The 55,108-nt window shown below is 60.5% G+C and carries 59 protein-coding genes, 1 tRNA gene and 2 riboswitches (1 of these 62 only partly in view); of the genes, 19 read left to right on the top strand and 41 right to left on the bottom strand.

Annotated elements, in window-relative coordinates; genetic code table 11:
* The 5 genes in view from Q1A85_RS01125 to Q1A85_RS01145 are tightly spaced (at most 23 nt apart) and all read right to left on the bottom strand, a layout consistent with a single transcriptional unit that may run on beyond the window.
* A protein-coding gene (locus tag Q1A85_RS01125; RefSeq protein WP_299684180.1) for a hypothetical protein crosses the window boundary here: on the bottom strand, window positions 1–386 show its 5' portion. The gene continues 1 nt to the left of window position 1, outside the view; the window shows 386 of its 387 coding nt (coding positions 1–386); it begins with the start codon at window positions 384–386; its stop codon straddles the left edge of the window (only 2 of its three bases are visible, at window positions 1–2).
* A 23-nt stretch (window positions 387–409) separates the two neighbouring features.
* Window positions 410–988, bottom strand: a complete 579-nt coding sequence (locus Q1A85_RS01130; protein ID WP_299684182.1) for a hypothetical protein — start codon at window positions 986–988, stop codon at window positions 410–412.
* 15 nt (window positions 989–1,003) lie between these two features.
* Window positions 1,004–2,056, bottom strand: a complete 1,053-nt coding sequence (locus Q1A85_RS01135; RefSeq protein ID WP_299684184.1) for a hypothetical protein — start codon at window positions 2,054–2,056, stop codon at window positions 1,004–1,006.
* Window positions 2,053–3,525 carry a VWA domain-containing protein gene (locus tag Q1A85_RS01140; RefSeq protein WP_299684186.1) on the bottom strand — a complete coding sequence of 491 codons (1,473 nt, stop codon included), beginning with the start codon at window positions 3,523–3,525 and terminating at the stop codon, window positions 2,053–2,055. Before Q1A85_RS01140 ends, Q1A85_RS01135 begins: the two co-directional genes overlap by 4 nt.
* A gap of 7 nt (window positions 3,526–3,532) precedes the next feature.
* Window positions 3,533–3,997: a hypothetical protein gene (locus Q1A85_RS01145; RefSeq protein ID WP_299684188.1), complete on the bottom strand. Its 465-nt coding sequence runs from the start codon at window positions 3,995–3,997 to the stop codon at window positions 3,533–3,535.
* A 116-nt stretch (window positions 3,998–4,113) separates the two neighbouring features.
* Here Q1A85_RS01145 and Q1A85_RS01150 point away from each other — a divergent pair, with 116 nt between their 5' ends.
* Window positions 4,114–5,739, top strand: a complete 1,626-nt coding sequence (locus tag Q1A85_RS01150; RefSeq protein WP_299684190.1) for an alpha/beta fold hydrolase — start codon at window positions 4,114–4,116, stop codon at window positions 5,737–5,739.
* Window positions 5,740–5,822: 83 nt separating this feature from the next.
* On the opposite strand, the gene xylA is transcribed toward Q1A85_RS01150, so the two are convergent.
* From xylA to Q1A85_RS01215, 13 genes are all read right to left on the bottom strand, one after another.
* Window positions 5,823–7,124, bottom strand: coding sequence for a xylose isomerase (gene xylA / locus Q1A85_RS01155; RefSeq protein ID WP_299684192.1), 1,302 nt, complete (start codon window positions 7,122–7,124; stop codon window positions 5,823–5,825).
* A gap of 31 nt (window positions 7,125–7,155) precedes the next feature.
* Window positions 7,156–8,367, bottom strand: coding sequence for an FAD-dependent oxidoreductase (locus Q1A85_RS01160; RefSeq protein WP_299684194.1), 1,212 nt, complete (start codon window positions 8,365–8,367; stop codon window positions 7,156–7,158).
* Entirely contained in the window at window positions 8,364–9,539 is a 1,176-nt protein-coding gene (locus tag Q1A85_RS01165; protein ID WP_299684196.1) for an aldose 1-epimerase family protein, read from the bottom strand. Before Q1A85_RS01165 ends, Q1A85_RS01160 begins: the two co-directional genes overlap by 4 nt.
* A complete protein-coding gene (locus Q1A85_RS01170; RefSeq protein ID WP_299684198.1) occupies window positions 9,536–10,339 on the bottom strand; it encodes a 3-methyl-2-oxobutanoate hydroxymethyltransferase in 804 nt (267 codons plus the stop codon). Before Q1A85_RS01170 ends, Q1A85_RS01165 begins: the two co-directional genes overlap by 4 nt.
* 5 nt (window positions 10,340–10,344) lie before the next feature.
* The gene (locus Q1A85_RS01175; RefSeq protein WP_299684200.1) at window positions 10,345–10,662 is read right to left on the bottom strand and encodes a MocE family 2Fe-2S type ferredoxin; all 318 of its coding nucleotides are present in this window, start codon (window positions 10,660–10,662) and stop codon (window positions 10,345–10,347) included.
* 9 nt (window positions 10,663–10,671) lie between these two features.
* Entirely contained in the window at window positions 10,672–11,751 is a 1,080-nt protein-coding gene (locus Q1A85_RS01180) for a fatty acid desaturase family protein (RefSeq protein WP_299684202.1), read from the bottom strand.
* A 63-nt stretch (window positions 11,752–11,814) separates the two neighbouring features.
* Window positions 11,815–12,729, bottom strand: a complete 915-nt coding sequence (locus tag Q1A85_RS01185; RefSeq protein ID WP_299684204.1) for a sugar phosphate isomerase/epimerase — start codon at window positions 12,727–12,729, stop codon at window positions 11,815–11,817.
* The gene (locus Q1A85_RS01190) at window positions 12,726–13,832 is read right to left on the bottom strand and encodes a Gfo/Idh/MocA family oxidoreductase (protein ID WP_299684206.1); all 1,107 of its coding nucleotides are present in this window, start codon (window positions 13,830–13,832) and stop codon (window positions 12,726–12,728) included. The genes Q1A85_RS01185 and Q1A85_RS01190 overlap by 4 nt, the downstream gene beginning before the upstream one ends.
* Window positions 13,833–13,848: 16 nt before the next feature.
* Window positions 13,849–14,874: an ABC transporter ATP-binding protein gene (locus tag Q1A85_RS01195; protein WP_299684208.1), complete on the bottom strand. Its 1,026-nt coding sequence runs from the start codon at window positions 14,872–14,874 to the stop codon at window positions 13,849–13,851.
* Window positions 14,874–15,968 (bottom strand): ABC transporter ATP-binding protein, encoded by a 1,095-nt coding sequence (locus Q1A85_RS01200; RefSeq protein WP_299684210.1) that lies wholly within the window; start codon window positions 15,966–15,968, stop codon window positions 14,874–14,876. The genes Q1A85_RS01195 and Q1A85_RS01200 overlap by 1 nt, the downstream gene beginning before the upstream one ends.
* Complete coding sequence (locus Q1A85_RS01205; RefSeq protein WP_299684212.1) at window positions 15,965–16,885, bottom strand: sugar ABC transporter permease; 921 nt, start codon at window positions 16,883–16,885, stop codon at window positions 15,965–15,967. The genes Q1A85_RS01200 and Q1A85_RS01205 overlap by 4 nt, the downstream gene beginning before the upstream one ends.
* A gap of 14 nt (window positions 16,886–16,899) precedes the next feature.
* A complete protein-coding gene (locus tag Q1A85_RS01210) occupies window positions 16,900–17,760 on the bottom strand; it encodes a carbohydrate ABC transporter permease (RefSeq protein ID WP_299684214.1) in 861 nt (286 codons plus the stop codon).
* A 73-nt stretch (window positions 17,761–17,833) separates the two neighbouring features.
* Entirely contained in the window at window positions 17,834–19,435 is a 1,602-nt protein-coding gene (locus Q1A85_RS01215) for an extracellular solute-binding protein (protein ID WP_299684216.1), read from the bottom strand.
* A gap of 200 nt (window positions 19,436–19,635) precedes the next feature.
* Here Q1A85_RS01215 and Q1A85_RS01220 point away from each other — a divergent pair, with 200 nt between their 5' ends.
* The gene (locus Q1A85_RS01220) at window positions 19,636–20,637 is read left to right on the top strand and encodes a LacI family DNA-binding transcriptional regulator (RefSeq protein ID WP_299684218.1); all 1,002 of its coding nucleotides are present in this window, start codon (window positions 19,636–19,638) and stop codon (window positions 20,635–20,637) included.
* 111 nt (window positions 20,638–20,748) lie between these two features.
* Here Q1A85_RS01220 and Q1A85_RS01225 read toward each other — a convergent pair whose 3' ends face one another.
* Window positions 20,749–21,654 (bottom strand): DMT family transporter, encoded by a 906-nt coding sequence (locus Q1A85_RS01225; protein WP_299684220.1) that lies wholly within the window; start codon window positions 21,652–21,654, stop codon window positions 20,749–20,751.
* Between the two features lie 102 nt (window positions 21,655–21,756).
* Between Q1A85_RS01225 and Q1A85_RS01230 the strand changes: the two genes are divergently transcribed.
* Window positions 21,757–22,137: a helix-turn-helix domain-containing protein gene (locus Q1A85_RS01230; protein WP_299684222.1), complete on the top strand. Its 381-nt coding sequence runs from the start codon at window positions 21,757–21,759 to the stop codon at window positions 22,135–22,137.
* Between the two features lie 39 nt (window positions 22,138–22,176).
* On the opposite strand, the gene Q1A85_RS01235 is transcribed toward Q1A85_RS01230, so the two are convergent.
* The 3 genes from Q1A85_RS01235 to Q1A85_RS01245 are packed head-to-tail and all read right to left on the bottom strand — an operon-like array spanning window position 22,177 to window position 24,989.
* The gene (locus Q1A85_RS01235) at window positions 22,177–23,043 is read right to left on the bottom strand and encodes a mechanosensitive ion channel family protein (protein ID WP_299684224.1); all 867 of its coding nucleotides are present in this window, start codon (window positions 23,041–23,043) and stop codon (window positions 22,177–22,179) included.
* A 42-nt stretch (window positions 23,044–23,085) separates the two neighbouring features.
* Window positions 23,086–23,910 carry a mechanosensitive ion channel domain-containing protein gene (locus Q1A85_RS01240; protein WP_299684226.1) on the bottom strand — a complete coding sequence of 275 codons (825 nt, stop codon included), beginning with the start codon at window positions 23,908–23,910 and terminating at the stop codon, window positions 23,086–23,088.
* A gap of 8 nt (window positions 23,911–23,918) precedes the next feature.
* On the bottom strand, window positions 23,919–24,989 hold the full coding sequence (locus tag Q1A85_RS01245; RefSeq protein WP_299684228.1) for a hypothetical protein: 1,071 nt from the start codon (window positions 24,987–24,989) through the stop codon (window positions 23,919–23,921).
* A gap of 211 nt (window positions 24,990–25,200) precedes the next feature.
* Here Q1A85_RS01245 and Q1A85_RS01250 point away from each other — a divergent pair, with 211 nt between their 5' ends.
* Complete coding sequence (locus tag Q1A85_RS01250; protein WP_299684230.1) at window positions 25,201–25,587, top strand: DUF202 domain-containing protein; 387 nt, start codon at window positions 25,201–25,203, stop codon at window positions 25,585–25,587.
* Window positions 25,588–25,633: 46 nt separating this feature from the next.
* On the opposite strand, the gene Q1A85_RS01255 is transcribed toward Q1A85_RS01250, so the two are convergent.
* Window positions 25,634–26,533, bottom strand: a complete 900-nt coding sequence (locus tag Q1A85_RS01255; protein WP_299684232.1) for a LysR family transcriptional regulator — start codon at window positions 26,531–26,533, stop codon at window positions 25,634–25,636.
* Between the two features lie 94 nt (window positions 26,534–26,627).
* On the opposite strand from Q1A85_RS01255, the gene Q1A85_RS01260 reads away from it, so the two are divergent.
* Window positions 26,628–27,422 (top strand): aldo/keto reductase, encoded by a 795-nt coding sequence (locus tag Q1A85_RS01260; protein WP_299684234.1) that lies wholly within the window; start codon window positions 26,628–26,630, stop codon window positions 27,420–27,422.
* A gap of 207 nt (window positions 27,423–27,629) precedes the next feature.
* Here the strand turns inward: Q1A85_RS01260 and Q1A85_RS01265 are convergent.
* Window positions 27,630–27,705: transfer RNA gene (locus tag Q1A85_RS01265), tRNA-Lys, on the bottom strand.
* A gap of 97 nt (window positions 27,706–27,802) precedes the next feature.
* Here Q1A85_RS01265 and dapF point away from each other — a divergent pair.
* Together dapF and mtaB are read left to right on the top strand one after the other, a co-directional pair.
* A complete protein-coding gene (dapF, locus tag Q1A85_RS01270; protein ID WP_299684236.1) occupies window positions 27,803–28,642 on the top strand; it encodes a diaminopimelate epimerase in 840 nt (279 codons plus the stop codon).
* Window positions 28,639–29,895 carry a tRNA (N(6)-L-threonylcarbamoyladenosine(37)-C(2))-methylthiotransferase MtaB gene (mtaB, locus tag Q1A85_RS01275; protein ID WP_299684238.1) on the top strand — a complete coding sequence of 419 codons (1,257 nt, stop codon included), beginning with the start codon at window positions 28,639–28,641 and terminating at the stop codon, window positions 29,893–29,895. The genes dapF and mtaB overlap by 4 nt, the downstream gene beginning before the upstream one ends.
* A gap of 105 nt (window positions 29,896–30,000) precedes the next feature.
* On the opposite strand, the gene Q1A85_RS01280 is transcribed toward mtaB, so the two are convergent.
* From Q1A85_RS01280 to Q1A85_RS01300, 5 genes are all read right to left on the bottom strand, one after another.
* Entirely contained in the window at window positions 30,001–30,789 is a 789-nt protein-coding gene (locus Q1A85_RS01280; protein WP_299684240.1) for a cytochrome c1, read from the bottom strand.
* A gap of 13 nt (window positions 30,790–30,802) precedes the next feature.
* Entirely contained in the window at window positions 30,803–32,149 is a 1,347-nt protein-coding gene (locus Q1A85_RS01285; protein WP_299684242.1) for a cytochrome b N-terminal domain-containing protein, read from the bottom strand.
* Between the two features lie 12 nt (window positions 32,150–32,161).
* Window positions 32,162–32,722 (bottom strand): ubiquinol-cytochrome c reductase iron-sulfur subunit, encoded by a 561-nt coding sequence (gene petA, locus Q1A85_RS01290; RefSeq protein ID WP_299684244.1) that lies wholly within the window; start codon window positions 32,720–32,722, stop codon window positions 32,162–32,164.
* Between the two features lie 310 nt (window positions 32,723–33,032).
* On the bottom strand, window positions 33,033–33,638 hold the full coding sequence (locus tag Q1A85_RS01295; RefSeq protein ID WP_299684246.1) for a glutathione S-transferase: 606 nt from the start codon (window positions 33,636–33,638) through the stop codon (window positions 33,033–33,035).
* 30 nt (window positions 33,639–33,668) lie between these two features.
* Window positions 33,669–34,283, bottom strand: a complete 615-nt coding sequence (locus Q1A85_RS01300; protein ID WP_299684248.1) for an FMN-binding negative transcriptional regulator — start codon at window positions 34,281–34,283, stop codon at window positions 33,669–33,671.
* 61 nt (window positions 34,284–34,344) lie between these two features.
* A riboswitch (FMN riboswitch) is annotated at window positions 34,345–34,505 on the top strand.
* A gap of 84 nt (window positions 34,506–34,589) precedes the next feature.
* On the opposite strand from Q1A85_RS01300, the gene Q1A85_RS01305 reads away from it, so the two are divergent.
* Window positions 34,590–35,030, top strand: a complete 441-nt coding sequence (locus Q1A85_RS01305; protein WP_299684250.1) for a 6,7-dimethyl-8-ribityllumazine synthase — start codon at window positions 34,590–34,592, stop codon at window positions 35,028–35,030.
* On the opposite strand, the gene Q1A85_RS01310 is transcribed toward Q1A85_RS01305, so the two are convergent.
* The 3 genes from Q1A85_RS01310 to Q1A85_RS01320 are packed head-to-tail and all read right to left on the bottom strand — an operon-like array spanning window position 35,019 to window position 38,213.
* A complete protein-coding gene (locus tag Q1A85_RS01310; protein WP_299684252.1) occupies window positions 35,019–35,714 on the bottom strand; it encodes an ATP-binding cassette domain-containing protein in 696 nt (231 codons plus the stop codon). The genes Q1A85_RS01305 and Q1A85_RS01310 overlap by 12 nt on opposite strands.
* Window positions 35,701–37,257, bottom strand: a complete 1,557-nt coding sequence (locus tag Q1A85_RS01315; RefSeq protein ID WP_299684254.1) for a thiamine/thiamine pyrophosphate ABC transporter permease ThiP — start codon at window positions 37,255–37,257, stop codon at window positions 35,701–35,703. Before Q1A85_RS01315 ends, Q1A85_RS01310 begins: the two co-directional genes overlap by 14 nt.
* On the bottom strand, window positions 37,233–38,213 hold the full coding sequence (locus Q1A85_RS01320) for a thiamine ABC transporter substrate binding subunit (RefSeq protein ID WP_299684255.1): 981 nt from the start codon (window positions 38,211–38,213) through the stop codon (window positions 37,233–37,235). Before Q1A85_RS01320 ends, Q1A85_RS01315 begins: the two co-directional genes overlap by 25 nt.
* A 39-nt stretch (window positions 38,214–38,252) precedes the next feature.
* Window positions 38,253–38,355: riboswitch (TPP riboswitch) on the bottom strand.
* A gap of 144 nt (window positions 38,356–38,499) precedes the next feature.
* On the opposite strand from Q1A85_RS01320, the gene aroC reads away from it, so the two are divergent.
* Window positions 38,500–39,603: a chorismate synthase gene (aroC, locus tag Q1A85_RS01325; protein WP_299684257.1), complete on the top strand. Its 1,104-nt coding sequence runs from the start codon at window positions 38,500–38,502 to the stop codon at window positions 39,601–39,603.
* 6 nt (window positions 39,604–39,609) lie between these two features.
* On the opposite strand, the gene Q1A85_RS01330 is transcribed toward aroC, so the two are convergent.
* Window positions 39,610–40,191: a TetR/AcrR family transcriptional regulator gene (locus tag Q1A85_RS01330; RefSeq protein WP_299684259.1), complete on the bottom strand. Its 582-nt coding sequence runs from the start codon at window positions 40,189–40,191 to the stop codon at window positions 39,610–39,612.
* Between the two features lie 142 nt (window positions 40,192–40,333).
* Here Q1A85_RS01330 and Q1A85_RS01335 point away from each other — a divergent pair, with 142 nt between their 5' ends.
* Together Q1A85_RS01335 and Q1A85_RS01340 are read left to right on the top strand one after the other, a co-directional pair.
* Entirely contained in the window at window positions 40,334–40,729 is a 396-nt protein-coding gene (locus tag Q1A85_RS01335; RefSeq protein WP_299684261.1) for a DM13 domain-containing protein, read from the top strand.
* Window positions 40,730–40,769: 40 nt separating this feature from the next.
* A complete protein-coding gene (locus tag Q1A85_RS01340; RefSeq protein WP_299684263.1) occupies window positions 40,770–41,711 on the top strand; it encodes a DMT family transporter in 942 nt (313 codons plus the stop codon).
* A gap of 525 nt (window positions 41,712–42,236) precedes the next feature.
* On the opposite strand, the gene Q1A85_RS01345 is transcribed toward Q1A85_RS01340, so the two are convergent.
* Window positions 42,237–43,103, bottom strand: a complete 867-nt coding sequence (locus tag Q1A85_RS01345) for a branched-chain amino acid aminotransferase (protein WP_299684265.1) — start codon at window positions 43,101–43,103, stop codon at window positions 42,237–42,239.
* Between the two features lie 150 nt (window positions 43,104–43,253).
* Here Q1A85_RS01345 and Q1A85_RS01350 point away from each other — a divergent pair, with 150 nt between their 5' ends.
* Genes Q1A85_RS01350 through Q1A85_RS01380 form a run of 7 tightly spaced genes read left to right on the top strand, consistent with a single transcriptional unit; the run spans window position 43,254 to window position 49,183 of the window.
* Window positions 43,254–43,757, top strand: coding sequence for a MarR family transcriptional regulator (locus tag Q1A85_RS01350; RefSeq protein ID WP_299684267.1), 504 nt, complete (start codon window positions 43,254–43,256; stop codon window positions 43,755–43,757).
* Entirely contained in the window at window positions 43,754–44,455 is a 702-nt protein-coding gene (locus tag Q1A85_RS01355; protein ID WP_299686324.1) for a response regulator, read from the top strand. Before Q1A85_RS01350 ends, Q1A85_RS01355 begins: the two co-directional genes overlap by 4 nt.
* Window positions 44,456–44,499: 44 nt before the next feature.
* Window positions 44,500–45,438, top strand: coding sequence for a histone deacetylase family protein (locus Q1A85_RS01360; RefSeq protein ID WP_299684269.1), 939 nt, complete (start codon window positions 44,500–44,502; stop codon window positions 45,436–45,438).
* The gene (locus Q1A85_RS01365; RefSeq protein WP_299684271.1) at window positions 45,435–45,677 is read left to right on the top strand and encodes an exodeoxyribonuclease VII small subunit; all 243 of its coding nucleotides are present in this window, start codon (window positions 45,435–45,437) and stop codon (window positions 45,675–45,677) included. Before Q1A85_RS01360 ends, Q1A85_RS01365 begins: the two co-directional genes overlap by 4 nt.
* Window positions 45,678–45,680: 3 nt before the next feature.
* Complete coding sequence (locus Q1A85_RS01370; RefSeq protein WP_299684273.1) at window positions 45,681–46,547, top strand: polyprenyl synthetase family protein; 867 nt, start codon at window positions 45,681–45,683, stop codon at window positions 46,545–46,547.
* Between the two features lie 8 nt (window positions 46,548–46,555).
* Complete coding sequence (gene dxs / locus Q1A85_RS01375; RefSeq protein ID WP_299684275.1) at window positions 46,556–48,484, top strand: 1-deoxy-D-xylulose-5-phosphate synthase; 1,929 nt, start codon at window positions 46,556–46,558, stop codon at window positions 48,482–48,484.
* A gap of 39 nt (window positions 48,485–48,523) precedes the next feature.
* Complete coding sequence (locus Q1A85_RS01380) at window positions 48,524–49,183, top strand: hypothetical protein (protein ID WP_299684277.1); 660 nt, start codon at window positions 48,524–48,526, stop codon at window positions 49,181–49,183.
* Here Q1A85_RS01380 and Q1A85_RS01385 read toward each other — a convergent pair.
* On the bottom strand, window positions 49,168–49,752 hold the full coding sequence (locus tag Q1A85_RS01385; RefSeq protein ID WP_299684279.1) for an exopolysaccharide biosynthesis protein: 585 nt from the start codon (window positions 49,750–49,752) through the stop codon (window positions 49,168–49,170). The genes Q1A85_RS01380 and Q1A85_RS01385 overlap by 16 nt on opposite strands.
* Window positions 49,749–50,597 (bottom strand): SDR family oxidoreductase, encoded by an 849-nt coding sequence (locus tag Q1A85_RS01390; RefSeq protein ID WP_299684281.1) that lies wholly within the window; start codon window positions 50,595–50,597, stop codon window positions 49,749–49,751. Before Q1A85_RS01390 ends, Q1A85_RS01385 begins: the two co-directional genes overlap by 4 nt.
* A 63-nt stretch (window positions 50,598–50,660) precedes the next feature.
* Between Q1A85_RS01390 and Q1A85_RS01395 the strand changes: the two genes are divergently transcribed.
* Window positions 50,661–51,290 (top strand): methyltransferase domain-containing protein, encoded by a 630-nt coding sequence (locus Q1A85_RS01395; RefSeq protein WP_299684283.1) that lies wholly within the window; start codon window positions 50,661–50,663, stop codon window positions 51,288–51,290.
* An 80-nt stretch (window positions 51,291–51,370) separates the two neighbouring features.
* Here the strand turns inward: Q1A85_RS01395 and Q1A85_RS01400 are convergent, their stop codons facing one another.
* From Q1A85_RS01400 to Q1A85_RS01420, 5 genes are all read right to left on the bottom strand, one after another.
* On the bottom strand, window positions 51,371–52,204 hold the full coding sequence (locus Q1A85_RS01400) for an EamA family transporter (protein WP_299684285.1): 834 nt from the start codon (window positions 52,202–52,204) through the stop codon (window positions 51,371–51,373).
* Window positions 52,205–52,390: 186 nt separating this feature from the next.
* Window positions 52,391–53,380: a sterol desaturase family protein gene (locus Q1A85_RS01405; RefSeq protein WP_299684287.1), complete on the bottom strand. Its 990-nt coding sequence runs from the start codon at window positions 53,378–53,380 to the stop codon at window positions 52,391–52,393.
* Complete coding sequence (locus tag Q1A85_RS01410; RefSeq protein WP_299684289.1) at window positions 53,370–54,125, bottom strand: class II aldolase and adducin N-terminal domain-containing protein; 756 nt, start codon at window positions 54,123–54,125, stop codon at window positions 53,370–53,372. Before Q1A85_RS01410 ends, Q1A85_RS01405 begins: the two co-directional genes overlap by 11 nt.
* A gap of 92 nt (window positions 54,126–54,217) precedes the next feature.
* Window positions 54,218–54,382 (bottom strand): hypothetical protein, encoded by a 165-nt coding sequence (locus Q1A85_RS01415; RefSeq protein WP_299684291.1) that lies wholly within the window; start codon window positions 54,380–54,382, stop codon window positions 54,218–54,220.
* A 221-nt stretch (window positions 54,383–54,603) separates the two neighbouring features.
* The gene (locus Q1A85_RS01420) at window positions 54,604–55,026 is read right to left on the bottom strand and encodes a VOC family protein (RefSeq protein WP_299684293.1); all 423 of its coding nucleotides are present in this window, start codon (window positions 55,024–55,026) and stop codon (window positions 54,604–54,606) included.
* Window positions 55,027–55,108 lie beyond the last annotated feature (82 nt).

Raw genomic sequence — 55,108 nt, forward strand, 5'->3', positions numbered from 1 at the left:
TATCGCGTGGGCCGCCTGCGCAATACGGCGATTGTGTCCATGTTGAATTCGATGAACTCGACCTTGTCTCCGCCGCCGATGACCTTGACGTCAAAGCGTGCATCGTCGTGCAAGTATTCCTCCAGCGGCAGGACCGAACCCGCAATCGCGTGGGTGTAGGTCCCTCCATCCGCCAACTGCGCCGTGACAGCGGCGCAGCCCTTGCCGCATTGCCGGATTTCGGTGATCTGTGCTTTGAACCGCTCGGGTTTGACCTCGGCTCCTGATGCCTCGACCACATCCGCAAAGAATGTAGCAAGCGCCTGACACGGCGAAGCCTGTGACATTTGGCTGCTGGCAAGCAGTACCCCGGTGGCAAACAGGAATGTGCGTGTGTTGATCTTCATCGCGGACCTGCTTTGTGTGTGTTTCAGTTGATCGGAGTGACGGCACCGTCCGTCAGTTCAAAGGGCATGACCGCGCCAGATGCGAAATCGCCGGTGACGGGGATATTTTGGTTTGGCAACTCAAGCTCCAGCTTGCGCAGGTCGCGCGACACCAGCGCCCGGACGTAGCCGTCTTGTGACACGCGCAATCCTGTGCTGCCCATCGACACATCCGATTCAAACCGGAGTGAGACCGGCCCGTCGCGTGCATCTTCATCAAGTTTGATTTCCACCAGCGCGGCGTCCAGTTGGGCCAGAACCTCACCGCCTTGCCCTTCGCCCAGCGTGGCCTCTGCCGTGAACGGAGCGCCGCCCAGAATGTCGAACTCCGCCGTATAGATGCCGGGAACAGCAACCGATACGGTGTCGACATCCGGACCCAGCCACGCATCGTCGCGCTCAAGAAACCACTCCACCTTGTTGGTGACGTCCACGCCGCCCTCCACCAGCATCGCGCGCAGGCGAAGCGCGGGCGGTTCTTCCTGCGGAAGCGCCCAAATCGCCGCGATGCCCGCCGCGCCCAGAACCCCAACGGCCAGAACGGTCAGTACAATTTTCCTCATCGTCATCGTCCCTTTCTAGCGCTTAAGCGCGGCCTTGATCTCGGCGCAGTGTTTCGGGTTGGCGGGGTCAATCGAGGTGATCCCGAGCGACACCATGGTCGCCAGAACCGCGCGTTTCTGTTCACTTTGTGGGCCGCGCAGGATGGGTCGAAGTTTGTCCGCCAGCGTCTCACAGGTGGTTGCCGGTGCCTCAGCCGGGCCACCAAGACCCATCGCAGGCAAGCCACCCATTTCAAGCGCGGTCAAAAGGTCGAGGCATTGCGCCTCGGTCCTCGCATCCCAGTCGGTTATGCCTGCCGCTGTCACAGCCGCGTAAAAGGCGTCGATCTGTGCCTGCTGTCCGTACTGACCGACCAAGTGCGCGATATCGTGGCTTCTGTCGCAGGCGGTCTCTGCGTCCGGCTGAGGCGCGGCGTCAACGCGGGGCACATCGGGCCCGCTGCCCAGCCGGGCCAGTGTCAGGCGCATATCCATCGTGAGCATCTGATGTTCGGCAATCAATTCGAGCGTGGCGACGTCCGCGCTGAGCCGGTCGAGATAGACCGTGACAGGTACAGGCACACCAACCCAATCGGGCATAACCGCCTCCCACCCGGAAGACCCGGTGCTGGTCAGGCGGATGTTTTTGGGCAGCGGGTCAGGCAGGCTCAGGACCACATGATCGGCGGCAGGTGTAATGCGGATGGTATCGTTCCCGGACACCTCAAACCGCTGACTTTGCCCCATAAAGCGCAGGCTGCCACCAACCGCGTCGACGCGGTATTCAAACGTGACAGGGGGTGGCCCGATCGTACCGCTCGCAAGGCCTGATACCCCAATGTAACCGCTCAACCCATCAAGAAAGGCAAGGCAGCGCCCATTGGCGCAGAAATCCGTCACTTCGATCCCGCACTGATTGGCGCTGATGCCGCCAATCACCGCCGACGACATCGCATCGGCGTAGACGTTCAGCACCCCACGACCGGGCAGATCGTTGGTGCAGGCGGCTTGGGCAATGCCCGGCAACGCCAGCGCGGCAAGCGCGCTGAGCAGGCGCGGCACCCGGTTGATCCGGCGTTTCGCCCTCATGGCGTCACCTCTTGCAAGGCGGCGGCTGGGTCGGCGGGCATGACAACCCGCAGCACGTTCTGCTCGCCGGGTTTGACCGTGTGTGGGCGGGTGATCTTGCGTTTGCCCCCCTTGGCTATTCCCCAGTCTTCGATGACCAGGACATAGTCGCCCGGCAGTGCCAGCAACGCATCCCGTGTGCCGTTTGCGTTGAACACCATGCGGTCCGGCGTTCCGTCATCCATTGCCGACCACAGGCTGAACCGCAGAAAACTGTCGGGCAGCGTGTTGCCCGCTGCATCAATGGCAGTGATGCGCACAGCGCCATGCGGCAGCAGGATCTCACCCTCGCGGACATCACCTGCTGCAATCGTGACCTTTACCGGGGCGGGCGCCGTCTGTTGTTTGCGCCCCAACACGGCTCTGACCTCGTAGCGGCCCGCTGCAAAAACCGACCGCAGCTTTGGCTCAAAACGCCCCATTTTGCGACCGGACTCGAGATGTGTGACCTCCCAAGAGATCACCCGCGGGTCGATCAGGTCGGGCGCTAGGGGGATGGCCTGAAAGTCCACCACGCCAGCGTCGAGCACCATGGTGGCGTGGGCGGTATCGAACCGCTCGACCGTGACCGGCACATCGACGCTGCCGCCTTCGTAACCCGCACGCACGATATAGTCGCCTTCCTCCAGCTTCAGAGCCACAAAGGGTTCATAAGAGATGCGGCGCGACACCCCGTCGCTTTGGCGGATCAGGTCCAGCGACAGTTTGTCGATCTGACCATCCTCTAGCGGAGAACTGTCGGCGGAAAGCTGAACATTGATTTGCAGGTTATGCTTGGGCTCCACCTGCGGCGGACGGTCAATCACGGCATCCTGCGGGACGTTTTGCGTGACCACCATGGACAATGCCGACGCCAGCTCTCCCTTGTTGCCCGCGTCAAAGTAGCGGCCACCGGTTTCCTCGGCGATGCAGGACACGGCTGCGCCCTGCGCCCTGGACAGACCAAACCCCACAACATGCGCGGTGAAATCCACACCTGTCCGCTCAAGTTCACGCGCAAGGGCGCAGGGGTCGGCCCCGCAGGTTTCAAGACCGTCGGTCACCAGCACAACGGTTGCGCGGGTTTCACTGTACCGCAGGGCGATTGCAGCCTGCCGCACGGCTTCGGTGAGCGGCGTTTTGCCCTTTGGGTCGATGGTGTCTACCGCCGCCGCAACCGCCACGGCGCTGTCTGGGGCCGGTGGGACAAGCAATTCGATGTCGCTACATGCGCCTTTGCGATTGTGCCCGTAGGCCATCAGCCCAAGGGACCGTCCCGGCAGTGGCGTAGCGAGGCTTTGGCGCACAACCTCGCGGGCCAAGACAATCTTGTTGACCCCATCGATTTGTCCCCACATCGACCCTGACGCATCAAGAACAATCATCGTGGTGTCTTGGGCGTGTGCAATCGTTGCGGCACTGAGGGCGGAGGCAAGCAGGAAGGAACGCATGTGACGGTTACTGGGTCTTTGGGAACAGCGCGAGCATGGCGCCGCACTCTTCGTTGGTTGGATTTTCGGACATGACCTCTGCACGCGCCTGACCGGCGGTGATCACCTGACCGGACCGCTCGGCAAGCTCGATATACAGCTGGATAAGCTCCTCGCAGGCCGGTGGCGGAGATTGCGCGCCGGATGGTGTTGCCACCATCAGCACAGCACAAAGCGAGCAGATCACTGGAAATCCGCGCACGTGCAGGCGGGTCCAAGGGGGGCATGGCATCATCGCAGGAAACCTTTGGAAGACAGGTGAAAATGGCGCGCGTCGTCCAGGGCAGATCGCCACGCGCGCGCGGGTGCCGCCGGGTACAAAAGCCAGCCAGGTCGCGGCGAAAAAGAAGAATTTTTGGCAACTGGAATAGATTGAATAAATGTCATGCGCTCTGTGCTGACACAGTGGCAAACTCTGATCTATCATCAACATTGATGAAAATTTGCGGTGCTTTCAGGTCAGACGCACCAGAAGTGAAAGAATTTCGTGCCAGTCGCCGGTGGTGACATATTGAAAGACGATGAATGACGTCGAACGCCAAAGACAGGATGCTCAATTTCGTTTCCTCAGCTTACGGGGTTGCGATCCGGCCTGATCGCTTTGACGACTATCTTGAGGCTTGGGACGAATGGTTTGATGCAATCATAGACGACGCAGAGGCCGCCTTGACCGAGGTCTCGCCGGTCATTGCCGACGCGTTGGAGCACTCTGATCATCTGCAAACGACGATGCCGGGCACGGCGCTCGAACGTATCCTTGTCCCTGTGGTGCTGCTCGACGCGGCTGGCACGGTGCTGGCGCTGAATTCTGCGGCGACGAACCTATTTTCCAAAGAGGGGTTAGACGGGCATCGCATTCTGTCCGCGCGCACGCCGATCCTCGACGCTCAAAGCAACAGCAGACACGATGTGTTCAGGATCGGCGGCGGATCGCAGCAAAGAAGTTTCTTGGCCATTGAGACATCGGTAAAGGCCGCCGTCGCCGCCGCGTATCCAGCCGCGCAAAAGGCGCTGTACCTGTCCCTGATGGATTGGAGCCCGACCTTTGCAGGCGAGCTTGCGGATCGCTTCAACCTCACCGAGGCGGAATTGCGAGTCGCACGCGGACTGTTCGAGGGCCGCACGGCGCAAGAAATCTCGGGGGACGTGGACAGAAGCCTGCCAACGATCCGCAGTCACATCAAATCGCTGCTGCAAAAGACAGGCACCAAGCGGCAGGTGGAACTGGTCCAGTTCCTGTCGCTTCTGCGGCAAGTCCTGGATGTGGTGCCGACAGCTGAAGATACGCAAGGCGGCGCGGGATTTGAGCAGATAGAGCTGAACGGACCAACCGGCACCTTGCAGGTTGTGCGATACGGTCGTGGCCGCCCCTTGCTCTATTTCACGACCTCCTCTTGCCCCGAAGAAACCGAGGGGTTTCGCGCAGCATTGGTCACGCAGGGATTTGCCGTCACAGCCCCGGTCCGCCCGGGGTTCAGAAAAAGCAGTCTTGCAGGCGACGACGCATCGGACGAAATGCTGGACGCATGGCTGGATATGCTGTTGGCGGTGAGCGGTCCGAACCCTCTTGTGGTCGGACACCGCGAGGGGGGCATCATTGCGGCCCGCGCCGTCGAACGCCTCGCAGCACGGGGCGAAACGGTGGCTGGGCTAGCCCTGTTGTCGACCGGGGCACCGGTCACCGCATTGACGCAGTTTGACAACACTCCTGCCAGCATCCGCCGTTCATTCGTCGGCGCACATGTCGCAACGCCAGCGCTGCGCTTGGGCTATCAGGCCGCGCGCCGGCTGTTTCACGCTGGCGCCGTCGGGCAAGATCACATTATCCGGTTCTTTCACAAGGACAGCCCCGCAGATCGGGCCCGACTGTCCGATCTCGCGTTTTATGAAACCACGCGGGATCTGCTAACCTTTTGCTTTGAGAATACTGATCAGATTGTCCGGGACGTGGCCCTGTGGGGCAGCGATTGGTCGACGACCCTAAAGGCCGCTCGTGATGCAGCGCCGGTCTTGTTTGTACACGGAACAGCGCATGTGTTTCATCCGATCAAAGACATCAGCGCACTGGCCGACACGCAGGGCAATCTACGACTTCTGGCCTTGCCGGATGCTGGGCAAATGGCGATTTACGAGCAGCCACAAGCCGTCGCCGAAGCCTTGGGCGCAATGACCTAGGGGACCTTTGCGCGCACCAAGAACATACCGCAGCTGCGCGGATCGACACCTCGGAAAAATTTTAACCCGTAGGCCGGAGCTCATTACACGAAACGATTGACCAAGTTTTCAAGACGTTCCTGCCTGCCGGATTTTGGACGCGGATTGATCGCCCTTTGTCTGGTCAGAGTTTCAATCTCTGACAAATCCGATTGCATCAGGGTTCTGCCAAACTCGGTATCCCACACTCCGTACCGGTCGGTACGTGCGTCCTCCAATGCACCATCTTCCAGCAATGCAGCGGCAGCCTTGAAGCCCGCGGCGCAGGTGTCCATCCCCCCGATATGCGCAAGGATCAGGTCTTCGGGGTCCAGCGACTGGCGTCGCAGTTTTGCATCAAAATTCGTACCGCCGGTGGCAAACCCGCCAGCTTTGAGTACCTCGTAATAAGCCAGCGCCACTTCGGGAACGTTGTTGGGGAACTGATCAGTGTCCCAGCCGGATTGGTAGTCATTGCGGTTCATGTCGATGGACCCAAAGATGCCCAATTCCCGCGCCATGGCCAACTCGTGCTCGAAACTGTGCCCGGCAAGGATCGCATGGCCTTGTTCGATGTTTACCTGCACTTCGCCTTCCAGCCCAAATTCCTTGAGAAAGCCGTAAACCGTCGCGACGTCATAGTCATATTGGTGCTTGGTGGGTTCCTGCGGCTTGGGTTCGATCAGGATTGCGCCCTCAAAGCCGGTCTTGTGCTTGTAATCCACAACCATCTGGAGCATCCGGCCTGCCTGCTGGCGTTCGCGTCCCAAATCCGTATTCAACAGGGTCTCATACCCTTCGCGCCCACCCCAGAGGACGTAATTTTCTCCGCCCAGTTTGATCGTCGCATCCATACAGGTTTTGATCGTGGCGGCGGAGAAGGCGAACACCTCCGGGTCTGGATTTGTCGCGGCACCCGCCATGAACCGACGATGCGAAAAAAGGTTCGCCGTGCCCCAAAGCAGTCTGACCCCGGTCGCCTCCATCTTTTCGGCGAAGTGGTCGACCATCTCTTCCAGATTGCGGGTGTTTTCGGCGAAATCCGTGCCTTCGGGACGAACATCGGCGTCGTGGAAACAAAAGAACGGGATGCCCAGCCTCTGAAACATATCAAACGCCACGTCCGCCTTTATCCGGGCCAGATCCATCGTGTCGCCAAACCAAGGACGGTCAAAGGTCTGTCCGCCAAACGGGTCGCCGCCGGGCCACGCAAACGAATGCCAGTAGGCCGCAGAAAAGCGCAGATGCTCTTTCAGGGTCTTTCCCAACACCACCTCATCCGGGTTGTAGTGGCGAAACGCAAATTCGTTTTTTGTGTGCGGCCCCTCAAAGGCAATTGGCGAGATGTCCTTGAAAAAATCTGTCATGTGCGGCTCCTGTGATGTGTCTGGCGGCGGCTCAGCGGCGTTTCAGAATGGCTTTCAGGGGTGTGTCAGGGTCGGACAGCAGCGTCGGATCGGCCACAACGCCGCCGTCCATGAGTCTTTGGATGATCTTGATGTCGCGACCAACGGCATTGCCCGGCGCAAAGCCCGCAGCATATGCAATTTGCCCGTCTGCCCGCGTTTCGATTGCGATCATTCCGCCTTGGGGAAGTCGGCGCAGCACGGTTTGCGTACCCATTGACGGCTGACCGACAACTTGCAGTGAATGGCCGAACTGATCCGACCAGAACCAGGGCGGCGACAGCGGGTCAGGCCTTGCCCCTGCCATGACCTGCCCGGCAAAACGCCCCTGATCCCCGGCCACTTGCCAGGATTCAAACCGCGCCCGCCCCGCACCTGCGATCGGTACATTGCAGCAATCACCAGCGGCAAAGATATCGGGATCTTGGGTAACAAAACGCTCGTTAACCGAAATCCCGTTGTCCGCCCTCAGACCCGCATCCACAGCGAGGTCGGTGTTGGGTACGGATCCGATGCCGACAATCACATGTTCGGCCCGAACGCTTTGCCCGGACGACAGGAACGCGACGCCGTTATTGATGGCGTCAACGGCGGTGCCCGTGTGGACTGTCACACCCCGGTCCAAATGCAAATCCAGCACCATTTTGGAAATGTCAGACGGAACGGCGCGGGCCAGTATCCGGTCCTGTGCTTCGACCACATGAACAAAAGCCTTGCGCGCGGCAAGGGTGGCCGCCAGTTCCAACCCGATGAAGCCGCCCCCGATGATCAAGACATCTGCACCGGCTGAAATACCCTGCGCCAACATCTGCGCGTCGGAGTAACTGCGCAGGTAGCTGGGGCGCGCACCCGGCACGGCATTGGCGTGCAAGCGACGTGGGGATGCACCCGTGGCAAGCAGGAGGTGCGCGTATTGCAGAACCTCGCCCGTGCCCAGCGCGACGGTTCGTGCCGCGCGGTCGATGCCGGTGACGCGTATGCCGCGTCTGAGATCAACGTTGTTCCCGGCATACCAATCCTCCGCAAAGATTGGCTGGAGGCGCGGCGCCACACCGTCCCATTTCGACAAGGGCGGGCGCTCATAGGGCCATTCTGGGTCATCCCCGATCACTGTGATCTGGCCATCATAGCCGGCCTCGCGCGCAGCACGGGCCGCGCAGACGCCACAGTAACCCGCCCCGGCAATGACAATCCCCGGTGTCATCCCCGGCCCGGAATGGCTCTGAAATCGCCGGAGGGCACCGGAAACGGATCGGCCGGTTGCGGCTGGGTTGCCGTGATTGCGGCTTCGCTGCGCTGGATTTCATCCGCGTTTGTCAGGACTTTGAACCCGACGCGGTAGTGGCGGCTGTCGCCATGATCCAGCCAGATCATCTCGCCCCTCTCGCGGGCAAAGCCATTGCCCAGAACGTGATGGGTTGATGGTTCGATACCAAAGGCATAGCCGCCCGATTGCAGGTGCTGCCATTCATAGGCGCAAGGCAATTCGGCCTTGTATGTCGTGACCTCCAACCCCAGCGGCAAGGCATCGTTGATCAGGGCGACAGCGACATTGCCTGCCGCGTCGGCCTTCATCTCGTGCTGCCAGACCTGTTCGCGAAACGTATCAGCGGGACCGGATGGGCGGGCATATCCGACGCCCTGATCCTTGTAACTGTCCGCATGGGCGGCCCAAACCACGTCTTCGATGGGGGCCACATACCGCGCGCCATCAGCAAGAACCGGGTGGCCTATGTTGATATGATAGCACAGCATATGCGGCGTGCGGTTAAAGCCGCGGTTGCGCACCTCGTCGCTGAGCGCGATGTCATTGGTGCCAACCTCAACCTCGACGCGGCGGATCAGCTCAAGGTCTTCGGCAAAGACCGCCGCCTGCCGAACACACCCCTCGGCCCAAAGAAAGCATCGATCACCCTCCCAGCGTTCGCCATAGCCCGTCAGCCGGGCTGGCAACATGCCGATGCGCCCGTGTATGCCGTATGATGCGGTGGGGCGACCGGGATAATTGTACTCCGGCACCTCTGCCTCATACCCGCCAAGGATGTGATCCAGACCGCAGGTCATCACAAGGCCCGAGAATGAACGCATGAACCCCAAACCACCTTCGCCTTCGGCCTCGTGCAGGGCCGGGTTGCGGAACCCCGCGGAAGAGTTCCAGCCAATGGCCATTCCGTTGTAGTCGCAACTGCCGATATCGAGGCACCGGTCCACCATCAAAGTGAAACGCAGGCCTGTTCCGGTGCGAAACTCCAGCGCCCTTTGGCCAGCTTCCGCACCGTCAGACAGCACCATCTGCCGGACACCGGCAAACTGGGACAGATCACCGGACAAGGCCGCAACCTCGCGCCGGGTCAGGTCTTGCCCATAAAGCCTCATGTGGCTGCATCCAGTTCCGAGAGGAATGTCGCCAACTCGCTTGGGTCCATTTTGACGATGTGGCGGTCTTCTGGATAGGCGCGGCTGTCTACGTCGGCCTTGAACTCACTGAATGCCGCAATCCGCTGGTCCTGAAGGCGTGCGAATTCGGCGTTGAAATCGCGGTAGACCTTGCCATGGCGGGGCATTTTTCCCTGCGTCTGGCCCAGAATGTCATCGGCAAACAGGTATTGCGCGTCACACCCCGTTCCTGCGCCCATGGAAATTAGGAACAGCGACGTGCGTTTGCAGATCTCCTCCGCCACCTCGACCGGGACCACCTCTATCTCTGCCCCGAAAGCTCCGGCGGCTTCGTATCTGCGCACCGCTTCCATAATCTCCATCGCGGACCGGGCGGTTTTGCCAACGGCCTTGAATCCCCCGGTCCAAGTGGCGCGGGACGGGATCAGCCCCACATGGCCGATCACCGGGATCGCTTCATCCGCCATCTTTTTCACCGTGCCAAAACCTGCACTGCAATAGACCGCATCGGCACCCGCCCGGTACATCTGGAACGACCAGCGCAGAAAATCATCCGGGCCGCCGATCTCATAGAAATTATCGCCGGGCATGGAAAACAGGCTGGGCGCTGCATCGCGGTATTCGCGGTTCAGCATCAGGTCCGGCGGGATCGAAACGATGTCGATGCCCGCTTTCTCCGCCGCTTCCGCCTCTTGCAGGGTCAGCACCCGCAGCATGGTCAACTGGCGCGTGCCGCGGATTGCGCGCAGGTCTGCAATGGTGGGTCTGGTTCGGGGCATCGGGGTCACTCACTCAGTTGGATTTGAACGCGGTCACCCTCAACGCGCACCGGATAGGTGCCCAGATGATCACAGGCGGGCAGGCGCGTGGCCTTGCCGGTTGTGTAATTGAACTGGCCATTGTGCTTGGGGCATTCGATGATGTGATCCATCACCAACCCGTCGGCCAGATGCACCTGTTCGTGGGTGCAGAGACCGTCGGTGGCAAAGAATTCCCCTTCGGGCGAATGGTAAATGGCAAAGCTGCGCGCCCCATGATCAAAGCGAATGACATCCTCTTCCTCGATGTCGTCGGTGGCGCATACGTCAATCCAGTCAGACATCAGGGCCTCTCAAATCTCGTGAAGGTCTTCGCGGTATGGTTTCGCGGTCGGCGGCAAGGCGCGCCGGACATAGTAATCCTCATTGCGCAACTGCCGCAGAAACGCGGGGATCATCTCGCGGTAGCCGTCCCAGATCGACGGGTTCGGTGCGGGCAGGTCGTGTTTGATCAACGCGTGCAATTGCGGCAGCGCATGGAACGGCACCATCGGGAACATGTGATGTTCGACATGGTAGTTCATGTTCCAATAGATGAAGCGGCTGACCGGGTTCATCAGCACCGTGCGCGAGTTTAACCGGTGATCCGTGACATTGTCTGCCAGCCCGCCGTGCTGCAAGAGTCCGGTCATCAGCATATGCCAGCACCCATACATACGCGGGCCACCAATGAGCACCAGCGGCAGCCAGGACCCGATGGCAATCGCCGTCGCAATCGTTGCCGCATAGATGACGACATGCACGCGCGCTGCGGCAACGGCCTTGCCGTGCTCAGCCTCGGGGACGAAACTCCGCTCGTGTTCCTGCAACACACCCGCCGCATTCAGCAACAGCGCCTTCATCGAATACCAGACATCAAAGATGCCGACGAAGTTCAGCACAACCTTGAGCAAGTCCGGCGGGCGCATCACCGCGATCTCGGCGTCCCGCCCCACGATCACGGTATCGGTGTGGTGGCGTGCGTGGCTCCACCGCCATGTCACCGGATTGCGCATCACAAGAAAACTCGCAAAGTGATAAACTGCATCGTTCATCCACGCCGTCTTGAACGCGGTGCCGTGACCACATTCATGCCAGCGTGCGTCGCAGGCGGACCCGTAAAGCACGCCGTAAATCAGTACAAAGGGCAAAACCCACCACGACCCCCAAAGGGCGATGACGGCCAAACCTGACACCCCCAACAGGCCAAGCCAGATAAGCGTGTCCCGGATCGCGGGCCCGTCGTGACGCTTCATCAACGCCTTGATCGCCTTGCGGTCCACGTCGGTGTGATACCACTCGGCCGAGGCCAGTCCGCGCGCAAAAGCCAGCTGCGCGTTCTCGTCAGACAGTCGATAGTCGCGTGGCGGAATGTTGGTTGTCACAGTGGTCACGTTCGGCTCCTGTTCTGAGGGTTGGAGAGGCACCCGGACCCGCCAAGGTCCGGGCGCGGCGTGTCAGAGACCGTTTTCAGACAGCTTCTGATCCAGAAACGCCTTGGCGCGCGGCACATCGCTTTCGTCCAGATGCTCGATGATCATGGAGATGTTGGGATGCTTTTTCGCCAACCTCTGCAAATACAGATCGTAGTTCAGCACACCCAAGCCCGGCGCGGGCAGTTCGATGGCCCCAACACCGCGGAATGTGTGGCTTTCGGCGGCATCATCATCGCCGATATCGGCGTGTTTTTCCGCACCGTCATCTTCGGCGCGGGCGACATCCTTGGCGTGCGCCAGATAGATCTTGTCCGACAGGGCATCAAAGACATGGTTCAGCGTCGCGTCCATCTTGTCGATGTTGTGATCCTCAAAATAGTTGGTGGGATCCATGATCAGACCGAGGCCAGGATGATCGACCTCTGCAAACATGCGCAAGGTTTCTTCGACCGAGCCGACGACGTTGTTCACATAGGTTTCCAGCAGGAACACCGCCCCGTGGTCATAGGCATATTGCGCCAGTTCCGCGATGACCGTGCGGCAGTCGTCCCAGCCCTCTTCGGTCTTGTTTTTCGGGTGGTGCACCCAGTCGCTTTCGGTATCGAAGGTCCCCGTTTCAGAGCAGACATAGGGCGATCCCAGATACTGCGCGTGCCGCAGGATTTCCTTGAACCGATCCAGCAGAACCTTTCGCTTGTCGAGGTCGGGATTGATGATGTTGGTGTAGCATGAGATGGCCGAAACCGGCAGGTGATGGCGTCGAAACGTCTCGCGCACCTGAACACATTTGTCTTTGGTGATCTGGCCGTCCGTGACATCCAGGTCTTTGAAATGCATATCCAGTTGCACACAATTGAAATTGTGCGACCGGATGACCTTGGCTGTTTCTTCCAAGGTGTAGGGAAAATACCCCGAGAATATACCTGTCTGCATCATGTTGTTGTTCCTCCCGTTCCGTGTTTGATGTCGTTCATGCGCACGGTTTTTCCGTGTTCGATGGATTGATAGGCGGCCTCGACCAGCGCCATGGTCCGGACATTGTCAGCCACGTTCAGCGCAGGTTCCGTCCCGGTTTCTGCCGCGTATTGCAGCTGTTCCATCACGCCGATGAAGGCGTGCGGAAACCACATCGTGTCCCATTCGGGTGTGACCCATTTGCCGTTCGAGTGTGTTGCGCTGGCATAGCTGAGGGTGGAGGGCGCGCCTGTGGGCCAGCCGATGCTGCCCTTGGCGACACCCTTTGTGCCCTCGACACGCCACGTGATCACCTGATCGTCCTCAAACCCGTCTTGCCGTGGTCCGGCCCATACGTCCTCCAGCGACAGCGCCAACACACCCGAGGCAAAGCGCAATGTCGTGGCGACAATGCCGTCGTCATGGTCAAAGCTGGTTCGTGGGTCCTGACGTGTGACGGACGTCACTTCTGCCACCTCCCCGAACAGGAACCGCAACGCGTCCAGATGGTGGATGCTCATATTCGCCAGCGTCAGTCGGTCATACTCGGCCAGAAACCCTTGCCAATGTGGGATGGCGTTCATGTTGATCTGTGCAAAAACAGGATCACCCAGCGCACCCTGATCCAGAAGCTGCTTGAGCACCTGCATGGACTGGTCAAACCGCATGTTCTGGTTGACCGACAGGATCTTGCCCGCTGCGACGGCTTCATCGCGCAGGGCAATCGCCTCTTCCAGCGTCAATGCCAGCGGCTTTTGGGCGAGGATCGCTTTGACGTTGGGGGCGGCCAGCGCCGCGCGGATCAGTGCAGGCTGTTGGTCGGGTGGATAGGCGATGTCCACAATCTCGACATCTGGATCTGTGATCAGAGCGGCGGGCGTGTCGTGGACCACCGGGATCGACCAGCGTTTGGCCACTTCTGCCGCGCGGGATGCAGTGCGTGAGGCAATGGCGACAACGTCAAACCCGGCCTCGGCATACGCCGCCAGATGGCATTCCGCCATGATCATGCCAGCACCGATGCAGCCGATCTTGAACTTGTTTACCCGGATATCCGGGTCTGGCTTCAACTCCAGTTGTGTCATCTTCACACGCCTTTCTTCATGCCGCGGGCAGTGTATTGCCCAGCGCATCGAAACAATGCAGCCCACCGGCATCCACACTCAATTCTACCGCAGCCCCGATGTCATGCTTTGGCTGGCCGCGCAGCGCGGCCTTCCAAGTCACGCCCGCTGCCTCCACCGACAAAATCGTTGTCGCCCCCAAGGGTTCGATCGCAGTCACGCGCCCCGGTCCCGCCTTTTGCGCCACCCTGAGGTGTTCAGGGCGGATACCAACCGTTTTTGCGCCACGATCCAGATCAGGTGCATGTGTCAGCGCACCGGCAGCTTCGGCGGTGCCCGCCATGTTCATCGCAGGCGCGCCAAGCATCGAGGCGACATATGTGCTGTTGGGTGCATCATAGAGATCATGGGGCGCACCAATCTGGCGCACGCGGCCTGCGTCCAGGATCAGCATCTGGTCAGATACCGACATCGCCTCTTCCTGATCGTGGGTCACGTAGATCAGCGTTTTCGCCATGTCTTGCTGCATCCGGCGCAGCTCTACCCTTGTTTCCTCGCGCAACCGCGCATCCAGCGCCGAGATCGGATCATCCATCAGATAGGCCACCGGGTCGCGCACCAACGCACGCGCAATCGCCACGCGCTGACGCTCGCCACCCGACAGCTGGGCGGGCGGTTTGTGCAGAATGTGGGCCATATGCAGCTTTTCCGTCACCTCCGCGACACGGGCGGTGATCGTGGCCGCGTCGATCTTGCGCTCCACCAGCGGAAAGCGCACGTTTTCCAGCGCCGTCATGTGTGGAAACAGGGCAAGGTTCTGGAACACCATCGCGACGTTCCGGTCCGGCGGGCTGACGTCGTGCATGGGCTGCCCATCAAAAAAGATCTCACCGCTGTCAGGTGTTTCCAGCCCCAAGATGAGCTTCAGGATTGTGGACTTCCCCGACAAGGGCGGGCCAAAAAAACAGAAGAACGCGTTGTCCGGCACTTCAAAGCTGACCTGATCGACCGCCACGACATCGCCATAGGACTTTGAAACGTTATCAAAACGGATGGAGGCCATCAGTGCGTTCTCCCCCCAAGCGCTCGACCGGTGACGGGATCAAACAGGCGAATGGCGTCATCTGGCACGGCAAAGGTCCAGGCGTCGCCTGCCACGGGTGGCGGGACATCGGCAGGCAGAACAGCCTTGGCCAAGGATGCGCCTTGTTCCATATGCACGATGGTGCGCGCCCCGATCCGTTCGACAAAGGTCACCTGCATCGTAAGTCCTTGATCGGCTGCATTGATCTGTTCTGGCCGAAACCCGATTTGGACTTCGCGCGCTGCTTGCAGTGCAGCTGCGCCTTGCATCGCCGGTGACAGTGTCACTGATCCCAATCCGGCCACCTCGGCGGAGACAGTATCGGCATGGCGGGTCAAAGTGCCTTCAAGGATGTTCATCCCCGGCGCGCCGATGAACCGGGCCACAAAAGCGTCCGCAGGGTTGTTGTAAATCTCAAGCGGGGTGCCGACCTGCAAGAGCTTGCCGTGATCCATCACGGCGATCCGGTCGGCCATCGTCATGGCTTCCAATTGGTCATGGGTCACATAAACCATGGTCTGCCCAAACTGACCCTGAAGGCTTTTCAACTCGGACCGCATGACCGCACGAAAGGCGGCGTCGACATTGGACAGCGGTTCATCCAGCAAAAAGATGGCCGGTTCCAGAATGGCAGAACGCCCAATAGCGAGGCGTTGCAGAATGTTGACCGACAGTCCGGCGGCCGGGCGGTCCAGCATCGTCTCAAGTTGCAGGAGTTCGGCAAATGCCTGCACGCGCTTGGTGATCTCTGCCGCTGCGACACCTTGCGCCCGCGGACCATAGGCGAGGTTTTCGCGCACCGACATATGCGTGAATATCGCATAATTCTGAAAGACGAACCCGACGCCGCGCTTGGCCATGGGCACGTCGACAATGTCCCGCCCATTGAACCGGATCGCCCCGGTTGACGGGCGCAACATGCCCGCAATCATGTTCATCGTCGTCGATTTGCCGCAGCCCGACGGGCCAAGCAAAGCCATGAATTCCCCGTTTGCAATGGTCAGGTTCATGTCCGCAAGGGCCGTGAAATCGCCAAAGGTCTTGCCGAGGTTTTCCAACACAATCTCGCTCATGTGCCCTGCCCCCGCTGCATCCGCTTGATGGCAAAGACGGACACCACCGACAGCACGATCAGGATCGCCAGCGCGATGGCCGCGACATAGCTCCAGATCAGTTCCTGTTGCGTGACCTTGTAGATGTAGACAGAGATCGTTTCGGTCGCGACGCCGGGGCCGCCGCCGGTCATGATGAACAGCGTGTCGAAAATCTTGAAAATCTCAATGACCCGGATCGCCAATGCGATAATGATGATCGACTTCATCCGGGGCAGCACGATGGTAAAGAACCGCCGCCACCACGAAGCCCCCAGCAAAATCGCCGCCATCTGTTGATCTTGGGGCACGCTGATCATGCCAGCCAGCAGGATCAGAAACATCAGCGGCGTCCACTGCCAGATGTCCGCGACCATCACCGCAATCAGGGCAAGGTCGGGGTCAGACAGCCACGCAATCCGCACCGGGTCACTGGTGAACAACGACAACAGATCGTTCACCGGCCCGCCCGACTGGAACAGCATGAAGAACATGTATCCGGCCACCGCAGGCACCACCATCATCGGCACCAGCAATGTGGAATAGAGCACCCGCTTGCCATGAAAGTCGTCAACAAAGAGGACAGCCAAACCAAGGCCCAAAAGGAACTGAACAGGCACGCAAACCGCCATGACAAACATGGTCCGCCACAGCGCACCCCAGAACCGGCTATCCGCCATCAAGTCTGTATAATTCAGCAGACCAATCCAAAGCTCGTGCGCCCGCCACCATGGGATGCCATCCAGTGGCGACCAGTCCGTCAAAGAGATGTAGACCTGCATCAGGATCGGAAACAGCGCAATAAAGAGGACCAACAACTGCGCTGGCAACGTCAGCCACAGGCCCAATCCCGCGCCGGTCGATGCAGACGCGGCTGGCCGTTCGGCAACCGGTTCCATGGTCGACGCGTTTGTCATTCTTTCAGCGCTCCGAATGTCAGGCCGCGCACAAGGTGCTTTTGGATCGCGATGCCCATGATGATCGGCGGCACGGCTGCAATCACACCCAATGCGGCCTTGGCCCCATAAAGCTGGCCCGTCATGGAGGATGAAAGCGAGGCCATATAAACAGGAATTGTCGCCCAATCGCGTGTCGTCAGCAGCAACGCGATCAGATAGTCGGACCAGTTCAGGATAAAGACAAAGAGCGCAGAGGACGCCAGCGCAGGCCGCATCATCGGCAACGTGACCCGTACAAACACACGCCAGCGTGTGCAGCCCTCGACCAACGCCGCATCCTCAATCTCGCGCGGCATGTCGTCAAAAAAGGTCTTCATCAGCCAAAAGGCAAAGGGCAGCGTTACGATCCCATAAATGAGCGACAGCCCGAACCAGTTGTCGATCAGACCCAAAAACGACCACATGATCATGACCGGGATCATCACCGCCATCGGTGGAAACAGGCGCAACTGAATCAGCGCTAGGGGCAGATTGCCGCCCTGTCCGAACCGCGACAAACCGTAGGCCGCCGCTGTGCCAGCCGTCATCGCAATCAGCGTTCCGAATGTGGCCGTCAACAGCGAGGCAAGGATCGGACGCCCCGCCGTGCGCTCCAGCGCCACGATCAAATCGGTCGAGGATTGGCCAAAGATGAACCTGAAATTGTCCAGTGTCGGGTTGCGCGGCCACCATGTCAGGTCGGCACCGGCAGCAGACCATTCGGCAATCGGCTTGAACGCCATGGAAACCATCCAAAGGGTCGGCACGAGCGAAATCGCGACGATGCCAAGGATCACGGCGTATCTGAAAATCTCGAAAGGGATCGCGCGTTGCATGGATCATCCATCAGTCGGAAACAGGCGGGAAGAGGCAGGCGGGAGCCCCTGCCTCTTCTCTCGGGGTGCGGGCTCAGACCGGATCAATCAGGTCCGGCCAGGCCGCCTTGTTTGCACGCACAGCTTCGACCAGCTTGTCCTCGCCGACACGGCGGGCGATGCGTTTCCACTGGCGTTCGGTATTAGCCATGGCGTCCTCGGGCGACATGGAACCGGTCAGCGCCGCGGTCAGGTTTTCGTCCAGCGCGTTGTGGAACGCCGTTGCCCCCGGATAGTTGATGGTCGGCACCGTCCGGCGCACGGATTCGCGCACGATATCCATGTGGTAGTCGTGATAAGTCTGGCGCACCAACGGGTCAGAGAAGTTGGCCAATTGGAACGGGTCAAAGAACCCGCCCGGATTTGCCGTCATCCACGAATAGATCCGCGACGAACCCAGCCATTGCAGGAACAGATAGCACAGCTCGGGATGCTCCGACTGGGTCGAGACCGAGGCCGACAGATTGAACCACAGCACAGTCCGGCTGATACGCCCATCGGCATGGTCCCTGCCGGGCGGCAGGTGCGACCCGACTTTGCCCGTCACGGTCGAGCCGTCATTGCCGGGATTGTCGAGGAACTTTGGCAGGTTGGAAAATGCGCATGTCATCGCGGCACCCCCCGTGGCAAAGTTGCCGTATTGCTCCGGCCAGCCCCACGAAATCGCGTCCGCCGAGTGATGCGACAACGACGCGACATATTCGGTCGTTGCCTGCACCCCTTGTTCAGAGTTGATCAATGCCGTGCCATCGTCTGCAAACAGGAATTGGTTGGGCGAAGCCATGGTGACGTATCGCTGATACCAGTTGGTGTACCCCCAGCCCTGATTGCGCAGATCGGTGCAGCCGATCAGACCGTCATCGGGGCGATGAAAGAATGCGGCAATCTCATCATGCTCTTTCCACGTCTTGGGCGGCGCCAGCGCGTAACCATGCGCATCCGCAAAGGCGGCCTGCTCCGCCGGATCACCAAACAAATCGGTCCGGTGGTTCCAGGTCTGAAAGTCACCATCAAGGCACACACCGTAGGTCGACCCACGGTAGCCGTTCAGCAGGCTGACACCCTGTGCCCCTCCGACATAGCCACGCTCGGGCATGTCCCATTCGGGCTTATGGGTTTCGACATACTCATCCAGATTGACGATACCGCCGGACTCCGCCAGATCACCCAAACGGTTCCATTCGACCGCATAGATATCAAACCCACCGCCCTTGGTAGAGATGTCCTGCATGACCTTGGTGAATTCCTGGCCGTTGGGCACGCCGACGATGTCCAGCGTGATACCGGTTTCCTGCTCCCACAGCTCTTTGATCGACGGCGCACCGGCCGGGAAAGGCTGTGTGATCTGACCGATGGACCCATCCGACAGGCCCAGAACAATGCGGTCTGGCGCAGAACCTGCATCTTTCATCGCACGCACCGCGTTTATCGCGCGGCCTTCGGGTGTGTCGGGGCCATACTGATAGCGTTCCGCACCGTCAAATCCCGTGGGTCCCCCCATCATACCATCGGCAAGGTCCGTGGCGGCGCGCGCACGTTCGGGTCGCAGATACAGAGGTGTCGCAACCGCCAATGCAGCGGCTCCGGTTGATGAGGTCAAAAACGACCGTCGTGACAGTGTGGATTGATTAGGCATTTTCCCTCCCAAGGGATCTGAATGTCCCTGCTGAGACCAGCCTTGATAGGAAATGATTTCTTCGCAAACATCATTGCACTTCATTTTCCACCATTTTCCGTCGATTTGGTCATTCACGTTCCATTTTCGCGGGAATTACCTTTCCTTTCTGCAAAATGATGCTTTTTGATGGGTGATGATGGATCGCAGCGAGGCACCCCATGAAAGTCACCTTGGCAGAGATTGCGCAGGAGGCCGGCGTATCGGTTACAACCGTTGATCGCGTCCTGAACGACCGGACGGGCGTACGCGACCGTACGCGGAACATCGTGCTCGAAATCGCGCGTCGGCGGGGCTGGTTTGGTCCCGTTCAGGAAGAAGCGGCCATTCGTATGGATTTCGTTCTGCCCGCAGGCAGCAATTCGTTCATGGGATTGCTGCATCAATACCTGCTGGAAGAGGCGCGCAACTATGGCGGGATCCAACCGATGGTGCATGTGGTGGATGGTCTTGACCCGGATCACATGGCCCTGCGGCTGAATTCGTTGGTGGGCAAAACGGACGCGGTTGGTCTGGTCACGCTGGATCACCCGTCAGTGCGCGCAGCCATTGAAGCCCTGTCGGAGAAAGGGGTGCCCGTCGCCTCGCTGGTGTCCGACCTGCCGTCTTTGCAAAAGACCGGCTACATCGGCATAGACAATCGTTCCGCGGGTCGGCTCGCTGGTTTGCTCATGGGGCGGTTCCTGCACCCGGACAAAAACCACAAAGTGGTCATCGTGATCGGCTCGCTCAGCTACCGGGGCCACGAGGAACGGGAGATGGGCTTCAAGTCGATTCTGTCACAGGATTTCCGGAACCTGACGATTGTGGAAATCGTCGAAGTCAGCGACGATCGGGACCGCGCTTATACCGAAATGCGCCGCATCCTCGCCGACGACCCGCCATCCGCAATCTACAGTATCGGGTCGGGCAATCAGGGGATCGGACAAGCATTGGCCGAAGCGGGCATTCACCGCGATGTCGTCTTTATCGCGCATGATCTTACCGGTGCGACCAAGCGGATGCTTTTGGACGGAACTCTGGATGCGGTGATTGATCAAAACCCGCGGGTCGAAGCGCGCGAGGTGGTCAAGTTGCTCGCATCTGCGGTTCGGGGGGCTGCCGAACCCCAATATCTGCCGCGCCTCCAAGTGGTCTTTGCCGAGAATATCCCGGCGCTGTGAATCGCTGCCAAAAGTCGCATCCAAGAGAGGGTTCCACAGGTGATCCACAGGGACGGTCGCGCACAGGCTGCAAGACGGCATGTGATGTCGGCGCGCAACCGTTTCTGACCGTCACCTGCGCCGCGGCCAACCGACCAGACCCGAGCTGAGTGCAATGGCCAAAAGGACAAGGGCCAATCCGAGAACGAGCGCGGCAGTGACCGCCTCACCCAACAGGATTGCGCCAAGCAACATGGCCGTAATCGGATTCAATGCGATGTAGATCACCGTCGTCGAGGGCGGCAACCATCGCAGTGCCCACGTGAAAAGGGCGAATTGCACGGCACCCGCAATGGTTCCGAAGAACAAAAGCGCGCCCCAGCCGTGGGGTGTGAGCACCGGCCATGTCGGACCGCCAGACGTGACAAAAGATACGACGAACAAGGCGACCGCACCGAACATCATCGCCAGAGCCGTGACAAAAAGTGGACCGTGCGCCCGCAAGCTGTGGCGGCTGAAGACTGAATAAAGTGCCGCGCAAAACACGCCCAAAAGCATGTAGACATCACCACGTATCGCACCCGTTTGTACCTCACCCAGCGCAGCGGGACCGAACACCACCGTGACACCAAGGAATGCAAGTGCCACAGCGGCGATTTTGCGCCCCGTCATCGCCTCACGCCCGAACAACGCCGCAACGATCAGCGTTTGAATGGGAACAGTGGCAAGCCCCACCGCACCGCGTGCCGCCGGGATGATATCCAGCGCTGCGTTGAAACCCCACGTGAAAAGGCAAAAGAACAACACACCAAGACCCGCAATCGTCGCAACATCACGCAATGACAGGCTGTGCTTTGGCCACAGAAACGGCAGGACAGGCAGAAAACACATCGCGCCGATCAGATAGCGCCAGAACGCCAGCGACACAGGATCGACATCAGCGACGACGAACCGGGTCGCGACGACGGCAGTTCCCGCGCTCAGCGCTGCGGTCGCGGCAGCGGCATGTGCGATGAGGGTTCGCCGTGTTTCGTCCATCTCTTTGACCCATCACTTTAATTCTGCAAGTGACCTCGTATCAAGGTAACTTCATCTTTGCAAGTGACTGTGGTAAACTGCTTTGCGGACCCACAAGGAAAGGTGAACGAATTGGACGGCACGCTCGATTTTCGCTCGCGCTGTTCCATCGCGCGCAGCCTCGAAGTGATCGGGGACAAGTGGACGCTTTTGATAGTCCGCGATCTGATGTGGCACGGCAAAGAAACGTTTCAGGCGCTTCAGCATAGCGAAGAGCACATCCCGACCAATATCCTGTCCAGCCGGCTCAAGCGGCTGCTGGAACTGGGTTTGGTGGAAAAGTCGCCGTATCAGAACCGCCCCGTCCGCTACCGCTATACCTTGACCGAAGCAGGCCGGTCGCTGGAGCCGGTGTTGCTGTCCCTCATGGATTGGGGGCACGCACGGCTTGGCGGCGGGCGCTACGATCCCACGACCGGGCAGACTGCGGAAAACCCGCTTTGACCGGAAAACCCTACGCCCAAATGCCGCCCGTCAGCAGCGTCACGCTTCCTCTGCCTGCGCAATGGGCAAAGGCTCCTTGAACGTCAGCGTCCGATACGGGAACGGAATTTCGATCTTTGCATCATCCAACGCGCGCTTGACCTTTGCCACAACCTCATCCCGCGACGCACGCACCTCGCCCGGTTTGGAACCACACCACCACGTCACTTCAAAATTGATTGAGGACGACCCGAACTCCTGTGCGAAAATCTGGATCGGCTTGTCCTGCTGGACAACGCTGTCACAATCCGCAACGGCGGCGCGGATCACGTCGCGCGCCTCGTCCACATCGACATCGTAGGCTACGCCACAGATGACCGTCACGCGGCGCGTTGGCAGGTGCGTGCGAATGACGACGGGGTTCTTGAACAGGATCGAGTTGGGCACGATCACCAACTGTCCATCAGTTTGTTGAATATGGCTTTCGCGAATGGCGATGTGTTCCACTTCGCCCTCGATCCCTTCACACTCGATATAGTCGCCAATCCGCATTTCGCGTCGGAACAGGATAATGATTCCGGCAAGGAAGTTTTCGAAAACATCCTTAAAAGCAAAGCCAATGGCGACAGAGCCGATGCCAAGACCTGCGAGGATGCTTGATGGTGTGAGCCCCGGAAAAACGATGACCGCCGCAATCATTAGCCCGAGAATCCAGACTAGGATCGATGACAGAAGGGAAAACAGCTCTTTGAGGCTGGGCCGCAGTTTCGTGCGCGCCAGCACGCGTTCAACCACAAAGCTGACGACCTTGTTCAGCCCGATGGTGAGCAGCAGAACAACTACGGCCACTGCGATCTGAGGCAGCAGTTCGATGGACCCCCGCGCGATCTCGCGCAGTTGCGTAATCAGGATGTTAATCGGTTCCAACGCCTTTTACCCCTCAATCGACAGACGCATCGCGCCGCGGGCTTACGACCTAGCGCTTTCAGTGATCAAATCATCCGGCACGGACGCGTCGCAGACGCCTGCCGCACGCAAGGCGGCATTGCCGCGTTCCGTCATATCGGTGATGAAGGCAAACTGATTGCGCGGTTCAAACGGGTAGGCTTTGAGTTTGTAGACCATGCAAAACGCCGTGTTTTCCGCAACCACAATCACGCTGCGGTCCAAGTTGAGATATGGGCTTGTCTTGCCCACGGTCCGCAGCAGCGCAGCCACCGCAGACGTATCTTGATTGTGTGCAACGTAGAACGTCGCCACACACATCAAAGTTCCAAAACCGTCATTGGCGTTGAGGACATTCTCTGTCCAGATGCGGTCATGGGCAATGGTAACGACATTGTCGTCGGGCGTGCGGATCTGCACCGCGCGCATCCCGATCGTGACGACCTCACCATAATCGTCCCCGATCTTGATCCAGTCGCCCAACCGGTACGGCTTTTCAAACAACGCAACAAAGCCCGCGATGACACTTGTCGCCAGATCCTTGACGGCAAAGCCAACCGCGACACTCAACGCGCCCGCGATAAAGACAAAGTTTTGCAGCGTGATGTTAAAGATCAGGGGGACGATCCAAACCACCAGCAACAACAGGGCAAGCACCCGCAAGACCGGCACAGAATTCAGCGTCAGATGCCGCAGCTTGGCCGGCAGAAACTCACTGATCCATGGCAGGAATTTCTGCGTGAATTTGATGAACGCCCACACCAGCACCACGCTCAGGATAATCTCGGCGATCACCCAACCGTTGATGTCGTTGAACAGGTTTGAAACTCTTTGAACGCGGTCTTCCATAGGTCCAGCTACAATCTGTCCAAGTTAAAGCCCGCAGCGCTCAATTCGCTCCGGATGTCTGGATAGTTTCGGATAGCACAGGACACCAGATCATCCTTTAGATTGACGAACCCGTTGCGGTGCAGCGACGACCACACCCCGTTGGACGGTGGGTTGGGAAGAAGCTGGTCCAAATCCGCCACCTTGCGGGGTCCATGGATCAAAAGGCTGTGCAGCGCGAACAGATGTGCGTCGCGCGCCGAAGAGGGCACCGAACACGCCGCGGGCAGCTGTACCCACAACTGGCTGTCTGATGTGTCTTTGTCTTCTTCCGTGGCCTCGGCCATGCCCTGCAAAAGCATCTCGGCCGCGACCCACGGGTGGCCAAGGCTCCCTTGGGCAAGGTCCTTGAGGAAGGGATCGTTCAAGGCGCCGTCCCCATCGCGCTCAAAGATTGACTGCCCCGTTTCGACAGACTTTACCGTCGCCTTTGCGCCGATCCCCTGTTCCAGAACAATCGCCAAAGCCTCTGCATCAAAGGCCGGAAAGGTATGCCCCTGCCCGAACAGCAATTGCACCTCGTCAAATTGCTCAAGAAACCGGAACGCCCAACTGTTGCACCCGACCAGAACACGCCCCGAATGTGCCGCCAGCGCATCAAAGACCTCAAAAAGCGGCGCAAGTTGATCAACCTGCCGCCCAAAAAACCGCTCTAGGTTTGGGACGACAAGACTGGGCGCGTTGGACAAGTTGCGCAGCTGCGCCACCTCCGACAAAACGGGTATATCGCGGCGCTTGGCCCAATCTGACAGAACGTTGGCATCCATCGGTGGATGCACAAAAAGCCGCTTTGCCTGTCCCTCAACATCCTGCCGCGCCCATCCGAGATATCCGTCATCAAGCACGTCGTGCAGAACCGCGCCCAATGCCTCGCGGATGGCAGCTTCCAAGGCGTCGTCCGACCGTCTCTCCAGCTCGGCCGTGTCGATGGCAGCGTCATCCTGCCCGCCACCAAACGCCATTTTGACCTTGTCGAACAGATGCCCAATCGTCTGCTCTGTCTCACTGCGGGGCCACTGGTACTGCCCTAGCGGACTCAACGACCTGACATGCTCAGGCAACTCCGTTCTATCCGAAGAGGTCATGGCGTCGGGCTGTCCACAATTGTCGCTTCCATTCCACGACAGTGCACGAGAACCCGGCGACATGCTAGCGTGATGGAAAGCAAAGCCGCCAGAGACCCGTGTGCCCTCCACCCCAGAGGCTCGGGGGTGCTAACTCTTTGGGCAGAGGACAAAAAGGAAATGACATATGCCTGACACAGACCTTTCGGATGACCCAAGTTCCAACGATTTGGCAGACACACGAACGGCCTGGGCCGAGGACCGCACGATGCTCGCGAATGAGCGGACGTTTGCGGGTTGGATGCGGACGGGAATGGCCTGCATCGCACTCGCCTTGGGGCTCAAGGCCGTGTTCAAAGACACCGATTATCCCCTTGTCGCCAAAGGGGTGGCCGAAGTGTTTATCTTGGTCGCTGTTCTCATATTCTGGGCGGCTGTGACGAAGTGCAGAGAGACGCAAAAACGCATGAAAGAACATGATGTCGAGGCCCAGTCGCATCAGCGCATGACCACACTGGCAAGCATTCTGACCCTCGGCGCGCTAGCGACCGGCGTGATCCTCTGGCTGCTCTAGGAACATCCAGCCCCGTTTGGCGCAGCACTTTGCACAAGGGCAGCTGTTAGTGGCCCCTGCCCAGTCTGCCTTCGCACCAGTTTTGAACAGCCGCGCAGAACTGTTCGACGCGCGCAGGCCGTTTACCGCCCGGCGCAAGGGCGAGGTTCACCGGCAGGCGTGCCGCGCGCAGGCCAGGTGCCATATCGACCAAAGTCCCGTCGTCAAGTTCAGCGCCGACAAGCCAGCGCGGCATAATCGCTATGCCGACGCCGTGCCGCGCGGCTTCATGGACGGCAAAGATGTTATCGCTTGCCAATTTCGGCGTGACAGTGAAGCGCCGCGCATCGCCATTCTGATCGAACAACGCGATCCGGTTGCCCTCGAACGGTCCTAGTGTGAGCCATGGCATGGCTTCCAATTCCTTGTCCGCATTGGTTGCGCGGCATCGACGCGTCCCCACGACAAGACGTTCCACCCGCGCCAGTTCACGCACGACGAGGGTCTCATCCGGGACCGGGCCGATCTTGAGCCAGCAGTCGCAGCCTTCCTCGGCAAAGCGAATGGCATCATCGCGCAATCGCCAGTCGATAGTGATGTCGGGATGATCCTCCATGAACTGTGCGGCGGCTTGCATGAACAGGCTTTGACCAAGCGCAACCGGAGCAACGACGCGGATCGTACCGAGCAACACGTGATCCGCGCTGTGGCGATCCTCAATGGCCTCCCACTCTCCGAGCATTCGCCTTGCATCCGCCAACAGCGCGAGACCGTCCGGCGTCAGCGTCACATCATGCGTGGTCCGCCGCACCAGCACGACACCCAGCCGACCTTCCAACGCTGCAAGCTGCCGCGACACCGATGGTTGCGACATGCCCAAGTCACGTGCGGCCCCGGACAGTGATTGCCGTTCGGCGATCCGGACAAAGGTCGCCAAAAGAGTAAGCCGGTCAAATCGAACACTCATACGCCAGACGTATTACAATCTTACCTTTCATGCCACTACCGCAGTAACCATCGCTGGATATGTTCCCTTCAGACAAACCGAAAGGAACCAAGGCATGACCAAGGCCAACAACACCAGTTTCACTTTCCTGAACGGGCGCACGGTGAACCGGATCGGGTATGGCGCGATGCGTCTGACTGGCCAGCCCCGCAACTTCGGCCCCTATGCAGACTGGCAGGGTGGCATCGACCTCCTCCGCCGTGCCCGTGACCTCGGGATCACGCATATCGACACCGCCCGCGCATACGGACCCCATGAGAACGAGAGGCTGATCGCAGACGCGCTTGTGGATCAGGATGGACGCTATGGCGAGATGTTCATCGCCTCCAAGGGCGGCGTCGAAAAAAGTGCCACCAATATCAGACGTGACACGTCGCCCGAGGCGATGATCCGGCATCTTGATCAAAGCCTCGCAAGCCTCCGCACGAACAAGGTCGACCTTTACTATGTGCACGCACCGGACGGCGTCACCCCGGTCTCAGCCAGTGTGGCCGCACTCGAAAAGATGCGGCAAGCCGGCAAGATCGGCATGATCGGGCTATCCAACGTGTCCCGCTCCGAAGTGGAGGCGGCACGGAAGGTCGCCCCGATTGCAGCAGTGCAGAACCGGTATTCGCCCGCCGATGCGCGCGATCCAGCGCAGGAGGATATGATCGACTGGCTGAACGATCTGGGAATCGCCTTCGTGCCGCATGGTCCGTTGGGTGCGAACCCAATGCAACGGGGCGCAATTGTCGATCCGGGTGCGGCGTTACGTACACTCCTTGCCCGGTCGCCAAACATCCTTGCCATTCCCGGCACGACGACGCGCGCGCATCTGGAAGACAACGCAAAAGCGTGGGCCGTCTGATGCACTCAGCATTCCGACGGCAGGGGCGCGGTCGGTCTACTTTGGATTGATCCTGTCCATACGGCCCGCGCCATCGTCGTCACAGCAGCAACCGTCGTTTCGGTCGCACCCACCGATAGCACAGTCGACAAGCTGCCCAAACGGACTGACGCGCAGGCCCAAGCCTGCCGCCAGCGCTTACGTACGTTATCTGTACGAAGAAGTCAGTGGTGAGCCGTGCAGGGTTCGAACCTGCGACCCACTGATTAAAAGTCAGTTGCTCTACCAACTGAGCTAACGGCCCACTAGGCGGCCTATCTAGAAAGGGTGAGGCAAAGGGTCAAGCCGATTCTGATTGGATTTCCTGCGACATACTGGATTCCTGTAAACCCCAGCGTTATATGCGCCAAATGCAGGACACCGCCCCCCTCCTTTGGCCCTTCATGAAGATGCATGGCCTTGGCAACGACTTTGTCGTTGTAGACACCCGCGCGCGGGCGCTCGACCTGTCGCCTGATCTGGTGCGGGCGCTGGCCGACCGGCACCGGGGCGTTGGGTTTGACCAACTGGCTGTGGTGGCCAGCGGCGACGATCTGACAATCACCTTTTACAATGCGGACGGCTCTATGTCGGCGGCCTGCGGCAACGCCACGCGCTGCATCGCGGCGCGCGAAATGACGATGACCGGGGCGCACGAACTGCGAGTCAACGTGACCGGACGGGGGCAGCTTGAGGCTGTAATGCGCCCCGATGGTGTGACGGCAGTCAACATGGGCCACCCCGTGCTCGACTGGCAGAACATTCCGCTGGCGCAGGATGTGGACATTTTGCACCTGCCCATTGACGGCGACCCCGTGGCCACCGGCATGGGCAATCCGCACTGCACGTTTTTTGTGGACGATGTGGCTGCGGTTGACCTCGCCACCCGCGGCGCAGCAGTGGAACATCATCCGCTTTTCCCAGAGCGCACCAATGTGCAGTTTGCGCAGGTCACCGCGCCTGACCATATCCGTATGCGGGTGTGGGAACGGGGTACGGGCGTCACGCTTGCCTCCGGCTCTTCGTCCTGTGCGGTCGCCGTAGCGGCCCATCGCCGTGGTCTGACCGGCCATAAGGTGACGATAGAGCTTGACGGTGGCACGCTCGAAGTAGACTGGCGCGACAACGGTGTCTGGATGGCTGGCCCGACGGCACATGTGTTTGACGGCACCCTCACCCAGAGCTTTCTGGACAGCCTGTGACCGCGCCTGTGTTTTCCAACCACGGCTGCCGCCTCAACGCCTACGAGACGAAGGCGATGGAAGAGATCGCCCAATCCTCCGGTCTGCGGAACGCCGTTGTGGTGAACACCTGCGCCGTCACCGCAGAGGCCGTGCGCAAGGCGCGGCAGGACATCCGCAAGCTGCGCCGCACCCACCCCGACGCGCAACTGATCGTGACAGGATGCGCTGCACAGATAGACCCCGACAGCTTTGCCGCCATGGACGAGGTCGACACCGTCATCGGCAATACGGAAAAAATGCAAGCGGCCACTTGGGCGGATCTTGCCGGGGATTTTGGCACCGAACCCGTGCGGGTGGACGACATCATGTCCGTGACCGAAACCGCAGGACACCTGATCGATGGGTTCGGCACCCGCAGCCGGGCCTATGTGCAGGTCCAGAACGGCTGTGACCACCGCTGCACCTTCTGCATCATTCCCTACGGTCGCGGCAATTCCCGCTCTGTGCCCGCAGGCGTGGTGGTCGACCAGATCAAGCGGCTGGTGGACCGCGGGTTCAACGAGGTGGTGCTGACCGGCGTCGATCTCACCTCATGGGGCGCTGACCTGCCCGCAGCGCCCAAACTGGGCGATCTGGTCATGCGCATCCTGCGGCTGGTGCCCGACCTGCCGCGCCTGCGCATCAGTTCCATCGATTCGATTGAGGTGGATGATGCTCTCATGCAGGCCATCGCCACAGAACACCGGCTGATGCCGCACCTGCATCTCAGCTTGCAACACGGCGACAACCTGATCCTCAAGCGGATGAAGCGCCGCCACCTGCGCGACGACGCTATTGCCTTTGCGCAAGAGGCCCGCAAGCTGCGTCCCGACATGACCTTTGGCGCGGACATCATCGCAGGCTTCCCGACGGAGACCGAGGACGCCTTTGCCAACGCGCTTCGGCTCGTTGAAGAATGCGACCTGACATGGCTGCACGTCTTTCCCTATTCACCGCGGCCCGGCACGCCCGCCGCGCGGATGCCACAGCTAGACGGCCCCACCATCAAGGCCCGCGCCGCGCAATTGCGTGCTTTAGGAAAAAAACAGGTCGCCGCGCATCTTGCCGCGCAAATTGGCAAGACGCATCACATCCTGATGGAAAATGCGCATATGGGCCGCACCGCGCAATTCGCGGAAGTTACCTTTGATGCGCCCCAGTCCGAAGGCCACATCGTGACGGCGCGGATCACCGGACAGACGGCCGCGACCCTAACCGTTTCTTCTGACTGAAAATACCACGGGGGCCCGAAGGGCGGGGCAGAGCCCCTCTAACATCCGCAAAAAAGAAAACCCCACCAATAGGCAGGGCTTCCTCGATTAACAACGCCGATGCGCTTACTTGTTCTTGTAACGTGCCTTGACCGGTGCCCACAGGCGCTTGTTGGTCAGGTACAGCAAAACCGACAGGATCGTGAGGAAAATCACGCCGACAAAACCGGCCTGTTTCCGCGCCATCATCTTCGGTTCCGCCGTCCACATCAGGAATGCCGCCACGTCTTCGGACACGTGCTCCAGATCGTTGGCGTGACCATCCGCAAATTCGACGTCTTCGCCATAGAGCGGGGGCGCCATCGAAATCCAGCCACCCGGAAACGCCTTGTTCTCGTACAGGATTACACCGGCTTCTTCTTTTTCTTCACCGGTGTACCCCATCAGCAGAGAGGCGATGTAGTCCGGACCACCCATGCCCTTGAGGAACTGGTTGATGCCCAGACCGTAAGGACCGTGGAAACCTGCGCGCGCCTTGGCCATCAGGCTCAGGTCAGGCGCGTTTTCGAGGTTGGAGCCCGGAAAATGGTCGTTGGGTGTCGCGGCGCGGAAGTCGTCCAGTTCGGGATCAAAGACCTCGTAGAATTCCGCATAGGCGCGCACTTGATCGTCGGGCAGGCCGGGCCCGCCTTCGTCACCCAGCGTACGCAGGGGAACATATTGCAGACCGTGGCACGCCGCACAGATTTCAGTGTAAACCTGAAGGCCGCGCTGCAACTGGTTCTGGTCGTACTGGCCAAACGGACCGTCAAAAGAGAAGTCGATATTCTTGACTTCGCCTGCTCCACCGGCGGCAAAGACGCCGGTGCTCAGGGCAAAGGTCGCGATGACGCTTGCTGCGAGTTTCTTGAACATGTGTCTTCGCTCCTTATTCCGCAGGTTGCGCCGAAGGGGCAGCCTTGCCCGCATCGTCACCACCGTATTTCGCGGCAAAGTCTTCTTCGATGGTCGCAGGTTGCGCATCCGGCTTTTCCAGCACGCCAAGCAGCGGCAGGATCACCAGGAAATACGCGAACCAGTAGGTCGCACCGATCAGGGCGATGTACGGATAGATACCTTCAGCCGGCATCGCGCCAACCCATGTCAGAACGACAAAGTTCACGACAAACACCCAGAACCACATCTTGAACATCGGGCGGTAGCGGCCCGAACGAACGGACGATGTATCGAGCCATGGCACCAGCGCCATCACCACAATCGCACCGAACATCGCCAGCACGCCAAAGAACTTGGCGTCGATGATGCCGCCCGTGAGGGTCGATGCAATGATCACCACCCACACGTCGCCGTCAAAGGCACGCAGGATCGCGTAGAACGGCAGGAAGTACCATTCCGGCACGATATGTGCAGGCGTCGCCAGCGCATTGGCTTCGATGTAGTTGTCCGGGTGGCCGAGGTAGTTCGGCATGAAGCCGACCACGGCAAAGAACACCACGAGGATCACCGCCAGTGCAAACAGATCTTTGATCACGAAATAGGGCCAGAAGGGCAGCGTGTCCTTGGCTGCGTCTTCCTTGGAGGTGCGGCGCACCTCAACCCCGGTCGGGTTGTTGTTGCCTGTCGTGTGGAAGGCCCAGATGTGCAGGATCACGAGGCCCGCAATGACGAAAGGCAGCAGGTAGTGCAGGCTGAAGAAACGGTTCAGCGTGGCATTGTCCACCGCAGGCCCGCCCAGCAGCCAAGTCTGCAGTGCCTCACCCACAAACGGGATCGCACCAAAGAGGCCGGTGATCACGGTCGCACCCCAGAAGGACATCTGACCCCAAGGCAGAACGTAGCCCATGAACGCGGTGCCCATCATCAGCAGATAGATCAGCATACCAATGATCCACGTGATCTCGCGTGGGGCCTTGTAGGACCCATAGTAGAGGCCGCGGAAAATGTGGGCATAAACAGCCACAAAGAACAGCGACGCGCCGTTCATGTGAATGTAACGCAGCATCGCGCCGCCATTCACGTTGCGCATGATATGTTCCACCGACGAGAACGCGAAGTCCACGTGCGGCGTGTAGTGCATCACCAGAACGATGCCGGTGATGATCTGAAGCGCCAGACAGAATGCCAGGACGATGCCCCAGATCCACATCCAGTTCAGGTTTTTAGGCGTGGGGATCATCAGCGTGTCATACATCAGACCCACGATGGGCAGACGTTTCGCCAGACCTTTTTCCCAGGCCGCTTTCGGTTCGTAATGGTCGTGAGGAATTCCAGACATCAGGTCTCTCCCTTAACCCAGTTGGATCGTGGTTTCGTCCACGAATTCAGCTACAGGAACCGGCAGGTTGGTTGGCGCAGGACCTTTGCGGATCCGGCCAGACGTGTCGTAGTGCGAGCCGTGGCAGGGGCAGAACCAGCCGCCAAAATCCCCTGCGTCGCCCAAAGGCACGCAGCCAAGGTGCGTACAGACGCCCATCATCACCAGCCATTCGCCAGCTTCGTCCAGCGAACGGTTCGCGTCATTCGCGTCCACTTCGCCAAGGTTTTCGTTGCGCGCGATATCATCCGGCAGGTCGGACAGGTCGACGTCGCGGGCCGCTGCAATCTCGTCTTCGGTCCGGCGACGGATGAACACGGGCTTGCCCAGCCATTTCACGGTCAGTTGCGTGCCCGGCTCCAGTTCGCTCACATCCACGCGGATCGAGCTAAGAGCCAGAACGTCAGCGGACGGGTTCATCTGGTGGACCAGCGGCCAAACCGCTGCACCCACGGCAATCGCGCCTGCACCGCCTGTGGCATAGTACAGGAAATCGCGCCGGGTTTCGTCGTGGTCTTGTTCTGCGTGCGACACGTGGTGACCTCTCCAGTTTCGAACGCCCCGGACGGGGCCAAATAACAAAGAACCCGCGCGCGCGGGCCGTTTCATCGGGGTATCTAGCGGGGTCCCCCCCTCACGTCCAGCGCGCAAACTGACACAGTTGGTCGCAGGGGGATGCCTTAACCCTTTGATAAGACTCACGGGCGCACCGCCCGCCAACCACCCCTCCGGCACATTGGCTGTGCCCGGGATATGCCGCCACCAGCGGCTCGCCCTATGAGGCATTGAACTGTGCTACGGACACACGGGCGCCGATGCGCCACCGAACGTTAGGCCGCGAACGCTATCCAACCGGCACGGTTGCTTGCATCGACGGTCTTGCGGCGAACCCGTCGTACCACTTGGCCAGCGCATCGCGGCCCTTGCGCCAGTCTCGATCGCCATGGCGGAAATCGAGATAACCCAACCCACACGCCACACCGATATGTCCGATGTCCATCGGCCCGGACAAATGACTCATCCAGCGCGCATTCAGCGCGTCCAGTGCGCCGGTCACCTTGGCCCATTGCGCCTCGATCCACGCCTCGGACTGGATCGCCTCATCGCGGAACCGCCTTTCATAGACCATCAGCACCGCCGCCTCCATCAGCGCATCCGCAGTGGCCTCCAGCACCAGCACCTCCCATTGGCCCTGCACCGGATACAAATCCGCGCCGCCGCGGTCGTTCAGGTATCGGCAAATCACCCGGCTGTCATACAGGGTTGGCCCCTCGTCCCGCACCAGCGCAGGGATCTTGCCCACCGGGTTCGCCGCCTTCAGTGCTGCGTCCGTACCGCCGGGTGCGGCTGTGACCGTCACCGGTTCCACATCATCCACCTGCCCCGTTTCATGCAGCAAAACCAGCACCTTACGCACAAAGGGGCTGGGCCCCGCCATCAGCAGTTTCATCGCGATTCTCTCCTTTGGGTTGGGCGTAGCCTAGGCCCCGCGCATCAGCGCAGCAAGCAGCCGCACCTCTTGCCCCATGCCGAATGCATCCACGTGATCCGCTGCCCGCAAACGCACTTCATCCGCCTTGTTCTGGTTCAGCTTCCAAGTGCCATCGACACCGGTGATGTCCATCCGGCACGGCACAATCTGGCGCATCATCCGCTCCAGCACATCAGGGGTCATCTTGCCCGTTTTCCAAGGCGGCTTGGGTGCCAGCTGATCTTCGAAATGCTTCGATTGGCGGTCGAGAAGGTCGCGCATTTCGTCATGCGGCCGCAACTCCAGCACACCGGTCAGATGTACGGCTACATAATTCCACGTGGGCACCTGATCATCGATGCCATACCAGTCGGGTGAGATATAGCCATCCGCCCCGCTCACTGCGATCCGTGCCTTGAGCGGTGTCTTGAGCGCCCGCGCAATCGGGTTCGAGCGTACAAGGTGCAGGCCCACCTGTGTGCCCGCTTCGTCAATCAGAAACGGGACATGCGCGAGCATCGGACCATCTGCGTCACTGACCGCCAGAACACCAAAGGCACGCGCGCGCGCAAAGTCGAGATTTCGTGCGTCGCTTTCAGTGTGGAAGATCGGATTCGGGTGCATCTGTCTGGTCCATGATACGTCGCGTCCCTCTTGCCTTGGCCGCGTGACAAGGGCAACCTGATGCTGTTCTCAGGGCGGGGCGAAATTCCCCACCGGTGGTATGCGGGTCCGACCCGTAAGCCCACGAGCGCAACGCGCCCCACAGATGTGGGACGCGTTGGTCAAGCAGATCAGGTGAGACGCCTGAGCCGACGGTTACAGTCCGGATGAAAGAGAACGCACAACAGGATCGCGCCCCGACGGGGCGCCTTTTGTCTGTGCGCAATCGCCTTGGGTGTGACGTGTCTGAACCTAAAGGAGATACCCATGACACACACCCGCTTCGCCTTTGTCAAAGCCCGCTGGCACGCCGATATCGTGGACCGCGCCTTTGAGGGTTTTACTGAACTGATCCCACCCGCGCAGGTGGACGCCTTTGACGTTCCCGGCGCATTCGAGATGCCGCTCATGGCGCAGAGCCTCGCGCAAACGGGGCGGTACAGCGCCATCGCCTGTGCAGCCCTCGTGGTGGATGGTGGCATTTACCGCCACGATTTCGTGGCCAGCGCCGTCGTCGATGGGCTGATGCAGGTGGGCCTGAAGACCGGTGTGCCGGTCCTGTCGGTTTCGCTCACGCCGCACCATTTTCAGGAGACGGCGCATCATATGGGCATCTATGCCGATCACTTCGTCATCAAGGGGCGGGAGGCGGCGCAGGCCGCCCTTGGTATACTGGAAACGCAGGCCAGCCTGCGCTCAGCCGCCTAGATAGGCGCGCAATGCCGCGGGCGGGTTCGCCAGAACGTCGCCCGCAGGCGCAGGCGGGGCAACCTCGCCCGCATCGACAAAGATCAGGTCATCCACCATGTCCGCCACCTCGGTCGGCGCGTGGGTGACCATCATCATGGTCGCACGACTTTCCGTCACGACCTCGGACGTTAGCGCCAGCATCTCGGTTCGCAACGCGGGACCCAAAGCGGCAAAAGGTTCATCCAAAAGCAGCACCGGCGCGCGTTGCAGCAGCACCCGCGCCAATGCCGCACGGCTTTGCTGTCCGCCCGACAGCGCGCCGGGCTTGCGATCCGCAAACGCGCCCAACCCGACACGGTCCAGCGCTGCCCGCACCCGGTCTTTTTCGGCTGCACTCAGGCGCAATGCCGGACGCACGCCCAGTCCCACATTCTGCGCCACGCTCAGATGGGGAAACAGATTGCCATCCTGAAACAGCATCGCAATTCCGCGCGCATCCGGCGCAGTGTCAGTCACATCGACACTGTCCACATGGATTGTCCCGGCGGCTGCGGGAACGTAACCACCAAGCACCCCCAACAGGGTAGACTTGCCCGCACCCGACGGTCCTGCCACGGCCACCCGCCGCCCACGCGGAACCTCGAACGTGGCGCGCAAGGCGAATTCGCCCTGTTCGACCCGCAAACCCTTAACCGATATCACGCCGCCGCCCCCATGCATCGCAGATCCAGAACATCGCCAGTGCCAGCGTCAGCAACAGCAGCGCAGCCCCCGCAGCCGCATCTGTGCGGTAACTGCCCAGCAGACGGTACATCTGCAACGGCAATGTCGCCACATCCGGGTCCGCGAACAGCGCCACTACACCCAAATCGCCGACCGACAACGCCGCCGCCAGCCCGGCGGCAAATCCCAGCGCAGGCCGCAGCCGCGGCAGCAGCACAATCCGCCAGAACGGCCAGCCACGCAGCCCCAGCCCGGCACCAAGCCGCCCGTAATCGGTCAGCACTTGCCGCATGGGCGGCAGCAGGATGCGCACGGCGAACGGCAGCGCCATCAGCGCGTTCACGCTTGCGGTCACTGGCAGGGCAAGGCTGGCGGGGTTCGCATACGGATAGATCAGTATGAACCATCCGGTCCCCAACATCAGCGGCGATGCCGCAAGGCCCAACAACGTCACGCCCTCGAACCCGCCCCGCCGTGCCTGCGCCAGCCAAGCCGTCAGCGGCAAGGCCAATGCGACCAGCAGCGCGGTGCTCAGTGTCGCCACCCAGATCGACGTCCACGCCGACCGCCACACCAACCCCGGCATCTCCGTCAAGCCGCCCAGTCCCGCGATCACGACGGATGCCAACGGCAGCAGCAGAAACGCGGCAGCAAACGTGATCCACACCGCATCAAGCATCCGTGTGCTCATGCGTCGCGCGTCCCAACGGAAGGGCAGGCGGTCCTGCCCCCGCTGCACCAACATCGGCGGCAGAAACCACAGCGCAATCAGCGCCGCACCACCAGCGACGGCCAGTTGCAACAGGCTCAGCACCGCGGCGCGGCCAAGGTCAAAGTCAAAGCGGAACGCCTGATAGATCGCCAGTTCAATTGTGGTGGCCCGCGGACCACCTCCCAGTGTCAGCGCAACAGCGAAACTTGTCAGGCAGATGACAAAGATCAGCGCAAGAGCGCCCGGCACGACCTGCCGCAGCAGCGGCCACTCGACCACGCGAAACACCACGCCGGGCGGCAGTCCAAGCTGCGCGACCATCCGAAACTGCTCTGCCGGGATCGCCTGCCAGCCTTGCAGGATCAGACGTGTCGCCAGTGGCATATTGAAAAACACATGCGCCAACACGACGCCATGCGCGCCGTAAATCGACACTTCGGGCAAGCCCATGGCGCCCAGCGCGATGTTCAGCCAACCGCTGCGCCCAAAGATAGCCAAGAGGCCAAGCACGGCGACAATGACGGGCAGGATGAACGGCGCACCCAGCAAAGTCACCAGCAGAGCATGGCCGGGCAACCGGCGTCGCGCCAGCGCCCGCGCCACCGGCACCGCCAGACCCACCGAAAGGAGAGCCGAAAAGAACGCCTGCACCAGCGTAAAGCGCACCGCCTGCCATTCGGCGTTGCGCAGTCCTGTTGTCCCCTCGACGCGGGACCCAATCGCGACGAAGGCCGCCAGCACCGCCGCAACGATCAAGACCGCCGCGACGATGCCCGGTGTTTTGCTTATTGGGTGAGCGCGGCGCGCCATGTCTCAATCGCGTCCGCTTGCAAGGCCGCAGCCTCGTCCTCGGAATAAAACAGCACTTTGTCCGGCAGGGGCAGTTCCGACCACCCTTCGGGCCAGTCCGCCCGAGGCAACGCCGAGGGCAGCGACCAGTTGGCCGTCGGTATGATCGTCTGGAAGTCGCGCGACATTACGTAAGCCAGGAACTGATCCGCCAGTTCGGGCTGATCCGTCCCCGCAATCTTGGCCACCGTTTCCACCATGAAATAGTGACCTTCCGGGAAGATCGCCGCCTTTTTGGTAAAGTCCTCTTCGGCGAACATGTGGTAAGCGGGCGATGTCGTGTAACTCAGCACCATATCGGCCTCACCATCGGTGAAGAGGCCGTAGGACGCTGACCAATCTTTGGTCACGGTCAGAATGTTGTCCGACAATGCCTCCCACACTTCAGCCGAACGGTCGCCATAAACCGCCTGTACCCACAGGACCAAAGCCAGCCCGGAGATCGAGGTGCGCGGGTCCTGAATGACCAGCTTTACGTCATCAGGCAGCGCCAGCAGGTCGTCAAAGCTGGTAGGCGGAGCGTCCATTGTGGTCTCGTTATAGATGAACGCGGTGTGCCCGTAATTGAACGGCAGAAACGTGTCGTCGGTCCAGTCGATCGGCAGGGTCAGCGCGCTGTTGTCCTGTCCGTGCGGGGCAAACAGTTCCGTCGCGCGCGCTCGTGCTGTCACGTCCGAGGTCAGGCCAATCACGACATCCGCCTTGGTCCGCTCACCTTCGAGCAGCAGGCGGGGCATCAGATCACCGGTGGACCACTCCAGATCGCAATTGCAGACCTTTTCGAACTCCGTCTCGATGATCGGGCCGGGACCCCATTCCGAGGTAAAGTAATCGCCCGCATAGACCGTCAGAACGGGCGTGTCGGACATAGCCGAGGTGGCAGCCAAGGCGGCAGCCAAAGTCAAAGTATATTTCATCGCGTCCTCTCAAAGACAGAGGCGGCGGGATAAGGGTCTTGGGGTAAGCCAAACCTTCCCTCCGCCGGTGTTAACCGGTTCAGGTTCTACGGGTTCGCCAGAACGGCATCTCAGCTGCAATGCAGCACCCCGAGGTAGGGTTGGGTATAGGGGGCAGATTGCCGGGTTGCAAGGCACGGCAATGGCCGCCCTGCGGCACGGCAGCCCTGTGGCGGGGTGCCAAAGGTCCTTGGCATCCCCCTGCACCGCGCGTATTCCGTGCCAAGGCCAAATCCGGAGCGCGCCCATGTCATTCAACACGTTCGGACATCTCTTTCGTGTCACCACCTGGGGTGAAAGCCACGGGCCTGCCTTGGGGGCCACTGTCGACGGCTGCCCTCCGGGCGTCGCCGTGGACGAGGCGATGATTCAGCACTGGCTCGACAAGCGCAAACCGGGACAGAACAAGTACACGACCCAGCGGCGTGAACCTGACGCCGTCAGGATCCTGTCGGGCGTGTTCGAGGGACGCACAACCGGCACCACCATCCAGTTGATGATCGAGAACACCGACCAGCGGTCCAAGGACTATGGCGACATCGCCGAAAAGTTCCGTCCGGGTCATGCCGACATCACCTATTGGCAGAAATACGGTATCCGTGACTATCGCGGCGGCGGGCGATCATCCGCCCGTGAAACAGCGGCGCGCGTTGCGGCCAGCGGCATCGCCCGCGCCGCCCTCGACCACCTTGTTCCGGGGATCGAGATCAAGGGCTACATGACGCGCATGGGCGCCCACGAGATCGACCGGGACCAGTTTGACTGGGAACAGATCGACCAAAATCCGTTCTGGGTGCCTGACGCGCAGGCGGCAGGAACGTGGGCGGACTACCTTGACGGTCTGCGCAAGTCCGGCTCGTCCGTCGGTGCGGTGATTGAGGTGGTCGCGCGCGGCGTACCCGCAGGTCTCGGCGCGCCGATCTATGCAAAGCTCGACACCGATCTGGCCGCCGCGATGATGAGCATCAACGCGGTCAAGGGCGTTGAAATTGGCGAAGGCATGTCAGCGGCCATGCTGACGGGTGAGCTGAACGCGGATGAGATTTTCATGGGGAATGACGGAACGCCCAGCTTTAGCTCGAACCATGCGGGCGGTATCCTTGGCGGTATCTCGACCGGGCAAGACGTCGTGGTACGCTTTGCCGTCAAACCCACGTCGTCCATTCTGCAAACCCGGCAGACAATCACGAAATCCGGCAAACCAGCCGAAATCATCACCAAAGGTCGCCACGATCCCTGCGTCGGTATCCGTGCGGTGCCTGTGGGCGAGGCGATGATGGCCTGCGTGATCCTCGACCACCTGCTGCTTGACCGTGCCCAAACCGGGGGCCAGCGCGGACCCATCGGGTAAAGTCGCCTAGGCCAGCATCACGCCGACACTGCGCACAGCGTTTCTGAGGGTGTCGTCCGACACCCGCGCCCGGGCCATCGTCCGCAGGCCAACATATTGCGCGATCAGCATGTCTGCCAAGGCACGGCGGCCACCTGTATCCAGATCACCATGCGCGGGCGACGCCTCCAGCGCGTCTTCCATCCCGTCGCGCAACGCGGTCAGGCCCTGCTCAACTGCGGCCGCAATCTCGGGATCGTAGGCACTTGGCCCGGCGGCAGCGGTACACAGCAGGCAACCCCGCTGATCTCCGTCCGTGACAGCTTGGTATGCGCCTGTGAACATCGCCCGGATGCGGTCTGCGCCGTTGGGAATGGCCGGGTCGGTCAAGAGCGCCACACCGGCCTGAACGGCTTTGCATTCGTAGTGGTCCAGCACTTTGAGAAAGAGCGTTTTTTTGTCCGTGAACGCCTTGTAGAGACTGCCGCGGGTCAGCCCCATGCCTTCGAGCAGGTCCGGCAGTGACGCCCCCTCGTATCCATGCGCCCAAAAGACGTGCATCGCCTTTTCAATCGCAGCATCGGTATCAAATGATCTCGGGCGGGCCATGTGCATTCTCCGTGTTCTGACCCCATATAGGCGTTTGGAACTGAATAGTCCAGAACTCACGATCTTGTGTATTGTACCGATTGGTTCCTTACCGTATTTCCTTTTATACGGAACCGATCAGTCTATAACAGGAGCGAGACCCATGCTCAAATTCATCCCCATCGCCCTCGCCGCCGTGCTGTCCGCCGCCATCAGCCTTGCAGGCATCGCCGCGAATGCTGGCCCCGTCGCCACCGGCACATTTACAGGCGCGTCAGATCACATCACCACAGGTTCGGTTGAGATTGTTGCAAACGCGGACGGCAGCCACACCATCGTCCTTGGCGACGACTTCAGCCTTGATGGCGCTCCCGACCCGCGCGTCGGCCTCGGCAAGAATGGCTATTATGACGGCAACACGGATTCCGGCAAACTGCTGAACCTGACCGGATCGCAATCCTTCACCGTGCCCGCAGGCGTCGACATTTCCGACTTCAACGAAGTCTACATCTGGTGTGAAAAATTCAGCGTGCCTCTGGGCTTTGCGGTCCTCGGCTGACCCTTGCCTTCGGTCGCGATAGCGGCCATGGGTCAAGGGGATGGATAGCCCCTCGACATCGAACAAACCGACCACCGCCATCGCGCTCAAGCTGATGGCGGTGTTTCTGTTCATGGTCATGGCCGCGATGATCAAGGCCGCGACCGAAAACGTACCGGCAGGCCAAGCCGTTTTCTTTCGCTCGCTCTTTGCCATGCCCATCATTCTCGGCTGGGTCTGGCACCGGGGGGAGTTGCGCGAGGCGTTGATCCCACAAAACTTCATGGGCCATGTCTGGCGCGGCCTCTTTGGCACGACGGCCATGGCACTGACCTTTGCGGGCCTCGGGCTGCTGCCCTTGCCCGAAGTGACGGCCATCGGATACGCCACACCAATTTTCACCGTGATCCTTGCCGCCGTGATGCTGGGGGAACGTATCCGGCTGGTGCGCATTAGCGCGGTCGCCTTGGGATTGGTCGGTGTGATGATTGTCCTCTGGCCCCGGCTGAGCCTTGATGCCTCTGTCCTCAGCACCTCCGCCAGCATTGGCGCGTTCATGGTGCTGGGCGCGTCGATCCTGCGCGCTCTGGTCCAGATTCACATCCGCACGCTTGTGCAGACGGAACACACGGCGGCGATAGTGTTCTACTTTTCCCTGACCGCCACGGCGCTCAGCTTGCTGAGCCTGCCTTTTGGCTGGGTTGTGCCGCGGGCGCTGGACCTGTGGCTGTTGATCGGTGCAGGTCTGATCGGCGGCATTGCCCAAATCCTCGTCACCTCCAGCTATCGCTTTGGTGCGGCGTCGATGCTGGCCCCGTTCGACTACGCGTCGCTGATCTTTGCAGCGGCCATAGGCTACGTGATCTTTAACGAAGTGCCGACATGGACGATGGTCATAGGTGCCGCATTGGTTGTCGCAGGGGGCGTATTGATCATCTGGCGCGAGCGGCAATTGGGCGGAGGCCGCAGTAGGGCGCGAGCAGTCACCGATCCAAAGGGCTGATCAGAACGTCTTGTTCAGACTAGCGTTCTTCACAACACCATTGGCTGTGTGTTTGTTTTTCAGACTGTGACGCACAATCAAGTATCTGTCTTTCTCAGCATTGTACCATTTTTGGCAACTGCCCTTTCCGCTCGGAATTTGGACATCCCGGCACCACGCAAAAGTTGACAAACATGCCAACAAAAATCTGCCAATGTCTTTAGGCGTGCCCTAAATTGGCAGAGTGCGAAACAAAGACCGCAGGGATCATGTTGCGCAGCGCCTTCCCCACCATATCGACTTTCGAATAGTGTTTGATCACAAGGGGTTCAGAGGCGAATGCGTTTGCGAGGTCGTAAAACTAAACCCAGCGTCTTTACCTCAATATGCAAGCCGCTGATGTCGCTTTCCGACAGCCAAATCTGATCTTCGTCGTCCCAGACAGCGTTGACAGAGAAACTGCGTTTCATTCGACATCTTCCAGAGGCTTGCCAAGGAAGTGAGAAGGCTTCGCATAAGCGCTCTGTGGATCCCTTCACGCGTGACTTAGGCCCGCACCAACGCCTCGTAATCCTCGGCCACGTCACGGCACATCGCGCCAACCTCAAAGTTAAAGTCACCGATCTGACCCACAGGGGTGACTTCGGCGGCAGTGCCCGTCAGCCAACACTGCTCGAACCCCTCAAGCTCTTCGGGCATGATCACCCGCTCGTGCACCTTGATCTGCTTGTCCTGCAACCGCCCAATGACCGTCTGGCGCGTCAGACCGTTCAGGAACACGTCGGCCTTGGGTGTGTGCACCTCGCCGTCCTTGACGAAAAAGATGTTGGCGCCGGTGCACTCGGCCACATAGCCGCGGTAGTCCATGAACAGCGCGTCCGAACAGCCCTTGGCCTCCGCCGCGTGTTTCGACGTCGTGCAAATCATATAGAGGCCCGCGGCCTTGGCGTGAACCGGAGCGGTCTCGGGCGACGGGCGTTTCCACTTGGCGATGTCGATCTTGGCGCCCTTGTACTTGGCGTCTCCATAATAGCTGCCCCATTCCCACGCCGCGATGGCGAGATGGACCGGATTGCGTGCCGATGCGACACCCATATCCTCACCCGCACCGCGCCAGGCAACCGCGCGGACATACGCATCCGTCAGGCCGTTGACCGTCAACACCTGCTGTTTGGCGGCCTCGATCTCGTCCACGGTATAGGGGATCTGAAAGTCCAATTCGCCTGCGGAATAGTGCAGCCGCTCCGAATGTTGGCGGCTGAGGAAGATCTTGCCGTTATACGCCCGCTCCCCTTCGAAAACAGAGCTGGCATAGTGCATGGCATGGGTCAGAATGTGTACGTTCGCCTGACGCCAATCGACCATCTGGCCGTCCATCCAGATTTTCCCGTCAAGATCATCATATCCAGCCATGCCAGCCTCCCGATTTGCAAAAATTGCGCCAATAAGTCCGAACCGGTCATAAAGTTGCGCAAAACCTGCGATTCGATATCGCTTCACTCTTGGAATGTCAACAAGGCTGACATAAACTGACGGCAAAACGACCAGTAAGGTGACAGTGACATGGCCGATGGACGCGCCGCGAGCGGGGAGAACCTGCTGTATCTGACGGACGAACAACTGCGTCAGGGGATTGAGGCGATGTTCTTTGCCTATCGCGGCTTTACCGCCGACCCGGACCGCATCCTCACTGACATGGCCTATGGCCGCGCCCACCACCGAGCGATCCACTTTATCAACCGCGCGCCGGGCACCACCGTGAACAACCTGCTCAACATCCTCGGCGTGACAAAACAGTCGCTCAACCGCGTGCTGCGCACCCTGATCGAGGACGGACTGGTGGAAAGCCATGTGGGCACCGCCGACAAACGCGAACGCCACCTGTATCTGACCGAAGCAGGCCACGCGCTGGAACAACAGCTGTCAGACGCCCAACGCGCCCGTATGCGCGCCGCCTTTCGCGACGCGGGTCCCGACGCGGTGGCAGGGTTTCGCACCGTGCTTGAGGCGATGATGGACTCAGAGATGCAACGCACCTACACAAGGCTGAAGGAAAGCGGAGCATAATGGATTTCGACACGCACCTTCTGATCGTCGACGACGACGAACGCATCCGGACGCTGTTGCAGAAGTTCCTGATGCGGAACGGATTTCTGGTCACCTCTGCCCGTGACGCCGCCCATGCGCGGCGGGTGCTGTCCGGCCTCGACTTTGACCTGATCGTGATGGACGTGATGATGCCGGGCGAGGACGGGCTGAGCCTGTGCCGCAGCCTGCGCGAAACGCTGGCGACGCCCATCCTACTGCTCACCGCCAAGGGCGAAACCGATGCCCGCATCGAAGGGTTGGAGGCCGGAGCGGACGACTATCTGCCCAAGCCGTTTGAACCCAAGGAACTGCTGCTCAGGATCAACGCCATCCTGCGCCGTGTGCCAGACACCCCCGCCGAGGAAGCACAGCCCAAGATCCTGACCCTCGGCCCCATCCGCTATGACATGGAGCGGGGCGAGATGTGGCAGGGCGAAGACCTCGTGCGCCTGACCGCAACCGAAATGCAGCTGATGAAACTGTTCTCTGCCAAACCCGGCGAAGCCATCAGCCGCGCGCAACTGGTCGAAGACCTTGGCCGCGACCGGGGGCAGGCGCAGGAGCGTGCGGTGGACGTTCAGATCACACGACTGCGCCGCAAGATCGAAGTGAACCCCAAACAGCCCCGCTACCTACAAACTGTGCGTGGGGCCGGGTATATGCTCGCGCCAGATTGATGACGAAAGGCGGGGTTCACCCCGCCAGTCTGAACGGATCACTCATGAAAACCGCCCTCCTCACCCACGCCGATGGCCTCTTGCACGTCACACCCGCCGGAATGCCGGAACAGGTGGCGCGGCTGGCCTATATCCAGCGCGCGCTGGAAGACCTCGACCTGCTCCGCGTCGATCCGCCCTTGGCCGAGGACGCCGATATCGCGCGCTGCCATCCGCAGGACTACATCGACTTTGTCCGCGCGAAGGTGCCAAGCGACGGGTTCGCGGGTCTCGACCGGGATACGGATGCCGAAACATTCCTCAGCCCCACATCCTACAACGCCGTCTGGCGTGCGGCCGGTGGTGCGGTCAAAGCTGTGGATATGGTGCTGAGCGGTGAGGCGCAAAATGCATTTGTCGCCATGCGCCCGCCCGGCCACCACGCCGAACAGTCCTTGCCCATGGGCTTCTGCATCTTTGGCAACGTCGCCATCGCGGCCAAACACGCGCTGGATCACCATGGGCTGGACCGTGTCGCTGTCGTGGACTTTGACGTCCATCACGGGAACGGAACCCAGGCGCTCCTGCAAGACGACCCCCGCGCCCTGGTGATCACCTCACAGCAAATGCCGCTCTGGCCCGGCACAGGCGCGGCGTCGGACCGTGGTCCACACGGCACGGTGCTGAACCTGCCGCTCGCGCCGGGCACGGACGGAAACCACGCCATCTCGGAATATGAGGCCAAAGTGATCCCCGCCCTGATCAAACACGCGCCCGACCTGATCCTGATCTCTGCCGGATTCGACGCGCATCAGGATGACCCGCTGGCGCAGCTGAACTGGACGGCGGACACATACACACGGCTCACCGACATGCTCACACAAACTGCACAAACCCTGTGCAAAGGCCGGGTGGTGTCGGTGTTGGAAGGCGGCTATGATCTGGACGCGCTGGCCGCCTGTGCCCGCGCCCACGTTTTATCGCTGATGAAGGCCGCACAATGACAGACCGCTCCGTAGACGAGATGAGCTTCGAAGAAGCGATGGCCGAACTGGAACAGGTGCTGGGCCAACTGGAACGCGGCGACGTGGCGCTGGACGATTCGATCAAGCTTTATGAACGCGGCGCACTGCTCAAGAAACGGTGCGAAACCAAGCTCAAGGAAGCCGAGGAAAAAGTGGCCGCCATCACGCTGGACGGCGACGGCAACCCCGCTGGGCTCAAGCCGGTCGACGGCCTGTAACCCGTGTTCCGCGACCGACTGACGGACGCGGCGACTGCCGTGCAGGCACAGTTTGACAACGTGCTGGGTGCGCTTGATCCGCTGCCCGTTGTGCACGCCATGGCCCACGCCACCAATGGAGGCAAACGCCTGCGCGGGTTCATGGTGATGGAAAGCGCGCGGCTGCATGGCATCGGGTCGACCCAGTCCATTTGGCCCGCAACCGCGATTGAGGCGCTGCACGCCTATTCGCTGGTCCACGATGATCTGCCTTGCATGGACGATGATGACCTGCGCCGGGGCGAACCGACAGTGCATGTCAAATGGGACGAGGCCACCGCCGTGCTGGCCGGTGACGCGTTGCAAACCCTCGCCTTCGAACTGGTCAGCCACCCCGAAACCGGCAACGCAGAGGTCCGCGCGGACCTTGCCCTGTCGCTGGCTCGCGCGTCGGGGGCCCAAGGCATGGTACTGGGACAGGCGCTCGACATCGCCGCCGAAACCGCTGACGCCCCGCTGACCCTCAACGAAATCACTGCCCTGCAACGCGGCAAAACCGGCGCGCTGATCGAATGGTCTGCCACCGCCGGGGCGCGCATCGCCCAAGCCGACATCACGCCCCTGCAAACCTACGCCCGCGCACTTGGCCTCGCTTTCCAGATTGCCGACGACATTCTTGATGTGACCAGCGACGCCGAAACCATGGGCAAAGCCACGGGAAAGGACGATGCGGCAGGCAAAGCCACCTTTGTTTCCCTTTTGGGGCTGGACGAGGCGAAACGCCGCGCTGATCACCTCGTGACCGAAGCGTGCGACGCCTTACATGTGTACCAAGCGGATGCCGACGTGTTGCGGGACGCCGCCCGCTTTGTCGTATCCCGCAAGAGCTAGAGACGCTGATGACAGACCGTCCCAACACCCCGCTGCTGGACAAGATCCAACGCCCTGCCGACCTCAAACACCTGAGCGATGCGCAACTGCGCCAAGTGGCCGACGAGGTGCGGGCCGAAACGATTTCCGCCGTCTCGGTCACGGGCGGACACCTTGGGGCGGGCCTTGGCGTGGTGGAACTGACCGTGGCGCTGCACGCCGTGTTCGACACGCCCCGTGACAAGCTGGTGTGGGACGTCGGCCACCAGTGTTACCCACACAAGATCCTGACCGAGCGCCGCGACCGCATCCGCACCCTGCGCCAAAAGGACGGGTTGAGTGGATTCACCAAACGCTCGGAATCCCCCTACGATCCGTTCGGCGCTGCACATAGCTCGACCTCGATCTCTGCCGCGCTTGGCTTTGCCGTGGCGCATGATCTGGGCGGCAACCCGCCCGAAGGGTCAGGCGATGCCATCGCCGTGATTGGCGACGGGTCGATGAGCGCGGGCATGGCCTATGAGGCCATGAACAACGCAGGCCACCTGAAAAAGCGGCTGTTCGTCATTCTGAACGACAATGAAATGAGCATCGCGCCGCCCGTGGGTGCCATGTCGTCTTACCTGTCCAGCCTCTATGCCCAAGCGCCGTTTCAGGATTTCAAAGAAGCGGCAAAAGGCGCGGTCAGCCTGCTGCCCGAACCCTTCCGCGAAGGGGCGAAACGGGCCAAGGAAATGCTCAAGGGCATGGCCGTTGGCGGCACGCTGTTCGAAGAGTTGGGGTTCAGCTATCTCGGACCCATCGACGGCCACGACATGAGCCAGCTTTTGCCTGTGCTGCGCACCGTCCACGACCGCGCGACCGGCCCGGTGCTGATCCACGTCCTGACAAAAAAGGGCAAAGGCTACGCCCCCGCCGAAACCGCACGCGACAAGGGCCACGGCGTGGCCAAGTTCGACGTTGTGACGGGCGAGCAGAAAAAGGCGCCGTCGAACGCGCCCAGCTATACGTCGGTCTTTGCGCGCAGCCTGACCAAACTGGCCGAAGGCGACGACAAGATTTGTGCGGTGACCGCCGCCATGCCAGACGGCACGGGCCTCAACCTCTTTGCCGAACGCTATCCCAGCCGTTGTTTTGACGTGGGCATCGCCGAACAGCATGGCGTGACCTTTTCCGCCGCCCTCGCCGCCGGAGGCATGAAGCCGTTTTGCGCCATGTACTCCACATTCCTTCAACGCGGCTACGATCAAGTTGTGCATGACGTCGCGATCCAACGCCTGCCGGTGCGCTTTGCCATCGACCGCGCGGGGCTTGTCGGTGCAGATGGTGCGACCCATGCCGGTGCGTTCGACGTGGCTTATCTGGCAAACCTGCCCGGCTTTACCGTTATGGCAGCCGCGGACGAGGCGGAGCTGGTCCACATGGTCGCCACCGCCGCCGCCCATGACGACGGCCCCATCGCTTTTCGTTTTCCGCGGGGCGAAGGGACAGGTGTCGATTTACCAGAAACCGGCACACCACTTGAGATTGGCAAGGGCCGCATGATCCACGAAGGCAAAGGCGTCGCGATCCTCAGCTTTGGCACCCGCCTGTCGGAGGTTGAAAAGGCCGCCGAAAACCTGCGCGCCAAAGGAGTCGATCCGACCATTGCCGATGCACGTTTTGCCAAGCCGCTGGACCGCGACCTGATCCTCGACCTCGCCGCCCGGCACGACACGCTGATCACTGTCGAAGAAGGTGCCATCGGCGGCTTTGGCAGCCATGTCGCACAGCTGCTGGCCGAAGAAGGCGTGTTCGACACCGGCCTCAAATATCGCTCCATGGTGCTGCCCGACATTTTCATAGACCAAGCCAGCCCGGCAGACATGTACGCGGTGGCAGGCATGAACGCCGAACATATCGAAGCCAAAGTGCTGGGCGTGCTTGGCGTAACGTCACTGGACGAAGCACGGGCCTGACGCTTGCCATTGCAACCGCCGGTGGGGCAGAATCGGTGCATGGATATCCACGCCCGCCCCGTCGTCATCTTTCGCTGGATCGTCTTCCTGCTGGCCGCCGGATACTGTTTGCAACAACTTTTCGCCGGTAATTGGGGCGGGCCGGGCGGGCCGTTCCGCTACCTGACGATCTGGGCCCTGTTCCTGTCATTCTATGCGGCAAGCCGTATGCTGGCGTTAAGCGAACACCGCATCACCCGCCCGCATCAGGTCACCGCCATGTGTGCCGCCGTGTTGAACGTGATGGTCGTGTTTCTGTATTGGCGCCTGTTCCTGACGGACCCCAGCACGGTCAGCAACGGCGCGCCGATCGACTGGTATCTGCAATACTACCTGCACGCCCTTGGCCCCGCGCTGCAATTGATGGACGCGCTGTTTGTGGGGCGTGTCTTTCGCCGGGTCTGGCGGGCGGTCTTGCCGCTTTTGGCGATTATCGCCACCTATGTCGCTTGGGCCGAATTGTTCGTTCAGCGCTTTAACACCAAGCCCGAAGGGTCGGTGACCAGCGGCCTGCCCTACCCGTTCCTCAATTCCATGGAATGGGGCGAGCGGCTGAACTTCTACCTGTTCAATGGCGGCACTGCGCTGGCGCTGCTGGTGGTGCTGGGACTGATCGGTGCGGTTCTTGCACGCGCAATGCGCCCTCAGGTCCCCGCCTGAACCAACCACGCGATGGCACCGGCCATGCAACCCACCACGCTATAGCCCCACAGCACATAAAGACCGTCGCGCGTGAACAGGCCAAAGGTCATCAACGCCAATGCACCCGCGCCAAAGGACGTCACGAACGGCAGCAATTCCAGAAACGGCCACACCAACGGCACGCACATGCACACAAGCAACGTCAGCCAGCGCAGCGGACCAACCGTCAGAACCCGCAGGCGCGGGTGCGAGTGCCGGTCGATCCAAGCCGCAGGCCTGCGCATCCAACGGATCGCCCCGGCAAAGCGGTCCCGGCTTATCTGGCGGTTGCACAGAAACCCCGGCAACCACAGGTGCTGACGCCGGAACACCGCCTGCCCCATCACCAACAGAACCACAATCGCTGACAGGGTCGGCAGGCCCGGAATGCCTGACAGCGGCGACACGAGGATCAGCGCGATGGCCAGCACAACGGGCATAATCGACCGGTCCCCGGTCGCGTCGAGGATATCCTGAACCGACACAGTGTCCCCATCACCGGCATCCTCAAGCCGATCCAGAAGCAGCGTCAGCTTGGCGTCACTCACTGCTCTGCCGCCAGCAACGCGGCAAGCCCCTCGCGATAGGACGGATAGCGCAGTGTCACGCCCAACTCATCCTTGATCCGGTCGTTGCGCACCTTCTTGCTCTCTGCGTAGAAACTGCGCGCCATGGGTGTCATCTCTGCGGTCTCGAACGGCTCTGCTGGTGGCAGCGGCAGGCCAAGCAGTTCTGCCGCGTGGCCAATCACATCCTGCGGTGGGGCCGGGTCGTCATCGCAGACATTGTACGCCGCCCCCGGATTGGGCCGCGCGATAGAGGCGGCCAACACCTGCGCGATATCTTCTACGTGGATGCGCGAAAACACCTGACCGGGCTTGATCACCCGCCGCGCCGTCCCCGCCCGCACCTTGGCAAAGGGACCACGGCCCGGACCGTAGATACCGGCGAGGCGAAAGATGTGCAGCGGCAGGCCCGGAATTGCAGCCCATGCCGCCTCTGCGTCCTTGCGCCACTGCCCGCGCCGGGTTGAGGGGGTCAGCGCCGTGTTTTCATCCACCCATTCGCCCTGATGGTCGCCGTAGACCCCCGTCGTGGACAAATAACCAACCCACGAAAACTGACCCGCACGTGCCGCGATCTGATCACCAACAGCCCGCAACACCGGATCACCCTCTGCATCCGGCCCCGCGGAAATCAGCAGATGCGTCACACCGTCCAACGAAATTGCGTCCCCCGGAAAAATGACCGGCGTTACCCCTGTCGCCGACAAGGCCGCTGCCTTGTCCGCCGACCGGGTTGTGCCGATGATCGTCCAGCCCTGCGGTCGCAGCAGGCGCGTCAGCGCTCTGGCGGAATACCCATGCCCGAAGGAAAATACTGTGCCCATCATACGGCATTGGTGACCCTTTGCGCGGCTCTGGACAAGCCCTTTGCCGCACGCCCTAATGCGGATATGTCCGACGATCCGTCTCTGAGCCGCGCCTACGCGCTGAATACGCCTGCCGATTCCGTTGCGCTTTATCGGGACTGGGCGGACAGCTACGATGCTGATTTTGCGCAAAACAGCGATTACATTCTGCACGAACAGGTCGCACGGCACTTCACGCTGATCGGCGGGTTTGGCCCCGTTCTGGATGTCGGCGCGGGCACGGGCCTGTGCGGAGAAGCACTTGCCGCACGCGGGAACACGCCGATTGACGGCACAGATATCTCACCCGAGATGCTCGAAGTGGCGGCCACCAAAGATGTCTACCGCAACCTCTTTGCCGCCAACCTGATGGACGGGCTGCCCGTGCCCGCCCGCCCCTATCAGGGGGCCGTCAGTTCCGGCACGTTCACCCACGGCCATGTGGGACCCGACGGGATCGATCCGATCCTGCCTGCGCTGCGACCCCGCGCGTGGGTCGTGATCTCGGTCAACGCACAGCATTACGCTGCGGCGGGCTTCGAGGCGAGGATGGAGGCGCTGTCCTCGCAAATCGCCGAACTAAGCCTGACAGAAGTCCCCATCTACGGTCCTGCCGCCACCGGCGCCCATGCTTTGGACCGCGCGCTTTTGGTCGCGTTCCGCGTGGGTGGATAACACGGGTCACAGCGCACCGGCGGGTTGAAGATCAGCGCAAAAGTCTGCTGTGACATCAATGCAATCGCCATCCGCACTGCTTAGTTTTTCGCGCGGCTGATGATCAGCCCAAAGGTCACCAATATGGCAGAGACAAAGCGCCAGACGCCAAACCCTTCTTTCAGTATGAATGTCGAAATGAGCGCTGCGAACAGCACGCTGGTTTCTCGCAATCCGGACACCATTGCCATGGGGGCGACGGCCAATGCATATACGATGATCCAGTAGGCCCCGATCTGCATCGCCCCACCGGCAAACCCGATTAGTGCGCTGCGTCTGATAACCGCAATGATTTCGCGACGTTTCCACATGAGCGCGATCAGAAACGTCAGAATGCCATCTCCAATGGTAAGCCAGACCGCAAACCCGAGTATGGACCCCGCTTGCCGCGCGCCCAATCCGTCGACAACCGTATAGGCAGCGATGCACACCCCGGTCGCAAGCGCGAAAAAGACCGCTTTGGGTTTGATAGAACTGGCTTTGCCGCCATCAAATGTGAGTGCCATGACCCCAACGGCAAGGCACCCAATACCAACAAGCGCGACGCCGCTGACATGTTCACCCGCAAAAACAAACGCGCCCACTGTCACGAGGATCGGCGCGGCGCCGCGAGCGATGGGATACACCTGCCCCAAATCGCCGTGGTCATAGGCGACAGGCAGAAAGAAGTGATATCCGGTGTGAATGATGATGCTCAGCGCCAATAGCGGCCAGCTTGCCGGTGCTGGGCTCTCCACAAAGGGCAGCGCAAAAAGTGACAGAATAGCGCCGGCCAAGGTGACAACGGCCATGACGGCGATACGGTCACCGCTAATCTTGATCAGCGCATTCCAGCCCGCGTGCAAAGCGGCTGCAAGCAGTATCAGCAGTGTCACCTCAAGGCTCATGGTTCGTAAGACTAACCGCTGATCAGAGAATTGCCACGGTTCAATGGGTTCGACCAAAGCCCGGTCCGATCGCACATCTATCCACCGACAGCGCTTTGCGGCGTCGCACCGTCTGGTGCGTGTGTGAGCCGCGAAAATCTCTTCTTTGCAGCCGCTGACGCAGCGGATTTGACGTCAGGTGTACATCTGCGTCTTGCGCGCCCGCGCCTCGTCAGTCGCGCGGCCCGTTCCATCGTGATAGCTGCCGAACCAGCGGTCCCACGGCATCTCCACCGTGCCGTAATTGCACTCGAAATACCGGTGATGCAGCTGGTGAAAATAGACCCCGATCCGCATCTGCGGAGTGTCGTTCACCACCAGTTCCTCGAACCCTGAATGCGAGAATACCGGGTGGGTGGATTGCACATACCCGTGGAACATCACGTGCAGTGGATGGCTGGGCACCACAAGGTGTATCGCAAAGTTGGTGTAAAACAGCAGGTGTTCGACCGGGTGCATCGAGATCCCCGACCACGGCCCGATATTGACGTTGCGATGGTGCAGCGCGTGGGCCAGCTTGTAGAGCGGGGGCCAGTGCAGCGCCCGGTGGACCCAGTAGAAATGAAAGCTCGACCAGATCGGGATCAACACGAACCACATCACGAACCACACAGGGTTTTCAGGAAAGAAGAACGTGGGCGCATAGCCGTTCGCCATCGCCCAGAACACCAGAACCTGCGCGACCGTCCAAAGTGTAATGCCGCTCGCGATGTGCCAGAACATGTTGTCGTATAACTGACTGCGGAAGGTAAAGGTGCCGTTGTCGCGGGCCTGATCACGCGGGTCGAATTTGGTCGCGTCACCCTGTCCTTTGCGGGTGATCAGCCAATAATGCAGGGTACCGGCAATCAGGCATTGCGGTACAAGATTGGCCAGCCAGACACGCATGACCCAACCCCAGTCGAGCGTCACCATCGCCTCCAGCGGCGGCAGGATCACGAAATAGGCCGCAACCGCCAGCATAAAACACAGCGTCGTTGTCGATGCCTCAAGCCAAAAGGCCGCATACCATTTGAAGATTGCGGCGGGTCGGGGCGGCCACTGAAACAGAGGGTTTTGCGCCAGCGGCGTCGGGGGCCGATGGTTCCAGCGGCCTGCTTCCCTAATGTCGCTATCAGGTTGCATAGTTCGACCCTTCCTCGTCCAGAATGGCCTTGAGTTCGGACAGGTGGCGTTCGTCCTGTTCGGGGTAATCTTCGATTTCCTGCGCGGTCTTTGCCGCAATCTCGTCCGGGATCACGCGCAGCGGTTTGCCTGTCTGCAACGCCAAAAGGTAAGTCTGACAGGCCCGTTCAAAGTAGAACATCCGGTTGAAGGTTTCGGCGACAGTTGCACCGATCACCATGATGCCGTGGTTGCCCATCACCATTACTTTTTTTCGCGGATCATCGAACAGCTTGGCGCAACGCTCGCCCTCTTCCTCAAAGGCCAGCCCGCCATAGGCCTCATCGACCACGACCCGATCAAAGAACATCGCACCGTTCTGATCTACCGGCGGCAAGGTGCTGTCCGCAAGCGCGGCCAGCGCTGTGGCATAGGGCGAATGCACATGCATCGCACAGCGCGCGTGCGGGCAATGCCGGTGCATCCCGCCATGCAGACCCCACGCGGTTGGGTCAGGCGCATCAGGGCCTTCCATGCTGTCCGGGTCATTGGCGTCGACCACAAGCAGGTCGGACGCCTTGATCCGGGAAAAATGCATCTGGTTGGGGTTCATCAGGAACTGCGTGCCATCATCATTGATGGCGAGGCTAAAATGGTTCGCCACTGCCTCGTGCATGTTCAGCCGCACGGTCCAGCGAAATGCAGCGGCAAGGTCCACACGTTCCTGCCAATGGTCGATGTTGGGGCGAATCTCGGTGACGGTCATGGCTGAACTCCCTATTTCTTGGGAGCTTGCCTTTTTGGGCTGCAATGGATCAAGCCCGTTAGGTGTTCCGTTTGCGACAGCCGATGCGCTGTTCAGTCTTTGCTCTGTAAAGCCTGTAGCTTCGCTTCACGCGCAGCTTTGTCGCGGTCTTTGTCAGCGTACAGGATTTGCGTTTGCAGTTCTTTCGCTTCGGCCACCAGACGCTGGGACAGCCAAAGATTCAGTCCCGCGCCAAGGGTCGCCAATGCGAAAGTCATCGCAACTCAGACAACATTTGGCCCTATCCCAGTTGCGACCGAAAGGGGTAGAAACGTGTCATTGGCGAAAACAAGCAGGATGACCATCACGGCTGCGAATTCAGCCTTCAGTATCATCAAACACTCCCCGACAACGTTGCCTAGGGCCCGCCGCGGGATCGCACCACTCTCTTCGACATTATGTCACAGATGATCCTTGCCCTTGGGCGGAGCCGCCTACATCAGCCCTTGGCCCGCGACGGCACCCAAGCATAACCATTTTCATCAAGGATATACGCTTCGCGCAGGCCGTGGGGTTTGTCCAAGGGTTCGGCGAGGATTGTCGCCCCCAGCGCCTCGGCCCGCGCCACCGCATCGTCCGGGTCGGTGTCGTACAGGTGAATCTCGATCCCCGCGCCGCGCGGCGGGTTTTCTGGCAGCAAGCCCAGCAGGGGGTGCGCGGCGTAGGTCCCGTCACTGTGAACCTGAAACACCTGATCGCCATAGGTCATGATCGCGAAATCCGCTGTCGGCTGAAAGGCCGTCATCTCGAACACCGCCTCAAGGAAAGCAACCTCGGTCGCCACATCCCGCACCAACAGGTTCAAACCTATGCCTCGCAGGCTCCGGCCAAAGCTGTCCGCATCTACCGTGTCATAATCCATAAGGTCAGGTTTGCTGATGCATTTGCATCCGTCAAGCTTGGCGGAATCGGTGACAGTTTCACGACATGCTCCGCCGCCCCTT

The organism is uncultured Tateyamaria sp., from assembly GCF_947503385.1.
Taxonomy (GTDB): Bacteria; Pseudomonadota; Alphaproteobacteria; order Rhodobacterales; family Rhodobacteraceae; genus Tateyamaria.

What these genes read in the sequence shown, in the direction of transcription:
- Q1A85_RS01130 (WP_299684182.1), bottom strand. Translation starts at nt 988, where the DNA reads ATGAGGAAAATTGTACTGACCGTTCTGGCCGTTGGGGTTCTGGGCGCG.
- Q1A85_RS01135 (WP_299684184.1), bottom strand. Translation starts at nt 2,056, where the DNA reads ATGAGGGCGAAACGCCGGATCAACCGGGTGCCGCGCCTGCTCAGCGCG.
- Q1A85_RS01140 (WP_299684186.1), bottom strand. Translation starts at nt 3,525, where the DNA reads ATGCGTTCCTTCCTGCTTGCCTCCGCCCTCAGTGCCGCAACGATTGCA.
- Q1A85_RS01145 (WP_299684188.1), bottom strand. Translation starts at nt 3,997, where the DNA reads ATGTTGATGATAGATCAGAGTTTGCCACTGTGTCAGCACAGAGCGCAT.
- Q1A85_RS01150 (WP_299684190.1), top strand. Translation starts at nt 4,114, where the DNA reads ATGCTCAATTTCGTTTCCTCAGCTTACGGGGTTGCGATCCGGCCTGAT.
- xylA (WP_299684192.1), bottom strand. Translation starts at nt 7,124, where the DNA reads ATGACAGATTTTTTCAAGGACATCTCGCCAATTGCCTTTGAGGGGCCG.
- Q1A85_RS01160 (WP_299684194.1), bottom strand. Translation starts at nt 8,367, where the DNA reads ATGACACCGGGGATTGTCATTGCCGGGGCGGGTTACTGTGGCGTCTGC.
- Q1A85_RS01165 (WP_299684196.1), bottom strand. Translation starts at nt 9,539, where the DNA reads ATGAGGCTTTATGGGCAAGACCTGACCCGGCGCGAGGTTGCGGCCTTG.
- Q1A85_RS01170 (WP_299684198.1), bottom strand. Translation starts at nt 10,339, where the DNA reads ATGCCCCGAACCAGACCCACCATTGCAGACCTGCGCGCAATCCGCGGC.
- Q1A85_RS01175 (WP_299684200.1), bottom strand. Translation starts at nt 10,662, where the DNA reads ATGTCTGACTGGATTGACGTATGCGCCACCGACGACATCGAGGAAGAG.
- Q1A85_RS01185 (WP_299684204.1), bottom strand. Translation starts at nt 12,729, where the DNA reads ATGATGCAGACAGGTATATTCTCGGGGTATTTTCCCTACACCTTGGAA.
- Q1A85_RS01190 (WP_299684206.1), bottom strand. Translation starts at nt 13,832, where the DNA reads ATGACACAACTGGAGTTGAAGCCAGACCCGGATATCCGGGTAAACAAG.
- Q1A85_RS01195 (WP_299684208.1), bottom strand. Translation starts at nt 14,874, where the DNA reads ATGGCCTCCATCCGTTTTGATAACGTTTCAAAGTCCTATGGCGATGTC.
- Q1A85_RS01200 (WP_299684210.1), bottom strand. Translation starts at nt 15,968, where the DNA reads ATGAGCGAGATTGTGTTGGAAAACCTCGGCAAGACCTTTGGCGATTTC.
- Q1A85_RS01205 (WP_299684212.1), bottom strand. Translation starts at nt 16,885, where the DNA reads ATGGAACCGGTTGCCGAACGGCCAGCCGCGTCTGCATCGACCGGCGCG.
- Q1A85_RS01210 (WP_299684214.1), bottom strand. Translation starts at nt 17,760, where the DNA reads ATGCAACGCGCGATCCCTTTCGAGATTTTCAGATACGCCGTGATCCTT.
- Q1A85_RS01215 (WP_299684216.1), bottom strand. Translation starts at nt 19,435, where the DNA reads ATGCCTAATCAATCCACACTGTCACGACGGTCGTTTTTGACCTCATCA.
- Q1A85_RS01220 (WP_299684218.1), top strand. Translation starts at nt 19,636, where the DNA reads ATGAAAGTCACCTTGGCAGAGATTGCGCAGGAGGCCGGCGTATCGGTT.
- Q1A85_RS01225 (WP_299684220.1), bottom strand. Translation starts at nt 21,654, where the DNA reads ATGGACGAAACACGGCGAACCCTCATCGCACATGCCGCTGCCGCGACC.
- Q1A85_RS01240 (WP_299684226.1), bottom strand. Translation starts at nt 23,910, where the DNA reads ATGGAAGACCGCGTTCAAAGAGTTTCAAACCTGTTCAACGACATCAAC.
- Q1A85_RS01250 (WP_299684230.1), top strand. Translation starts at nt 25,201, where the DNA reads ATGCCTGACACAGACCTTTCGGATGACCCAAGTTCCAACGATTTGGCA.
- Q1A85_RS01255 (WP_299684232.1), bottom strand. Translation starts at nt 26,533, where the DNA reads ATGAGTGTTCGATTTGACCGGCTTACTCTTTTGGCGACCTTTGTCCGG.
- Q1A85_RS01260 (WP_299684234.1), top strand. Translation starts at nt 26,628, where the DNA reads ATGACCAAGGCCAACAACACCAGTTTCACTTTCCTGAACGGGCGCACG.
- dapF (WP_299684236.1), top strand. Translation starts at nt 27,803, where the DNA reads ATGCGCCAAATGCAGGACACCGCCCCCCTCCTTTGGCCCTTCATGAAG.
- Q1A85_RS01280 (WP_299684240.1), bottom strand. Translation starts at nt 30,789, where the DNA reads ATGTTCAAGAAACTCGCAGCAAGCGTCATCGCGACCTTTGCCCTGAGC.
- Q1A85_RS01285 (WP_299684242.1), bottom strand. Translation starts at nt 32,149, where the DNA reads ATGTCTGGAATTCCTCACGACCATTACGAACCGAAAGCGGCCTGGGAA.
- Q1A85_RS01295 (WP_299684246.1), bottom strand. Translation starts at nt 33,638, where the DNA reads ATGAAACTGCTGATGGCGGGGCCCAGCCCCTTTGTGCGTAAGGTGCTG.
- Q1A85_RS01300 (WP_299684248.1), bottom strand. Translation starts at nt 34,283, where the DNA reads ATGCACCCGAATCCGATCTTCCACACTGAAAGCGACGCACGAAATCTC.
- Q1A85_RS01305 (WP_299684250.1), top strand. Translation starts at nt 34,590, where the DNA reads ATGACACACACCCGCTTCGCCTTTGTCAAAGCCCGCTGGCACGCCGAT.
- Q1A85_RS01315 (WP_299684254.1), bottom strand. Translation starts at nt 37,257, where the DNA reads ATGGCGCGCCGCGCTCACCCAATAAGCAAAACACCGGGCATCGTCGCG.
- Q1A85_RS01320 (WP_299684255.1), bottom strand. Translation starts at nt 38,213, where the DNA reads ATGAAATATACTTTGACTTTGGCTGCCGCCTTGGCTGCCACCTCGGCT.
- aroC (WP_299684257.1), top strand. Translation starts at nt 38,500, where the DNA reads ATGTCATTCAACACGTTCGGACATCTCTTTCGTGTCACCACCTGGGGT.
- Q1A85_RS01330 (WP_299684259.1), bottom strand. Translation starts at nt 40,191, where the DNA reads ATGGCCCGCCCGAGATCATTTGATACCGATGCTGCGATTGAAAAGGCG.
- Q1A85_RS01335 (WP_299684261.1), top strand. Translation starts at nt 40,334, where the DNA reads ATGCTCAAATTCATCCCCATCGCCCTCGCCGCCGTGCTGTCCGCCGCC.
- Q1A85_RS01340 (WP_299684263.1), top strand. Translation starts at nt 40,770, where the DNA reads ATGGATAGCCCCTCGACATCGAACAAACCGACCACCGCCATCGCGCTC.
- Q1A85_RS01345 (WP_299684265.1), bottom strand. Translation starts at nt 43,103, where the DNA reads ATGGCTGGATATGATGATCTTGACGGGAAAATCTGGATGGACGGCCAG.
- Q1A85_RS01350 (WP_299684267.1), top strand. Translation starts at nt 43,254, where the DNA reads ATGGCCGATGGACGCGCCGCGAGCGGGGAGAACCTGCTGTATCTGACG.
- Q1A85_RS01360 (WP_299684269.1), top strand. Translation starts at nt 44,500, where the DNA reads ATGAAAACCGCCCTCCTCACCCACGCCGATGGCCTCTTGCACGTCACA.
- Q1A85_RS01365 (WP_299684271.1), top strand. Translation starts at nt 45,435, where the DNA reads ATGACAGACCGCTCCGTAGACGAGATGAGCTTCGAAGAAGCGATGGCC.
- dxs (WP_299684275.1), top strand. Translation starts at nt 46,556, where the DNA reads ATGACAGACCGTCCCAACACCCCGCTGCTGGACAAGATCCAACGCCCT.
- Q1A85_RS01380 (WP_299684277.1), top strand. Translation starts at nt 48,524, where the DNA reads ATGGATATCCACGCCCGCCCCGTCGTCATCTTTCGCTGGATCGTCTTC.
- Q1A85_RS01390 (WP_299684281.1), bottom strand. Translation starts at nt 50,597, where the DNA reads ATGATGGGCACAGTATTTTCCTTCGGGCATGGGTATTCCGCCAGAGCG.
- Q1A85_RS01395 (WP_299684283.1), top strand. Translation starts at nt 50,661, where the DNA reads ATGTCCGACGATCCGTCTCTGAGCCGCGCCTACGCGCTGAATACGCCT.
- Q1A85_RS01405 (WP_299684287.1), bottom strand. Translation starts at nt 53,380, where the DNA reads ATGCAACCTGATAGCGACATTAGGGAAGCAGGCCGCTGGAACCATCGG.
- Q1A85_RS01410 (WP_299684289.1), bottom strand. Translation starts at nt 54,125, where the DNA reads ATGACCGTCACCGAGATTCGCCCCAACATCGACCATTGGCAGGAACGT.
- Q1A85_RS01415 (WP_299684291.1), bottom strand. Translation starts at nt 54,382, where the DNA reads ATGACTTTCGCATTGGCGACCCTTGGCGCGGGACTGAATCTTTGGCTG.
- Q1A85_RS01420 (WP_299684293.1), bottom strand. Translation starts at nt 55,026, where the DNA reads ATGGATTATGACACGGTAGATGCGGACAGCTTTGGCCGGAGCCTGCGA.